We start from the raw sequence: 57,190 nt of genomic DNA, 5'->3' as shown, positions 1-57,190 counted from the left end.
AGCAGGGACCCATAACCACCGGCGCCGCTTGTGAGCGAAGAAAGATGATCCAAAGTCTTTCAAATAAAGACGGCCGCGACGTATGGGTCCCCGCTTTCGCGGGGACGACGGCTTTTGCTGCAGCACCCAGCTTGCTCTCAACAAGCAGCCCCCAATGACCGCCCCCCTCCGCTCCGGCCTGATCGCCGCCGTCGTCACGCTGATCCTCGACCAGGCATCCAAGCTCTGGCTGCTCAACATCTTCGACATCGCCCATCGCGCGCCGGTGCACGTGACGCCGTTCTTCGATCTCGTGCTGGCCTGGAACATCGGCATCAGCTTCGGCTGGCTGCAGAACGACAGCCAGATGGCCCAGCTCAGCCTGATGGCGATCAAGGCCATCGCCGTGGTGCTGCTCGCGATCTGGATGGCCCGCTCACAGACCGTACTGGCGACGGTCGCGCTCGGCATGATCATCGGCGGCGCGATCGGCAACGCCATCGACCGCCTCGCCTATGGCGCGGTGGTCGATTTCGCGCTGTTCCACATCGAGATCGGTGGGCAGAGCTACAATTGGTATGTGTTCAACATCGCGGACGTAGCCATCGTTGCCGGCGTGGCAGCCCTGCTGTATGATTCCTTCATTGGGGTACCCGCCGCAAAAGCGCCCTGATCCCGGTCGATACGACCTCGGTGATGCTAGGTCCAAAGCTTGCGAAGGGCCGACAAAGGGCTGAAAGCCCTCATGATTTTGATTTTTTCCATCAGCGGGCTATCTTTTCGGAAGTCCGGGACTGGACCGGTGAGGACAGGACAATCATGCGCAAAATCGACGTCGGCGGCTGGATGATGACGGGTTCTTCGAGGGCGATCGCGCGCACGGCGCGGCTCTCCGCCATTGCCCTTGGGATCGGCCTCTTGCTGGCATCCGGCGTTGCACGGGCCCAGGAGGATGATCAGGAGGACGACAAGACCTTCGAAGAGAAGATCATCGATAACATCATGCGCGGCATGGGGGCGACCAACATGGAAACCCCGAGCATCGAGTATCGCGAGCGTTCGCCCCTGGTCGTGCCGCCGAAGCTGGACCTGCCGCCCCCGTCGTCCGCGGCGCAGGCCGCCGCACCGAACTGGCCGAAGGACCCCGACGTGCAGCGCCGTGAGGCCGCGGCCGCGGCCCGGAAAAAAGAGAACAAGGACCCCGTCGAGGCGGCACGGCCGCTGACGCCCGCGGAGATGAAGGTCGGCAAGACCGCCAAGGCCAAGGCAACGGAACCGGTGCAGCCGGGCGTCACCAACAGCCCGATGCTGAGCCCCTCGCAACTCGGCTTCAAGGGCGGGCTGTTCGGCATGTTCAAGGGCAATGACAGCGAGAGCAAGCAGTTCACCTCCGAACCCGACCGGGAAACGCTGACCCAGCCGCCGGCCGGCTACCAGACGCCATCGCCGAACTACGCCTATGGCACCGGTCCGAAGGAGTCGCTGACCGCGAAGCAGTTCGACATCATGTCGGGCAAGGAAAAGTAACGCCGATTAAATATCGGCAACGATCCGCAACTGCCCGAATTGTGTGTTAACGATTTTGTCCGTCGTCTCGCGTCAGGAGTCTGTCTCCGCTTTGTGACGTAAGGACCCGTTGCGCGCGGTATAGGATGCCGGCGCTGTTCCCCGCTCGTTTGCCGGGACCTTTTACAAGGATCATGATGTCCTCTTTTCGGTTCGTCTCAGTCCTCGCCACCCTTCTATTCCTCGTCGCCCCTGTCGGCACGCCCGCGCAGACGACGTTCGCCTCCGAGCCCCCGGCCAGCTTCACGCTGCCGAACGGCATGCAGGTCGTGGTGATCCAGGATCACCGCACGCCGGTCGTCACCCAGATGATCTGGTACAAGGTCGGCTCTGCCGACGAGACGCCCGGCAGGTCCGGGCTCGCGCATTTCCTCGAGCACCTGATGTTCAAGGGCACGAACAAGCATCCGGCGGGCGAATTCTCGCAGACCGTGCTGAAGATCGGCGGCAACGAGAACGCCTTCACCTCGGTCGACTACACCGGCTACTTCCAGCGCGTGCCGCGCGACCAGCTCGGTAGAATGATGGAGTTCGAGGCCGACCGCATGACCGGCCTGGTGCTGAAGGACGAGAATGTGCTGCCGGAGCGGGATGTCGTGCTCGAAGAGTACAACATGCGCATCGCCAACAATCCGGAGGCGCGGCTCAGCGAGCAGATCATGGCCGCGCTCTACCTCAACCATCCCTACGGCCGCCCGATCATCGGCTGGCATCACGAGATCGAGAAGCTCACGCGCGAGGATGCGCTGGCCTTCTACAAGCGCTTCTACGCGCCGAACAACGCGATCCTGGTGATCGCGGGCGACACCGACGTGAACGAGATCCGCCCGATGGTCGAGCAGACCTATGGCAAGGTTCCCGCGCAGCCCGAGATCCCGGTCCGCCGCATCCGTCCGCAGGAGCCCGAGCCGGTCTCGCCGCGCACCGTGACGCTGGCCGATCCGCATGTCGAGCAGCCCTCGATGCGGCGCACCTATCTGGTGCCGTCCGCCACCACGGCGGCGCCGGGTGAATCCGCCGCGCTCGATGTGCTGGCGCAGCTGATGGGCGCCGGGAGCAACTCCTATCTGTATCGTGCGCTGGTGGTCGACAAGTCGCTCGCGGTCAGCGCCAACGCCTCCTATCAGGGCACCTCGCTCGATCCGACCCAGTTCTCGATCGGAGTTTCGCCGAAGCCGGGCGTCGAGTTCGCGCAGGTCGAAGCAGTCGTGGACAGCGTGATCGCCGAGATCGCGCAGAACCCGGTACCGGCCTCCGATCTCGAACGCGTCAAGACCCAGCTCGTCGCCGAGGCGATCTACGCCCAGGACAACCAGGCCACCATGGCGCGGTGGTATGGCGGGGGCCTCACGACTGGTCTCAGCATCGAGGACATCAGGAGCTGGCCCGACCGCATCCGTGCCGTTACCGCCGACCAGGTGCGCGCAGCCGCGCAGAAGTGGCTGGACAAGAAGCGCTCGGTCACCGGCTATCTCATCAAGGACAATTCCGCCAAGCGCGAGGAGAAGCGGTCGTGAATCATATCAGCATTGTCGCGCGCCGCATCGCCTGCGTCGCCGCCGTCAGCCTCGCCGCGCTTGCGGCTTCGCCGGCCGCCCATGCCGCGGCCAAGATCCAGCATCTGACCTCGCCCGGCGGCATCGAGGCGTGGTTCGTGCAGGATTCGACCGTGCCGCTGATCGCGATGGAATATGCCTTCGGCGGCGGCGCCACGCAGGATCCACCGGGCAAGCCGGGTGTCGGCAATCTCGTTGCCGATCTGCTCGACGAGGGCTCCGGCGACCTCGACTCCAAGACCTTCCATGAGCGGCTCGACCGCCGCGCCATCGAGCTCAGCTTCCAGGTTGCGCGCGACCAGTTCCGCGGCTCGCTGCGGATGCTGCGCGACAACAAGGACGAAGCCTTCGACCTGTTGCACATGGCGCTGACCTCGCCGCATTTCGACAGTGTCGATGTCGAGCGCATCCGCTCGCAGGTGATGTCGGGGCTGCGGCGCGACACCACCAATCCGGGCGCGCTGGCGGGGCGCAAATTTCTCGAGCTCGCCTATGGCGACCATCCCTACGGCCGGCCGTCCAACGGCACGCTGGAGAGTGTCCCGACCATCACGGTCGACGACCTCAAGGACTACGTACGCCACGTGCTGGCCAAGGATACGCTGAAGGTTGCCGTAGTCGGCGATGTCGATCCTGCCACGCTCGGCAAGCTGCTCGACAAGACCTTTGGCGACCTGCCCGCGAAGGCAAGTCTGACCCCGGTGCCGGACGTGGTGGCGGCCAAGCCGCCGCAGCAGGTTCTGGTCAATCTGGACGTGCCGCAGACCGTCATCACCTTCGGCGGCCCCGGCATCAGGCGCCACGATCCGAACTTCATGGCCGCCTATGTCGTGAACCACATCATCGGTGGCGGCGGCTTGTCGTCCCGGCTCTACAAGGAAGTTCGCGAGAAGCGCGGGCTCGCCTATTCGGTCTATGACGCGCTGTTGTGGATGGATCATTCGGCGCTGTTCATCGGCAACACCGGCACCCGAGCCGACCGGGCCGGCGAGACCATCGCGGCCGTCGAGAAAGAGATCAAGCGCATGGCCGAGCAAGGCCCGACCCAGCAGGAGCTGGACGAGGCCAAGTCTTACATCAACGGCTCGCAGATGCTGGCGCTCGACACCTCCTCGAAGCTCGCACAGGCCTTGCTGCAATATCAGCTCGACAAGATGCCGATCGACTACATCGAAAAGCGCGCCGAGATCGTCAATGCCGTGACGCTCGACCAGGCCAAGCAGGCGGCCAGGCAACTCTGGAGCCAGGGCCTCCTGACTGTCGTCGTCGGCCGCACGCCGACCACCGTCGCCCAGCCGGCCACCGCCACGGCGCCGGCCGTGAAGGCGGATTGATCCAGAGCCACCCGCCTGCGGGCGACACTTTGAAAGCTCATAAGAAGGCGCGGCAAAGCCGCGCCTTTTGCGAACCATAAGATTCCATCAAGTCTAGCTGATCTGTCCCGCCAGCACCTTCGAGACGAAGCGTGCGGTTGCTTCCCCGAGCTCCTGCGGCGCCTCCTCCTGCAGGAAATGCGATCCGTTGACCAAGACGGTCTGTTGATTGGGCCAGGCGCGGCAGAACTCGCGCTGTGCGCCGATCAGGAAGCCTGCGGGCTCGGCATCGATGAAGAGCTTTGGGATCTTACTCGACGACAGCCATTTGGCATAGGCGTCGACAATGGCGACCACGTCGGCAGGTTCGCCCGCAATCGGAAGATCCCTTGTCCAGCTCAACATCGGCTGCCGACTCGGTCCGGGAGTGCGGAAGTAACGGCGGTAGACCTCGATTGCCTCCGGCGCGATGTGGCGCAGCGGCAATAGATATTCGATGAACAGGTTCTTCTGCAGGATCAGGTCTTCGCCTTTGTCGCTGCGTTGCGCCTGGAAGAACGCCCGCGTCGCATCGGGCCATTCGTCCCAGGAGTGGAATGGACGAACGATACCTTCCATGTAGGCGATCGCCTTGACGCGCTCGGGGTGACGGCGCGCCCAATCGAAACCGAGCGCCGATCCCCAATCATGCACCACCAGGATGACGTTCCTGTCGAGTCCGAGCGCCTCGAACCAGGCGTCGAGATAGCGCCGATGATCGACGAAACGATAGGCGCCGTTGGGCGCCGCCCCTGAATTGCCCATCCCGACATAATCGGGGGCGAGGCAGCGGCCGTAGGGCAGGAGATGGGGAATGATGTTGCGCCACAGATAGGACGGCGTCGGGTTGCCGTGCAGGAACACAATCCGGTCGCCGGTGCCGACGTCGACATAGGCCATCGTGGTGTCGAGCACCGGAAGATATTTCCGATAGGAGATTTCTTCGGTCGAGATCGGGGGATGGTTGACGTGCAGCATGGAAAACTCCGTTGGCTGTCGCTGATGGCGGCGTGCTGGAGAGACCCCCGCATGCAGGACCCGGTCGGCGAGAGACATTGCGTTGCGCCTCGAGTGACTGCATCCTTTCAACACGTGTAAAAGGTTAATACTGGTGTTCTTGCTGTCAACCAGCAAAACGGATTAAATGGTGTGTCACAGGAGCTGACCCATTTCGAAAGACTCGCGCAAGTTCCAGGTGCCGGACGCGTTGGCCAATCTCTACGATTTCGCCAACACGTTAGACCTGCGTCACTTCGTGCATCATGGCGTCCAACACCAGCAGGCGGACGCCCTCGGCGATCCCTCGGCGCTCGGCGATTGGCTAAGCGCGCGTCGCCTGAGTGAGCGCGGCGCAATTCCCTCCCAAAAGGCATTCGAAGCTGCGCTTCGGCTCCGCAGCGCGATCCGTGATTATCTCAAATGCGATCCCGCGGAGCGCCGAAGCAAGCCGGCAATCCTCGATCCGCTCGACAAGGCGCTTCGATCCTTCCCGCTTCGGGTGAGCGCATCTGGCAAGGACGGGCTGAGACTTCAGCGCGCGGATACCGAGACCGAGGCACAGCCCGGCCTTTCGGCGATTGTCGCAGAGCTCTACGATAGTGCCTCGAACGGCACGCTCGACCGGCTGAAAATGTGCGCGGCGGAAGAATGTCAGCGGGTGTTTTATGATCGCTCCAAGCCGGGCACCCGGCGTTGGTGCCAGTCGACGCTTTGTGGCAACCGGATGAAGACACGCACCTACCGCGAGCGGCAGAAGCACGGTGGCCGGTGACGCCCGGAGAACTGTCGGACTGGTCCGGATGGGAGAAGAGGAGTCCAACACGGGTCGTGATCGCCCCCGCTCCCTAAATCAGACGCAAAAACTCAGCGCGGAAAGACCGATTTCGCAAGCGCCTTCAAGCTGATTTGCCCTGTCCAGCCCTCGCGCAAAAAATAAATCTCTTTCTTTTTTTCAGAAATAATGATTGTCTGTCGCCATCCCGCCTCGTTTAGAGGGGCGTTGCGCGCGATCGTCACGACACGTGAGGCGGGGATGCGGTGGACGTAAGGTGTCGCAGCATGCTTCTTTCTTGCGTGCGGACGAACGGCGCATCACGGACGTGAAATCGTGTGGTCCTGGCATCCCGGTGCTGATGCCCAGCGCAATGCGCCTCGCGCGTTGACGCGATACGGGGACAAACAAGCCGGTCCCCGGGGAGAGCGCGTATAAGCGTTAAAACCATCGCGCAGGGAATGCCGGATGTTCGGCTGACCTGTGGTGACTGCCGCCTGCTTTCTTGTTGCAGGCGGGCCATGGGTGCGGCCAGCGCCCGGCATTCCCTGCGCCCTCTCGCTCTTCGAGGGCCATGTCGATCGCAAGACTCGGGCGTGATCCGCCGCGGGAATGCGAGATCATGTCGAATGCTGTTTGAGATGTAAATCTGGATGCGACCCGCAAGGGCCGCCCTGCGAACTTCGTCATTGCGAGGAGCCGAAGGCGACGAAGCAATCCAGACTTGCTTTTTGATTCTGGATTGCTTCGCTTCGCTCGCAATGACGGAGGGAGCGAGGAACATTGTCGGGCGATCTTGGCAAAGCAGACCATGCATAAACCCGCTATGGTGCGCTCAGAATCCCTTCTGTTTGTGGTGCTCCCATGCTGCGGATCTCCCGCGACCTTACGATCGACGAGAACGATGTCGAGATCTCCTTTGTCCGCGCCTCCGGCCCTGGTGGGCAGAACGTCAACAAGCTCTCCACCTCGGCGCAGCTCCGCTTCGACGCCAGCCGGCTGGCCTTGCCCGAGGACGCCGCAGAGCGGTTGGCGCGGCTCGCCGGCCAGCGCATGACCAAGAACGGCGTGATCGTGATCCAGGCTGAGCGCTTCCGCACCCAGGAGCGCAACCGCGCTGACGCGATCGAGCGCCTGGTCACCTTGCTGCGCGAGGCCATGGTGCGGCCGAAACCGCGTCGCCCGACGCGGCCGACGCTCGGTTCCAAGCAGCGCCGGCTCGAAGGCAAGAAGCGCCGCGGCGACATCAAGGCCGGACGTGGGGCGCGGCGGTTTGATGATTAGGAAGGTAAGATCGATCCATTGACTAGATCGAGCTAGCGCGGCAGTGAAAATCCACCTCTCCCGCTTGCGGGTGGGGGAAGTCTATCAACACGGGCAGTATGCGTCGTCGCGCCCCCACCCCAACCCTCCCCCGCAAGCGGGAGAGGGAGCCCACCGCCTGCTGCGCAATAGCTCGCGATCAACAACCTCTCCTCGCAACGCCTTTTGTTCCTCCCTGAAACAGCCCGCTACTACCACCGCGGATTTGCTGCGACCTAGTCTCATGCGAAACGACGGGAGGGACGATGTCGGGGAGACCTGCAGCGGGACGACGCGGATTTGCGCTCGCGCTTGGGTGTTGCGGCGCGATGCTGCTCGCACACAGCGCTTTGGCGCAGATGCCCCTGCCCTCGCCCAAACCTGTCGATGGCGCGACGCTGTTCAAGCAGCAGTGCGGCACCTGCCACACCACGACGCTGTCCGAGCCGATACGGCAGGGCCCGCCGCTCAATGGCATCGTCGGCCGGCGCGCCGGCGGGTTCGAAAAATTCCACTACTCGCCCGGCTTCGCCAAGGCGGATTTCAGCTGGGACGACGCCAGGCTCGATGCCTGGCTGACCAATCCGCAAGAGGTGATCCCCGGCGCCGTGATGGCCTACCGGCAGGCCAAGCCGGAAGTTCGCACGGCGATCATCACGTATTTGAAGGAGTTACATTGAATGGCAAAACCCGTTCACTCCATGATCCGCGTGCGCGACGAAGCCAAGGCGCTCGACTTCTACAAGCGCGCCTTCGGCCTTGAAATCACCGATCACCTCAAGTTCGATGATTTCGCGCTGATCTATCTGCGCCACCCGTCCTCTCCGTTCGAGGTCGAGCTGACCGTCAATTACGATCGCAAGGAGCCCTACACGCTGGGCGACGGCTACGGCCATCTCGCCGTCGTCGTGGACGATCTCGATGCTGAGCATGCGCGCTTTACGCGCGAGCAGCTCTCGCCCGGACCCTTGCGCGATTTCAAGCATAACGGCGCGACGCTGGCGCGCTTCTTCTTCGTCTCCGATCCCGACGGCTACAAGATTGAGGTGATCCAACGCGGCGGCCGCTTCGGGTGAGGCTTTCAAAACAAATACGAACAACACATCAAATGGAGGAATGCCATGAGAGAAGTCGATCCACGCAACAAATATGACCGCCGCGTTTTCCTGAAGGGCGCGGCAGCCACGGTGCCGGCCGTCGCAGTCGCCAGCTCGACCGGGCTTGGCATCGGCGACGCCTGGGCCGAGGATGCGAAGGCCCTGTCGCCGGCGACGTTGAAGACGCTGGTCAAGGTCGCGCGCGACATCTACCCGCACGATATGCTTGTCGACCGCTACTACATCGCCGCGGTCAAGCCATGGGACGGCAAGGCCGCGGAAGACCCAGCGGTCAAGGCCATGATCAATGACGGCATTGCCCGGCTCGATTCTGATGCGCGCGACCGCCACCAGGTGCCCTATATCGAGGTGCCCTGGGAGACCGATCGCGTCGCGCTGCTGCACGGCATCGAGGAGACCAAATTCTTCAAGACCATCCGCGGCGACCTCGTGGTGTCGCTCTATAACCAGAAAGAGGTGTGGCCGAAATTCGGCTATGAGGGCTCCTCCGCGGAGCATGGCGGCTACATCAACCGCGGCTTTTCCGACATCGACTGGCTGCCGAAAGCCTGACGCACAACAACGAACAAGGATGCGGAGGAGACAATGGCAAAATTCGATCTGAACGATTCGGGCGTGGTCGTGATCATCGGCTCCGGTGCCGGCGGTGGCACGCTCGGCAACGAGCTCGCACAGAAGGGCATCAAGGTCGTGATCCTCGAGGCCGGCGACCGCTACGAGATTCCCGACTTCATCAACGACGAATGGGACAGTTTTACCCAGCTCGCCTGGAAGGACATGCGCACGACGTCAGGCACCTGGCGCGTCCACCACGATTTCCCCAATCTGCCGGCCTGGATCGTCAAGGCCGTCGGCGGCTCGACCGTACACTGGGCCGGCGCCTCGCTGCGCTTCGACGAGCACGAATTCAAGGCACGCACCACTTATGGCGCGGTGCCGGGCACGAGCCTGATGGACTGGCCGATCACGCTCGCCGAGATGGAGCCCTGGTACGCCAAGGCCGAGAACAAGATGGGTGTGACGCGCACCAACGGCATCCCCGGGCTGCCCGGCAACAATAATTTCAAAGTGATGGAAGCCGGCGCCAAACGGCTCGGCTACAAGACCGTGCACACCGGCAACATGGCGATCAACTCCGAGCCGCGCGATGGCCGCGGCGCGTGCCAGCAGATCGGCTTCTGTTTCCAGGGCTGCAAGTCCGGCGCCAAATGGTCGACGCTCTACACCGAGATCCCGAAGGGCGAGGCCACCGGCAATCTGGAAGTGCGGCCGAACAGCATGGCGATCAAGATCGAGCACGACGCTTCGGGCAAGGTCACCGGCGTGGTCTATGCCGACGGCAATGGCGCGATGCAATTGCAGAAGGCGCGCGTGGTCGCGGTCGCCGGCAACTCGATCGAGAGCCCGCGGCTGTTGCTCAACAGCGCCTCGAACATGTTCCCGGACGGGCTCGCCAACTCGTCCGGCCAGGTCGGCCGCAACTACATGCGGCACATGACGGGCAGCGTCTATGCGAGTTTCGAGCAGCCGGTGCACATGTATCGCGGCACCACGATGGCCGGCATCATCCGCGACGAAGCGGCACACAACCCGAAGCGCGGCTTCGTCGGCGGCTACGAGATGGAGACGCTGTCGCTCGGCCTGCCTTTCATGGCCGCGTTCCTCAATCCCGGCGCGTGGGGGCGCAACTTCACCGCCGCGATGGAAACCTATCCGCGCATGGCCGGCATGTGGCTGGTCGGCGAGGACATGCCGCAGGAGACCAACCACATCACGCTCGACCCGGCCGCCAAGGACAAGTTCGGCATGCCGGTGGCCTCAGTGCATTTCGACGACCACCCGAACGACGTCGCGATGCGCGCGCATGCCTACAAGCAGGGCGCGGCGGTCTATGAGGCGGTCGGCGCCACCGTGACCTATCCGACCACGCCCTATCCCTCGACGCACAATCTCGGCACCAACCGCATGAGCGAGAAGCCGAAGGACGGGGTCGTCAACAAATACGGCCAGACCCATGACATCAAGAACCTGTTCATCTCCGATGGCAGCCAATTCACCACCGGAGCCGCCTGCAATCCGACGCTGACCATCGTCTCGCTCGCAATTCGCCAAGCCGACACCATCGCCGGCATGATGCAGAAGAAGGAGATTTGATTGACGAAGCTGCGGCTGGCTCGCACCTCCCCCGCTTGCGGGGGAGGGACGCACTGCCGCAGGAATGGTCTGCTCGCCGCTACTCCGCCGCGTCCAGGATCGCAGCCGGGCCGTCGCTGAACGTCGGCACAGCCGCGCTCTTGGCGCGATAGATCAAACAGGAGCAGCGCAACAGTGAGGCGAAGTTCTTCACCTCGCCATGATGGTCGAGCACCTCATGATAGAGCGTGGTGAGGAACTTTGGCAGGCTCATGCCCTGCTTGGCCGCGATCTCCTCGAGCGTGTCCCAGAACGACAGCTCCAGCCGGATCGAGGTGCAGTGACCACCGATCCGCAAAGAGCGGGTCTGCGATTCATAATCGCGCTGAGGCTGGTGTGCGAACAGCTGGCACATGGGTTCCCTCCCGGCAGGGTCACGTTTTTAGAAAGGTTATACCCGGCGGCAGACCCTCACAATGGCGTTGGACAACCCGCCGATTCGCAGCTGCGGGCCGTGAAAACCGGTGCTCGCGACGCCATAATCGGAGTGAGCAGCGAGGCAGAATTCGCTGCATCCATTTACCGCCGCAGCGTCTACACTGGATGCTGTTTCCGAATCGTGCGCCCCGAGCCGCCATGCCCGTCCGCCAGCTTCCCGAACAGGTCGTCAACCGCATCGCCGCCGGCGAGGTGGTCGAACGTCCCGCCAGCGTGGTCAAGGAGCTGGTGGAGAACGCGATCGATGCCGGCGCCAGCCGGGTCAACATTTTCACCGACGGCGGCGGCCGGCGGAAGATCGCCATATCAGACGATGGCGCTGGCATGACGGCCGCCGATCTTGCGCTCGCGGTGGAGCGCCACGCCACCTCGAAGCTCGACGACGAGGACCTGCTGGAGATCAGAACGCTCGGCTTCCGCGGCGAGGCGCTGCCCTCGATCGGCTCGGTGGCGCGGTTGTCCATCACCACGCGCCACAAGAGCGAGCCGCATGCCTGGACGCTGTCGGTCGACGGCGGCGTCAAATCATCCGTCGTGCCGGCGGCGCTGAACCACGGCACCCGCGTCGAGGTCGCCGACCTCTTCCACGCGACGCCGGCGCGGCTGAAATTCCTCAAGACCGACCGCACCGAGGCCGAAGCGATCCGCGAGGTGGTGCGGCGGCTGGCGATGGCGCGGCCGGATATCGCCTTCACGCTCGCCGGCGAGGAGCGCGCGCCGGTGACCTGGGCCGCGGCGCTGCCGGGCGCGCCCGGCCAGCTGACCCGGCTCGGCGACATCTTGGGTGCGGACTTCCGCGCACACGCCATCGATGTCCGTAGCGAGCGCGATGGTGTGATCATCGAGGGCTTTGCCGCCGCGCCGGCGCTGACCCGCGCCAACGCGCTCGGGCAATATCTGTTCGTCAACGGCCGCCCGGTGCGCGACAAGCTGATCCTGGGCGCGGTGCGCGCCGCCTATGCCGACTACCTGCCGCGCGACCGTCACCCGGTGGTGGCGCTGTTCGTGACGCTCGATCCGCGCGAGGTCGACGCCAATGTGCACCCCGCAAAGACCGAGGTGCGCTTCCGCAATGCCGGGCTGGTCCGTGCGCTGGTCGTGCATGCGCTGAAAGAGGGATTGGCGCGCGAGGGCCGGCGCACCGTGGCCAATGATGGCGGCGCCACCATCGCCGCGTTCCGCCCGGCCATGACCCCGCCGCGGCCACATCTTGGTGCTGCGAACTGGGACTGGCGGCGCTCGCCGTCATTCCCGGTCAGCCCGATGCCGATATTCGAAGGCACTGCGGCGCCCGCGTTTGCCGAACAGACGCAGGCCGCGTTCGATGTCGGCACGCCGACTGCGGATGTGCGGCTGCACGAGCAGCCGGCGCCGTCAGACCTGCTCGATCGTCCGCTGGGCGCGGCGCGCACGCAGATCCACGACACCTACATCGTGTCGCAGACCCGCGACGGCCTCGTCATCGTCGACCAGCATGCCGCGCATGAGCGCATCGTCTATGAGCGGCTGAAGGCTTCGCTCGCCGCGCATGGCGTGCAGCGGCAGATCCTCTTGATCCCCGAGATCGTCGAGCTTGATGACGCGACCGTCGAGGCGCTGCTGGCGCGCGCCGAGGAGCTGGCGACGTTCGGCCTCGCGATCGAATCCTTCGGTCCCGGGGCCGTCGCGGTGCGCGAGACCCCGTCGCTGCTCGGCAAGATCAATGCGGCGGCGCTCTTACGCGATCTCGCCGAGCACATGGAGGAATGGGGCGAGGCGCTACCGCTGGAGCGCAAGCTGATGCATGTCGCCGCCACCATGGCCTGCCACGGCTCGGTGCGCGCCGGCCGCCGCCTCAAGCCGGAGGAGATGAACGCGCTCCTGCGCGAAATGGAGGACACGCCCAATTCCGGCCAGTGCAATCATGGCCGGCCGACCTATGTCGAGCTGAAGCTCGCGGATGTAGAGAAGCTGTTCGGCCGGAGGTGAGACGGCGAGAGCGGAGCTCGCGCCACAACAAAGGTGTCGTCCCGGCGAACGCCGGGACCCATACGCCGCGGCAGTCATGAGTCCGCAGGCGAAATAACAAGCAGATCGCGTACCAACGTGATCCTGTGGTTATGGGTCCCGGCTCAAAGGCCGGGACGACGGCGTGCTTGTGGTTCAAGCTCGCAAGAACACAAATTCCGTGTCGTCATAGGCACGGCGTTCCAGCTCCGTGAAACCCTCGGGCGCCTTGAACGCGGCGGCGGTCGCCTCCTCGACGACGAGCAGCGCCGATGGGACGAGCCAGCTGCCGTCACGCAGCGAGACGAGCGCCTTCTCGGCGAAGCCCCGCCCATAAGGCGGATCGGCAAACACCAGCGAGAACGGCTCGACCGGATGCGCCGGGCCTAAGTTGGTAGCATCGCGGCGATAGACCTTGGTGACGCCGCCCAGGCCGAGCGCCTCGACATTGTTGCGCAGCAGCGCCCGCGCCTCGGCGCCATTGTCGACGAACAGCGTGAACGCCGCGCCGCGCGACACGGCTTCGATGCCGAGCGCGCCGGTGCCGGCAAAGAGGTCCAGCACCCGCGCACCCTCGATCGGATTGTCGTAAGCGTGGAGGAGGATGTTGAACAACGACTCGCGCAGCCGATCCTGTGTCGGCCGGATCTCGCGCGAGCTAGGCGATGCGATGTTGCGCCCCCTCAGCCGCCCGCCGACGACGCGCATTACGCAACTCTCGCCACACGATCGGTGAGCCCTCCTCCCCCTTGCGGGGAGGGGTCGGGGGTGGGGGTGCCACAAAGAATAACCTCTCGTGCGGTACCCCCCTCCCCGACCCTCCCCCGCAAGGGGGGAGGGAGCGCAGGGAGCCTTTGCTGAGCTGGGATGACGAGGTGACGCACGACGTCGAACCTAACTACTTACTCATCGCGCGGCGCGAGGTCGCGCTTGCCGTGATAGCCGCGCTTGGGCCGCCGCGGCGGGCCGGGAAAGCGTGCTTCCGCCTCGTGACGGGCGCGAGCCTCCTCGCTGCCGGTCCGCTGCACCAGCACGCGGCGTCCCTTGCGGTCGGCCACGACCTCGCGCTTCGGCTTGGGCTTGGGAGCCGGCAATTGCTCACGCCCCGATTTGCTGTCCGGTGCGGGGCCGAAATCGGCACCGGCCTGTGCGATCACCTTCTCGCCGAGCTGCTCGCGCAGCACCCGCGTCTTGATCTCCTGCACCTCGCCCTCAGCAAGCTCGCCGAGTTGGAACGGCCCATAGGAGACGCGGATCAGCCGATTCACCTCAAGGCCGAGATGGCCCAACACATTGCGCACCTCGCGGTTCTTGCCCTCGCGGATCGCAACCACCAGCCAGACATTGGCGCCCTGGTCGCGCTCGAGCGTCGCCTCGATCGGCCCGTATTTGACGCCGTCGACCTCGACGCCCGCGGCGAGTTGGTCGAGCTGCGCCTGCGTCACCTCGCCATGGGCGCGAACGCGATAGCGCCGCAGCCAGCCGGTGTCGGGCAGCTCCAGCACGCGTGCCAGGCCGCCATCATTGGTCAGCAGGAGCAGGCCCTCGGTATTGAAATCGAGCCGGCCGATCGAGATCAGCCGCGGCAGGCCTTCGGGCAGATGATCGAACACCGTCGGCCGCCCCTCGGGATCGGCATGCGTCGTCATCAGCCCGCGGGGCTTGTGATAGAGGAACAGCCGCGTGCGCTCGCGCTCCGGCAAGGGCGCGCCGTCGACCGTGATGACGTCGTTCTCGGTGACATCCAGCGCCGGCGAGTTGATGACGCGGCCATTCACGCTGACGCGACCCTGCGTGATCATTTCCTCGGCATCGCGGCGCGAGGCGAGGCCCGCCCGCGCGACGACCTTGGCGATGCGCTCGCCGATCTTGCCCGGCTTCGGCGCCTCGTCCGCTATCGTCCGCTTGCCGCGCTTGTCGGCATCTGGCTTGCGCTCGCGATAGAGGCCGCGGCCGCCAAACGCCGGACGCTTGGCGAAGATCCCGCTGTCGTCCTCATTCTCGCGGCGCGGCCGATCGGAGAAACGGCCTTCGCTGCGCGGATGCTCGTGCCAATCACCGCCGCCACGTTCGCGCCGGTTCTCGCCGGAGCGCTCGAAGCGCGGCCGGCCGAATTTGGGACGATCCTCCTGACCGCGATCCTCACGAGGCTTGCGGAAACGCGGCCGTTCGCCGCGCTCATCATCACGCTGGAAGCGGGACGCCTTGTCGCGGCCCTGCCATGGCTTCCCGTCGCTGCGATCGCGCGGCTCGAACTCCTTGCGCGGACCCTTGCCGAATGCCTTGCGCGGTCCGCGATCGTCCTTGCGGAATCCCTCGCCACGGCTCCGCGCGGGACGATCCTCGTCGAACCGCTTGCGGGGGAAGCGATCGCTGCCGCGATCCTCGCGCGGGCCGCGCTTGAAGCCGCCACGCTCCTCGCGATCCTCTCGCTTGCGGAAGCTGCGCTCTCCGCCCTCCTCGCGACGAGACTTCGCGCGAAAGCCCTCGTCGCGGCCACGATCGGAACGGAGACCGCGTTCCTCGTGGCGGCGCGCTGGGCGCGCGCCCTCTGCGTCGCGCCGGCGAAAGCCCGGCTCCTCGCGGTCGTCGCGCTTGCGGAAGCTGCGCTCGCCGCCCTCCTCGCGGCGCGGCGGCCGCCGCTCGCCATCGCGCTTGCCGCCAAACTCCTTCTTCGGCCCGAAGTCCTTCTTGGGACCGTAGCTGCGCTTGGCGGCCCCTGCCCCACGCGCTGGCGCGGAACGGCCCTTGCCGCTGGACGGCCGGCCGCGCCGATCGCGCGACGAGGCGTTGTCTTTGTCGGAGTGCCGGGGCATGAAGGGCTCGCTTAGGTCGGGAGGTCACAAAGGCATGTGCGCCTGTCCAGGCGCGCCAAACCGGGGTTCACTTTTGCTGAAGGCCGATCCAGTAGCAGAGTTGTCGGGGCAATACGAGCCATGAACGCACCGTCTTTCATGCATTTGGCGTTAAAAGCGGCCGAATCGGCCGGAACTTCCGGCGAGGTCCCGATCGGCTGCGTCGTGGTCCGGGACAATGAGGTGATCGCCACCGCGGCCAACCGAACCCTGACCGATCGCGACCCCACCGCCCATGCCGAGTTGCTGGCACTGCGACAGGCCGCTCAGGTGATCGGCAGCGAGCGGCTGGTCGATTGCGACCTCTACGTCACCCTGGAGCCCTGCACCATGTGTGCTGGCGGCATCTCGTTCGCGCGCATCCGAAGGCTCTATTACGGCGCGGCCGATCCCAAGGGCGGCGCGGTGGACTCCGGCGTGCGCTTCTTCGCGCAGCCGACCTGCCATCACGCGCCCGAGGTTTATTCCGCGGTGGGTGAGCAGGAGGCGGCGACGCTGTTGAGGCAATTTTTCAAGGCGAGGCGGTGACCAAGTGCACCGCCGTCATTGCCAGGAGCGACAGCGACGAAGCAATCCAGAATCCTGCTGTAGCTCCTGGATTGCTTCGCGTCGCTCGCAATGACGGAGTGCTCATCCCTCCACAAAAAACTCGCGCAGCAGCTTCGCCGTTTCCGCCGGATTCTCCTCGGTGAGGAAATGTCCGGAATCGACCGGCGCGCCGCGCACGTTGGTCGCCCATTTCTTCCATGTGTCGAGCGGCGTCGCGGCGGCACTGGCGATGCCGGCACTGCCCCAGAGCGCCAGCATCGGGATCGTGATCTTCTTGCCGGCTTCGAAGTCCGCCTTGTCGATCTCGTAGTCGGCATAGGCGCCGGCGCGATAATCTTCGCACATCGCATGGATGCGGGCGGGATCGCGGAACGGCGCCAGGTAATGCTCCAGCGCACGCGGGTCCATCGCCGCGAGCGTCTTCGCCTTGGTCTGGCTCGCCATCTTGTGCTTCAGGAAGAATTCGCCGGCGCCGGCAATCAAGGTTTCCGGCAACGGCGCCGGCTGCGCCAGGAAGGTCCAATGATAGATCTTCAGCGCATAAGCGCGGTTCATGCGCTCCCAATAATCATAGGTCGGCAGGATATCGAGCACCGCGAGCTTCGACAGCCGGCCAGGATGATCGAGCGCCAACCGATATGAGACGCGGCCTCCGCGATCGTGCCCGGCCAGCGCAAAATGCACATGGCCGAGCTGCTCCATCGCCTCGACCATGGTCTTGACCATCGCGCGCTTGGTGTAGGGCGTGTGCTCCTTATCGCTCTCCGGCATGTCGGACCAGCCATAGCCCGGCAGGTCGGCAATAATCAGCGTGAACTTGTCGGCCAGCGCCGGCGCCACCGGATGCCACATCACATGGGTCGAGGAGAAGCCGTGCAACAAGAGCAGCGGCGGGCCGTTGCCGCCAACGCGGGCGAAGATACGGCCAGACGAGGTATTGATCCATTTGGAGTCGTAGCCGGGAAACAAGTCGGCCAGATCAGGCATGGTGTTGTTCCTCTGATCGCCCAGCCATTGAATGTCCCAGCATATACCAAGGTGAAGCTGCGAACGAAACCTCGCGAACGCGCCGTTCAGCCGCGCGCGGCGCGAAACATGAGGCGAACCGGCAGCACACTGACGCCGCTGATGAAAGCCGATTGGACGCGGCGCGCCCGGCCTGCCGCCACGATCCGTTCGGTCCGGCGCAACAACTCGGAGAGCAGCGCGCGCATCTCCATCCGCGCCAGATGAAGCCCCATGCAGATGTGCGCACCGCGGCCGAATGCGATATGCGGGTTCGGCTTGCGATCGATCATGAATGCCTTGGCGTTGTCGAACACCGTCTCATCCCGATTGCCGGAATGGAAAAACAGCGCCAGAGCCTCGCCGGAGCGGATCGGCTGGCCGTTGAGCTCCGTATCGCACGTGGCGGTGCGCATGAAGTGACGCACCGGCGAGGTCCAGCGCAGCATCTCTTCGATCGCAGAATCGAGCAGTTCCGGCTGCTCGCGCAGACGCGCGAGCTGATCAGGATGCGCGAGCAGCGCCTCGAGCCCGCCCGACAACGCCAGCGCCGTGGTGTCGTGGCCGGCCGTCACCATGAGAATGAAGAAGGAGATAAGCTCATAATGCGGCATTGGTGCGCCATGCGGCGTCGCATTGGCGATCAGGCTGGCGAGGTCGTCGCTTGGCTGCGCGCGCCGGTCGGCTGCGACCGCCTCGAAATAGTCGCGTAAGTGGAGCATGGCCATGCGGATGGCATCGCCCGGCACCTGCGCCATCCGGCGCAGCGGATCCTCCGCGCCGACAAAGCCCTGGGCGAGGCGCGCAAGCCGGGCGTCGTCCGAGCGAGGCGTTCCCAGCATGCGACCGATGACGCGAAACGTGAAAGGCACCGCGACATCGCGCGCGAAGTCGCATAGGTCGTTGCGCGCCGCGATCTCATCGATGATCTCACTGGCCCACTCCGCGAGCCAAGCCTCCAGCGCGCGCAAGGCCGGAGGCGAGAACGCCGCCTGAATGACAGCACGATAGGCCGCGTGATCCGGCGGATCCATCTCGGTCAGGCTGCGCACGACCTGCGGCTTGCCGGTGACCCGTTGCAGCACCGCTTCGGACACCTCGCTCGCAAGATAGGTCCGCGATCCCGCAGCGAAGTCCCGGCTGCGCATTTCCACGGCAATGATGTCCGCGTGCCGCACCACCGCGCGGAAAGGACGCAGGCCCGGTCGCTCCACCCAATGCAGCGGGGAATGCCGGCGCAGCAGTGCGGAGGCGCGGTGCAACCGGTCAGGACGAGCGTAGCTCTGGGGCGTGATCAGGGTGGTGACGGCCCGCTCGATCGCGGCACTTTGCCGGTCGGTCCGTTGCTGTCGCGACGCCTTGTCCACCGACACCGACCTATTGTTGCAACGTATTCGGTGCGGCAGCGGCATCGCAACGGACCAGCAGAGTAAATTCCTTCATACCGTAGTTGCTGATCAGCTCGACCCTGCATTGCAGCTCGATCTCGCAAAATCGCATCCAAGGCTCCGGCGTGGTTCGATACAGCCGGGTCACGCCGCTCTCGTCATCCGCCTCCTCCGGTCCTGCCATCATGAAATTGACTGCAAAGCCCCGTCGGCTGCTTTCGCGCATCTGCCGCAGCATGGATCTAACGAACGTCTCCCAATCCTGCCGCGAATAGCCGACATTGACGTTCATGATGCCGCTGGCGACCGAGTAATCGGCAATGCGGGGGCTCTTCGCGCCCACGATGAAGCGGCGCTGCGGCCCGGCAAAGCGGCGCCGCGCCCGACCGATCATGGCACGGGACAAGTCAATACCGAGATAGTCGACCTCGCAGCCGGAATGACGTGCGCTCAGGAAAGGCACCAGCGCGCCGTAGCCGCAGCCGAGATCATTCAGGCTGAACGGCTTAGTGAAATCGCACAGCTTGAGCAGCTGTACAAAGCGGAGCGCCTGCGTCGCCTGACAGGACCAATCGACGCCGAGCGGCGTCGCACCATGACGTGCGACCCGCGCGGTGTAGTAGGCATCGACGTCTGAGCCGATCGCGCCGAGCAGCGCGTCGCGTTTGGCGCCGCTGCCCGCGGGCGCGCTCATTTCTTGCTGCGCTTTTCCACCCGCCTGACCCGCGCGGTCTCGGCGGCCTGCTTGCGCGCCTCGCGGCCCGGCGTCGTCGGAATGGAAACCATCACGTGGGTGTCCAGCGAAAACACCACCGGCCGGCCTTCCGACACGGTCACCCGCGGGTCGTCGGCGGCCGCATGACAGACGATCGAAATCGGGAGCGGCTTCTCGGATTCCAGATTGTCCTGGAAGGCCTTGATGACGCGATCATGACCATTCACGTTGGAGAGGTCGGATGAGTAGGTCTTGAGAAATTCGAGGAATTTGTACCAGCGCCGCCGCTCCGACCAGTCGGCTGGGACGATTCCCAGCAATGCGAAGGATTGCTGCAGACTGTGCCGGAGGGAAAACACTCCAAATTCACGTTGCAGCTCAACCATTTCGGCCAAAGCATCAGAGTCGAAACGCTTGTTGAGCTGCACGACAATATCAAGTGTCGTGCTGTCCTTGATCATTGCTCCCATCGATTATCTCCCAATCAATTGGTCATCATAAACAACGGTATTCTGCTCGACTCATCTCGCGTGTTCAAGTGAGGACCGCAGCTCCATCAACAGGGGCTGATAGAGTCCGGCCCCCGAAACATCTAACAGCTGCTCCGAGTGCGCGAGCATTGCGCGCGCCTCGTGGTCATCGGCAAGCGTCGATCTCGATGCACGGACAAGACCGAGCAGCAGCGATCCCAACAGCTCGGCGATTCGATCCGTGCGACGCCGGCCCACATCGACGGCCTGGCGGGAGGCGTCGAGCGCTTCATCGAGGCGTGCGGCACGATAGAGAAGATCGGCACAAGCCGCGAGCATGCGCGCCTCAAATTCAAGCCCGGCTCGGGCGCGACGTGCGTAGTCGATGGTTTCGCGCAGCTTATCGATCGCGGTCGCCAGATCGCCGCGGGTCGCATCCGCCAAGCTGCCGCACCAGAGGGCGACGATCCGGATGTAGGGCATGTCCGACTGGTCCGCGATCTTGGTCACTTCGGAAGTGTGTCGGCGGAGAAGGTCATCATTGCCGAGCGCCCAGGCCAGCTCGACCGAGGCGAAATGAGGAATGAACCGGACGACCGGCGCCAGCTGCTCAGGGGCTCTGTCGAACAATTCAAAGAGCTGAATCTCCAGCTCCGCGAAGCGGCCGAGTTGCAGCAGGATTCGTGCCCTCAGGCATTTGATCCAATATTCGACGTCGAACCCGAGAATCTGGTTGGGGTTCAGGCCGAGGGTCACGTCGCTGTCGAAGCCGCTCTGCCGGGCGATTGCGGCCTGCGCAGTTTCGGCTGCATTCAATGCCTCATTGAGGCGCCCCGACATGAAGAACGCCTGCGCCAGCATCGCATTGACGGTAGCATAGCGACCGACATCTCCCTCTTCGGAGGTCAGTTTGACCGCATCCTGCACCAGGTTGACGTAGTCGTCGGCGGCACCGGTCGAAGCCAGAACCCGTCCATAGGCGCCGATCAGGATCGGCTCGTGCATCTTGTCGGAGGAGCGGGCATAGCGGAGCGCTTCTTCGGCGTAAGGCTTGACCTCATCGGCCGACATGCCCTCGCGCCAGCCGCAGTTCAAAATCTGCCCGCTCGCAAGCGCGCGCAAGCGGTCGACATGCCCGGATTGCGGCTGATCCTGCAGCATCGTCCGGATCTTCTTCCACAGCCGCAGCGCCTCGGCCGTATTGGTGCGGCCGATCCATCGCGCTGCGCGCTGCAGATGCTCGATGGCAGGCATCGTCTGTCCGGCCGCCTCATAGTGCGACGCGATCAGGCCGGCGAATTCATCCTGATTGCCCCAGCCGAGGTTTTCGATCGTCCTTGCCGTGGCCGCATGCAGCGTTGCAAGGCGCGAGCGCAGCTGCATGGCATAGGCGACCTCCTGGATCAGCGGATGGCGGAAGGCGAGCACGCCCATGTCGAAGGGCGGCAGATCATAAAGCAGCTCGGCCTGCTGGAGCTGTGCGATCGCATCGAACAGGTCTGCATCCGCAAGCCCGGCGACCGGTTTGAGCACCGCCAGGGCGATCGAGCGCCCGATCACCGCGGCCGCTTCCAGTACGCTCTTGGCCGTATCGCCGAGACGATCGATGCGGGCTGCGATCACCGCCTGCACCGTTGCAGGCAGCGGGATCGCAGCGGGATCACCCTTCAGCCGATAGGCCCCACGCTCGCCCTCGAAATCGCCGCTTTCCGAAACGGCGCTCGCCAGCTCCTCGAGGAAGAACGGATTGCCCTGCGCGCGCTCCACGATGTTGCGGCTGAGTCCCGTCAGCGACGGGTCTTCTCCGAACATGCCACGCAACAGCTCCTGCGCCTCCTCGGAGCCGAGCGGAACGATATGCACCTCGTGGAATGCGGTCTGTTGCATGAAGGATGCGGCAAAGCCCGGCCGGTAGTTGACGAGCAGCAACCGCCTCGTGCCGATCGTCGCCTCGGCAAGCGCCTTGACGAATTCCTCGCTGGCCTCGTCGATCCAATGCAGGTCTTCGATCAGGATCACTGCGGCGCCGTCCGCGGGCGCGGTCCGAAACAAGCTCTGGACCAGATTCAGCAGCCGCGTCTTCAGCACGCCTGGATCGAGCTTGGGCGCTGGACGGGCAGGATCGGCAAGCCCCATGAACTCGAGCAGCAGCAGCGCCGAGGGCTCGCCCACCGACATCTCGGCGAGCTTTTCGCAGACACGCTGGCGCGATGCTTCGGCCGAATCCTTCGGACGGATGCCGAAGAAATCACGCAACAGCTCCAGAATGGGCTGGAATGGCGTGGCGCGGCCATGTGCGAGCACGCGCGCTTCGTAGACGCGGATACCCTGCCGCCGGCAACCTTCCGCAAATTCGAAGCACAGCCGGCTCTTGCCGATACCGGCCTCGCCGACGACGCCGACCACGCTTCCTCGCCCTTCCAGGACGTTCGCTAATTCGCGTTCAAGCACCTTGAGCTGAGCATCGCGCCCGATCAGCGGAAGCAGGCGCTGGCCGCTGCGGAAGACGTCGCTAGCCGCAGCATTGAGGCGGCCGGTCAGCTTGAAGATGGCGACCGGCGATGCGATGCCCCGAACGGTGTGGACGCCGAGCGGCTCCACCTCGACGAATTGCTTGGCACCGGCATAAGTATCCCTACTGATCAGGATCGTCCCGGGCTCCGCCATGTGCTCCAGCCGATTGGCGAGGTGCACATTCGCGCCCGCCGCATCGTAGGTCTGGTACATGCTGTTTTCGACGACCTGGACGATCACCTCGCCCGTGTGAAGCCCGACGCGAATCTGCAGGTGCGGATCGGAAAGGCGGGCAATCGAGTCCTGCATCGCCAATGCGCCCAGGCAGCCGCGAACGGCATGATCCTCGTGCGGCACGGGAGCCCCGAACAGCGCCATGACGCCATCGCCCTGTACCTTGTTGACGATGCCTTCATAGCGATGAACGGCATCCTTCATGAGGCTGAGCACCGGATCGAGGCGCTGCATCGCGAGCTCGGGATCGCCGAGACTGTCGATCAGTTGCGTCGAATCCCGGATGTCGGCAAACAGCACCGTCAAGCGCTTGCGCTCGCCGCCCTTGCTGCTCAGGCTCCGCAGCACGCGTTGGGCGGATTGATCCGGAAGCACTGAGCGACCCGGCAGAGCAGAGCCGCATTGCCCGCAGAAGCGATTGCTCTCGGCGTTGACGTGATCGCACGCCTCGCATTTCAGCCCGAGCGGGGCGCCGCAGAGATCGCAGGATGTACTCCCCGCTTGGTTCTGCCTCCCGCACCGCGCGCATTCCATGGCCCCTCCTTCCATGGCGGAATTGCTCCCCCCGGATCGAGCGGTGAGGACCATCCATCACTTGGCATAATTCTCGGACCGGACAAAGTACCCAATCGGTCCGGTCAACAAGCGCTGTCGATCACGCCTCCATTGGATCGAAAGCGCTCCGACATCATATCATCACTCAAAAAACCTGCTGAAAGCATCGCAGCGGCGACTTGCCCCCGAATCTCAGCCTCTTTCAGCTTCCACCGCCTGCCAGGCGATGTCCCGGCGGCAGAAGCCGTCGACCCATCGGATGCGATCCACGGCCTGATAGGCACGGGCCTGCGCCTCTGTCACGGTCGCGGCCGAGGCACAGACGTTCAGCACGCGACCGCCATTGGCGATGATGGCACCGTCCTTCGCCACCGTGCCGGCGTGGAATATCTCGACACCCTGGATACTAGCAGCCTCATCGAGCCCGTCGATGACCCCGCCTTTTTTGTAGTCGCCAGGATAGCCCTTCGCGGCCATGACCACCGTAACGGCGGCCTCCGGAAACCAGCGCAAGTCGAAATTCCTGAGCTGCCCGTCGCACGCCGCCAGCATGGCCGGCACCAGATCCGACATCATCCTGAGCATCAGGACCTGGCATTCGGGATCGCCGAAACGGACATTGTATTCGAACAGTTTTGGGCCCTGCGCGGTCAGCATCAGCCCGGCATAAAGGATGCCCTTGAACGGCATGCCACGCGCCTTCATGCCGGCGATGGTCGGCAGGATGATCCGCTGCATGATCTGGTCGTGGACCTCTGCGGTCACGAACGGCGCCGGCGAGTAGGCGCCCATCCCGCCGGTATTCGGCCCCTCGTCATGATCGAACACACGCTTATGGTCCTGCGCCGAGGCGAGCGGGATCGCGGTATCGCCGTCGCACAGCGCAAAGAACGAGACCTCGCGGCCCTCCAAAAACTCCTCGATCACGACCTCGGCGCCCGCGGCGCCGAAGCCGCCGCCGAACATCATCTCGATGGCGGCTTCCGCTTCTGCCAGCGTTTTCGCCACCACGACGCCCTTGCCGGCCGCGAGCCCATCCGCCTTGACCACGATCGGTGCGCCCTGCGCCCGCACATAGGCCAGCGCATCGGCAGCGTTGGTGAAGCGGCGATAGGCGCCGGTCGGGATGTTGAACTCGCTGCAGAGATCCTTGGTGAAGCCCTTGGAGCCTTCGAGCTGCGCCGCCGATCTGCTCGGCCCGAACGCCTTGATGCCGGCGGCACCGAGATCATCGACGATGCCGGCGGCCAGCGGCGTCTCCGGCCCGACCACGACGAGGTCGACCTTGTTCGCCCGGCAGAAGTCGATCACGGCGGCGTGGTTGGCGACGTCGAGCGCCACGCATTCGGCCTCCTTGGCGATGCCCGCATTGCCGGGGGCGCACCAGAGCTTGCTCAGCAGCGGGGAGGCGGCGATCTTCCAGGCGAGAGCATGTTCACGGCCACCGGAACCGATCAGGAGAATGTGCATGTGTGACGCCGTCGCTTAAAGAGGGATACCGGCGTCCGAAGCACGAAACCCGGCCGGCCCGCAAGGGGGACGCACATCGCCGCCAACTTGTCCCCGCCAGCCGGCCAAAGCCCTGTGGCCTTGGGGAGAATATGATTGGCGGGGGGCGCCCAAACTTCTTAACTATGGGGCTGTCGACACAGACCGAATCACCCGAATGGCCCCTGCGGAAGCCCTGCTCAACGCGCCCGAATTTACCGTCTCCGAGCTCTCCGGCGCGCTGAAGCGCACCGTGGAGGACCGGTTCGGCCATGTCCGGGTGCGCGGCGAGATCACCGGTTTTCGCGGCGCCCACTCCTCCGGCCATTGCTATTTCGCGCTGAAGGACGAGGGCGCCAAGATCGAGGCCGTGATCTGGAAGGGCGTGCATGTCCGGATGCGCTGCAAGCCCCAGGAAGGGCTCGAGGTGATCGCGACCGGCAAGCTCACCACCTATCCGAATTCCTCGAAATACCAGATCGTGATCGAGGCGCTGGAGCCGGCCGGCATCGGCGCGCTGATGGCGCTGATGGAGGAGCGCAAGAGGAAGCTCGGCGCCGAAGGCCTGTTCGATCCGGCGCGCAAGCAGGAACTGCCCTGGCTGCCGGAGGTGATCGGCGTGGTCACCTCGCCGACCGGCGCCGTGATCCGCGACATCCTGCATCGGCTGGAGGATCGTTTCCCGAGGCGCGTCCTGGTGTGGCCGGTGAAGGTGCAGGGCGACGACTCGGCCGAGCAGGTTGCGGCCGCGATCCGCGGCTTCAACGCGCTGCCTGAGCACGGGCGGATTCCGCGGCCCGACGTGCTGATCGTCGCGCGCGGCGGCGGTTCGCTGGAGGACCTGTGGTCGTTCAACGAGGAGATCGTGGTCCGCGCCGCCGCGGAGAGCATGATCCCGCTAATCTCGGCGGTCGGCCACGAGACCGACGTCACCCTGATCGACTTCGCCTCCGACAGGCGCGCGCCGACGCCGACCGCGGCGGCCGAGATGGCCGTGCCCGTGCGCAGCGATTTGATGGCTGAGGTCGAGAGCCTCGGCCGCCGCACCCGCATGTGCTGGCAGCGTTGCCAGGAAAGCCGCCGCAACGAGCTACGCGCCGCTGCACGCGCTTTGCCTGCCGCCAGCGACCTGCTCGCAATTCCGCGCCAGCGGCTCGATGCAGCGACAGGCGCCCTGCCCCGCGCGCTCAAGACCAACACGCATGTGCACTTCCGTCAGTTCGCCGCCGCCAGCGCCCGGCTCACACTGCGGGTGCTGCATGCGCAAATCGCGCAGGCCGATCACCGCCTGGTGGCCTCGGCCGAGCGGCTGTCCTTGTCGGCGCGCGCGCTGCTGCGGCGTCGGCGTGACCGTCATGAGGGTCTATGCGCACGGCTGAAGGCGTCCAAGCTCGCCAACGCGCAGGCCCAGCGCCAGGCGATCGCCCGCGACCGCGAGCGGACGCTGCGGCTCACTGAGCGCGCGCGCCGCGCCCTGCTCACCTCGCTGCAACGACTGTCGGCGCGGGTCGACAACGACGCCAAGCTGCTGACGGCGCTATCCTACCGCAGCGTGCTGGCGCGCGGCTTTGCGCTGGTGCGCGACGAGGCCGGCCACCCGCTGCACAATGCCGCGAGCATCGGCCCAGGCGCAGCGCTGTCGATCGAGTTCGCCGATGGCCGCGTGGCTGCAACCGCAGGCGCCGACCGGCCTGCGCCGACTGCCGTACCTCCGAGCCAGCCGAGGCCGGCGCGGGAGGCCAAGCCGGCTGCGCCAAAGCGCACGCGCGACCCTGCCGATCAGGGCAGCCTGTTTTAGATCAAAAGCAATTGAATCAAAGTGCCAGCCGCAGCTGCGGTTCACCTCTCCCCAGCGGGGAAAGGTCGATCGCGAATGCAATGAGCGATCGGGTGAGGGGGCGCTGGGCTCAAGAGGAGACTGTGACCCCTCACCCGGATTGCATCTGACGATGCAATCCGACCTCTCCCAACGGGAGAGGTGAACCTTCGCTGCCGCGCTAGTCTAGATTACCCCCTAAGCGCAAGCATCGCGATCAGCGCGCCAGCCAATCCGCGACCAGCTTCTGCGCATCGGCGCGCGCCTCGGGGTCGGAGCCGACATGGCCGCGCTCGGGCACAGCCGCGTCAGTGCTTGCGATCGCATGCACCGGTAAATTGATCCGGTCGAAATCGTGATAGGCGCCGGGATAGACCACGATCCGCGTCAGCGCGCTGCGGCCGCGGGCGCCGTCGATCATCTGCCGACAGGCCGGCGGCGAGGAGACATCGTCCTTGCCGCCAATCAGCACCAGGGTCGGCACCCGCGCGCTCCATCCAAGCCCGGAGGATGCGCGGCAATCCGGATAGAAGGCGATCGCCGCGCGGAAATCCGGCTCGACATGATCGGGCAACTGCGGACGCACCGCCCAGAGCAGCGCGCTGGCACCGCTGGCCCAGCCGATCAGGCTGATGCGGTCCGGCATCGCCCAGGACTGCTGCGCCAGCCACTTCCGTGCCGCCACGATATCGGCGACGCGGTCGCGGCGGCCGCTGATGTGCCGCTCCTTGACCCGGCATTGCGGGCCGAGCCCGCGCGAGCCATAGCTATCCGGCAGCAACACGGCCTTGCCGTCCTTCACCAATTCCTCGGCCCAATCGCGATAGCGCGGCAGCACGGGTTCGGAATGGCCGGAGAGCCCCCCGCAGCCATGCAACGCGATCACGGTCGGAAACGGGCCGTCCCCGGCGGGTTTGTAGAGCTGCGCATGCAGAATGCTGTTGCCGCTGGGAATGTCGATCGCGCTCGCAGGCGGCAACGGCTGCGCATCCGCGAGCGGAAGCACGGCATAGAGCAGCAGAGCGGCGATGGTGGCAAGCAATCGCATCAAGCGTTAGACGCGGAGAAAACGGCAGACGATCCGCACCTTAGCTACCATGCGGCATGAGGTGCGAACATCACAAATCAGTGGGTTTGCGGAAGCGACATGGGGGCCTATCTATGTTACGGATCCTCAACAATTCCTGTCGATGCCGGAAACGGCGCGCACTCAATCGGAGACAGCGGTCGTGCTGAACAAGTTTAGTCCCTCGGGCCATGGCGAAGCGCAGGTGCAGTATCTGGACGGCGATTTCCGGGTGATCTCGCCCGGCACCTATGTGCGCTGCGCGGTGACGGATGTGCGGATCCCGCTCGATGAGTTGAAATACTGGAGCGTGGACCTGCAGGAGGCCTATGCGATACCGAATGCGGTGCTACAGCGGCATTTTCCCGGCGCTCTGAAGGCACAGGAGCAACAGGGCTGAACGGCTCGCCAGCACGTCCGGCCTCGACCAACCTGGCTCAGCCGGCGTTTCGAAATACCTTCTGACGCGCCTCGAACAGGCTATCGGCCAGCAAGCGCCGCACCCCTGCTTCATCGTTAAACGCGAGCGTTACCGGGAAGGACACGATCTGCGTCGCCAATGACGCCAGCACGGTCTGGGTGCGAAGTCGCACCAAATCCTTCTCCGTCGTCACCGGCGTCAAGCCTAGCCGATCCGCCTCGGCCACGAGTTGCTCGACCTCGGCGCGCTCGAACGGATGATGATCAGCGAAGGCCTGCTCCCGCTTCACCTCGATGCCGCTAGCCCGCAGCGTCCGGAAGAAGCGGTCGGGATCGCCGATCCCGGCAAAGGCCAGCACAGGCTTCCCTTTGAGCGCTGCCACCGTGTCCGCCGCAGGCTGCAGCCGCGCCGCCAGCACCGGCTTGCCGCGCGCGGCAACCGCTGAGGCGACCGCATCGCTCGCATGTCCCGCGCCGATCACGACCAGCGCATCGGTGCGCGCAAACTGTGGCGACAGCGGTGCGCGCAGGGGACCTGCGGGAAACACGCGTCCATTGCCGAGGCCGCGCTCGCTGTCGATCACGATCAGGCTGGCGTCCTTGGCGATCGCCGGGTTCTGGAAGCCATCGTCCATCAGGATCACGCTGGCGCCTTGCGATTTCGCCAGCGCGACGCCGTCGGCACGGTCGCGCGCGACCGTCACCGCGACATGATCCGCCATCATCAGCGGCTCGTCACCGACATCGGCCGCGCCGTGCCTTGCGGGATCGACGATGATAGGCCCGCGCAGCCGTCCGCCGTAGCCACGGCTCAGCACCACCGGCCGCTCGCCGAGCTCGCGCAGCATCGCGACGAGCGCCAGCACGGTCGGCGTCTTGCCGGCGCCCCCGACATGATAGTTGCCGACGCAGATCACGGGAATGCCGGCATCAAGGCCGGTGCGCTGCAGGCGATGCGCGGCGACGGCGCCATAGAGCGCGGAGAGCGGGCGGAGCAGATGTGACGTGAGCGAGGACGGCCGATGCCAGAAGGCCGGCTCACGCATCGGCCGCTCCCATCTCGAGCCGGACCTGCAGCAGATACGGCTCGAGCGCGGACAGCGTGCGATCGAGCGCGCCGCCGAGCTGGGCGACGATGCGCTCGCCTGCGCCCACCAGCGTGCTCCGCGCATCGGCGTCGTCGAGCAACTGGCCAAGATGCCTCACCAGAGCCTCGCGGCCGTCGGCCACCCGGGCGCCGCCGGCACGATCCAGCGCTTCATAGACGTCGCTGAAGTTGAAGACGTGCGGACCATGCACGATCGCGGCGCCAAGCTTGATGGCCTCGATCGGATTCTGCCCGCCATGCTCGACCAGCGAGCCGCCCATGAACACGATCGGGGCGAGCCGATAGAACAGACCGAGCTCGCCCATCGTATCGGCGACATAGATGTCGGTCTCGGCCAAAGGCTGCTGCTCGCGCGAGCGCAAGGCAGGCTGCAGGCCCGAGCTCGCCACGAGCTGCGCCACCGCCGGACCGCGATTGGGATGGCGTGGAACGATCACGGTGAGCAGCGCCGGAAAGAAGCCTGATAGCGACTTGTGGGCGGCAATGATGACCTCCTCCTCGCCGGGATGGGTCGAGGCCGCCACGATCACCGGCCGGCCGCGCGTCATCGCCGCGAGCCGTTCGAGCCGGGCTGGATCGGCCGGCGGTGCCGGCACGTCGAGCTTGAGGTTGCCGGTGGTCAGCACGTTGCGTCCGCCCAGCGCGGCAAAGCGCTCGGCGTCGGTGCGCGACTGGGTGAGACAGAGTTCGAAGCTGCCGAGCAGCGCCGAGATGCTGCGCGACATCCGCTGCCAGCGCGGGAACGAGCGCTGCGACATGCGCCCGTTGATCAGCACCATCGGCAGCCGCCGCGCAGCGCCAGCCAGGATCAGGTTCGGCCACAGGTCGGATTCGATGAACAGCGCCAGCGAGGGCCGCCAATGATCGAGGAAGCGCTGCACGAAGCGCGGCGCGTCGTAAGGCACGTATTGGTGGATGACGTCGGAGGGAAAGCGTCGGGCCACGATGGCGGCCGACGTCACCGTGCCGGAGGTGACGAGAATGCGCAGGTTCGACGCGCGCAGCCGCTCGATCAGCGCCGCCGCGGCGAGTACCTCGCCTACGCTCGCGCCGTGGATCCAGATCAACGGCCCTTTCGGGCGCGCATCGTGGCTGAGCCCGCGACGCTCGTCGGTGCGCGCCGGGTCCTCCTTGCCGCGCTTCAGGCGCTGCCTGATCAGCGCCGGAGCAAGCGGTGCCGCAGCCGACGACAATCCGCGGTAGACGCGCAATGCCATCGGCAGCGTATCAGCCATGAGGGTACTCGTCGGGGCGACCGATGATCTCATAAGCACGACGCGTTGCCTCGTTCAACGTCGCTTCGAGCTCGACGCGAAGCTGCTCCATGGTCGCAGCGTCCGCGTCGTGCGGCACATTGATTTCCTTGATTCCCACCAGCGCGCCGCGACCGAACGGCAGATTAACGGTGGTGCTGTCCCAATTCTTCAACCGAATGAACCGGCTGGTGACCATCGCAAAAGGCATGATCGGCCGTCCGGACTCTCGCGCCAGCATGATGATGCCCAAACCCGCAACCCGCGCGCGTTTCGGCACATCTGCCGTCAGCGCAACATTATATTTCTCCTCGAGCGCGCGCACCATCTCCTTGAAAGCGCCCACGCCACCTTTGCGGTGGAACGCCGAGCCGTGATCGCCGGAGCCCCTGATGGTGCCGATGCCGAGCCGCTCGGCCGCGACCGCGTTGAACTCGCCGTCGCGGTGCCGCGAGATCAGGACCTTGGCGTGATAGCTCGCCTTGGTCTTGATGAACGGCGTCATGAAATGCTGGCCATGCCAGAACGCAAAGATCGCCGGCATCTGCGGCTCGACGATCGCATAGACGTCCGCCGGCTCGTAGGTGAACCGGTTGGTCCGCCACACCAGACGCAGATACTCGGCTGCGAGAAACCCGACGGCGCGCTGGAACCAGTTGCTGCGCAGCGTATTACGAAGCAGTTTTTTCAATGCGCGGGCTTCGTGTCTTACTTGGTGGCTTGCTTGGTATCTTGGGCCGGGTCGAGCAGCCGGTGCAGATGCACGATGAAGTAGCGCATGTGCGCGTTGTCGACGGTCTGCTGCGCCTTGGCTTTCCAGGCCACATAGGCAGTCGCGTAGTTCGGGAAGACACCCACGATCTCAACCTTGTCGAGGTCCTTGAACTCGTTCTTGTCGAGGCTGACGAGCTCGCCGCCGATGACGAGATGAAGCAACTGCTGCGGGGCGCTATCTGGCATGAATGTCGTTCCTAAATCGACGCAAATGTCCCGCGCTCCGAAGCTCGTCCCCGCAATAATCCGGAGATGAGGTTCGGCTGCAAAGGACCGTAGAAATCCTGGACTTCCGTGTGGCGCGACGGAGACCGTCAGGGCTGCGAACCGGCTCGGAAATGCGTGACGATATCGGCATGTCGATCGCGCCCCGCTGCCACTAGAATTCCGTGCACCACGTCCGGACGATTATAGCGGATCGTGTCGCCCGACAATGCCGTCATACTACCATCCGCTTCCTGCACGATCAAATGAGCCGCCGCAAGGTCCCAATCGCGGCTTTGTCCGCCTGCGAAAGCGGCGTCGAGCGCTCCATGCGCGACCCGGCACAGACGCAGCGCGAGCGAGCCGATTCGCGGATGAAGCGTGATCTCTTTCGACGAGGCGAGGCGCTCAACCAGCGGTTTCGGCCCGGCCACACGCAAGAAGTCGAGCGCGGTGCCGGAGGCGGCGCGAACCTTCACGCCGTTGAGCGTCGTGCCCTGCCCGCGCGCGGCGAAGAAGAACTCGTCGCTGACCGGAACAAAGACCGCGGCGAGAATCGGCGCGGCGTCCTCGACCAGCGCGACACTGACGCACCAGTCGCTGCGACCGGCCAGATAGGAGCGCGTGCCGTCGATCGGATCGACGATCCAGACCCGCCGCTTGCTCAAGCGCGCCTGATCGTCGGCGCTCTCCTCGGAGAGCCAGCCATAGTCCGGCCTTGCCGGGCGCAGCCGGCGTTCCAACAACTCATTGGTCGCCATGTCCGCTTCCGAGACCGGCGACGAGGCGCCCTTGATCCAGTTGCGCACATCGGTGCCGAACATCGACAGCGCGAGTTGGCCTGCCTCGCGCACCGTATCTCTCAGGAGAAGCGCATCGCGCGCCAGGCTCGTATCGGCCAGGCTCGCATCGGCAATGGCTGCAGGATCAGCGTCCGCCAAGCGTCAGTCCTTCGATACGCACGGTCGGCGCATTGACGCCATAGCGGAACTCCAGATCGTTGGCCGGAACCATCGATTTGAAGATCTCGAACAGATGGCCGGCGATCGTCACCTCGCTGACGGCATAGGTGGTCTTGCCATTCTCGATCCAGAAGCCCGACGCGCCGCGGCTGTAATCGCCGGTGACCCCGTTGACGCCCGACCCTATCAGGTCGGTGACGTAGAAGCCCTGCTTGATGTCGGAGATCAGGTCGGCCGGCGTGACGCTACCGGCCTCAAGATGCAGATTATACGGGCCCGGTGAGGGTGACGAGGACACACCGCGATGGGCATGGCCGGTCGTGGCCATTCCGAGTTCGCGCCCCGTCGCCGAATCCAAGAGCCATGTCGTCAGCACGCCGTCGTCGACCAGGGCCAGCCGCTTGACCGCGACGCCCTCGGCGTCGAATGGCTGCGACCGCAGACCGCGCTTGCGCAAGGGATCATCGATGATGCGGATGCCCTTGGCAAACAATTGCGCGCCGAGCTTGTCCTTCAAGAAGCTGGTCTTGCGCGCGATCGATGCGCCATTGATGGCACCGACGAGATGGCCGACCAGCGAGCCGGAGACGCGGGGATCGAACACGACCGGCACCTGGCAGGTCTCGACCTTGCGAGGATTGGCGCGCGCCACCGCGCGCTCACCGGCGCTGCGGCCGACACTGGCAGGCGGCAAAAGGTCGTCGGCATGAGGCGCCGACGTGTAATCATAGTCGCGCTCCATCCCGGTGCCTTCGCCCGAGATTGCGGTCGTCGAGATTCCCTGACTGGAGCGCAGGTAGCTGCCGTGGAAGCCGGCGCTCGTCACCAGCACCATGCCGCCGATGCCTGCGGACGCCGAAGCGCCGCCCGACTTCGTGACGCCTGCAACAGCCAGTGCGGCCGCTTCGGCCTCCTGCGCGCGCCGCTCCAGTTCCGCGGTCGACGGGATGTCCGGATCGAGCAGGTCGAGTTCGGGAATGTCGCGCGCCAGCAGCGCGGAATCGGCAAGGCCGACATATTTGTCGTCAGGCGCGACGCGCGCCATAGCGACCGCGCGCTCCGCCAGCCGCGCGACTCCGTCGCCGCTGACGTCGTTGGTGGAGACCACCGCCTGGCGCCGCCCGACCAGCACCCGCAGGCCGACATCATCGCCTTCGGAGCGCTCCGATTCCTCGACACGTCCGTCCCGCACCTCCACACCTTGCGAGACGCCGCGCACGGCGATCGCGTCCGCAGCATCGGCGCCCGCTTTGCGCGCAGCTTCGACCAGGCGTTCGGCCAACGCGCTGAGCGCCGATTGATCGAACAGATCGGAATGAACGGCTTTCGGCGAGCGCGACGAGGTAGCTGAAGGTGATGAGGTCACAAACGGAATCCCGAGCGATTGCAAGTGGCTTTTGAAGGCGGCTCAACCAACACCAGATGTGCCTGTTTGGCGTGGGATTCAAGCCGTTTTCAGCGCGGGGACGCTTCAGATTGTCGGCAAATCCGCAAGGACTCGTCAATCATGCGTGCCAAGGTCTTGTCAATCATGCCGGCAAGAGCCTGTGCGGTGACACCCGGTTAACCAGGGTTCTTAAGCGAAAACGGAGGCCGCCCATGGCAAGGTCGCGCGTATCGACCGGAAACATAATTCCGGCGGGGAGACCAGGCCGTGAGGCGTCAAACAGCAACAAGCGGAAGCAATTCCGCCGGGTCGGGCCGCATGCCGCGGCTCGACCCTCTTTCTCTGCCGCTCTCGTTCAGCGCGCACGACACCCGTGCCGATGGCGGCGTCAGGCAGGTCGAGCTTCATCGCGAGCGCGTGGTGCTGCGCCGTGCCATCAGCGGCATGCGCATGGCCGTCAATGTTCGGGTCAGCGACTTCCTCGGCATTGCACTGCGCGAGGTCGACGACGCGCAGATGCTGGTGCTCGTGCATCGCGATCCCTCGCTCACCATTCCGCTCTGCATCAGCGACGATCGCGACGAGATCACTGACGCCTGGGAGATGTGGAGCGAGACTTTCGCGCTGCCGCAGCTGCGAGACGCCGGGTACGAGCCGGCGCCGCGTCGCCGCCGGCACAATGTCATTCGCACGCGCCGTCCGCGCTTCCTGGTGCGCCGGAAGAGCGGCGAATTGCTGGCTTGCGCGCCGGTCTATCGCGGCGAGCGTGAGATCATCGCACGCGACTAATCTATCCGATCGACCGCAGCACCGCGTCGGCCACCAGGCCCACGAACAGCAGCAGCCCGGCATCGCGGTTCGACTTGAACACGCGCAGGCACAGCGCCGTGTCCGAAATCTCGAGCCTGCGGATCTGCCAGCCGAGATGCACCGCGAACGCGGCGAGCCCGATCCAGGCGGCAATGTGAGATCCGGCCGACAGCAGCGCGGTGCCGATCAGCACCACGGCAAGCCCATAAAGGATCACCAGGGCGCGGTGCGTGCGCGCGCCGAACAGCCGCGCCGTCGACTTGATGCCGATCAGCGCATCGTCCTCGGCATCCTGATGCGCGTAGATCGTATCATAGCCGATCACCCATGAGATCGAGCCGGCGTAGAGCAGGATCGCCGTCGCATCGAGCCGCGCGAACGCCACCGCAAAGCCCATCAAGGCACCCCAGGAGAAGGCGAGCCCGAGCACGGTCTGCGGCCACCAGGTGATGCGCTTCATGAACGGATAGATCGCGACGATCGCAAGCGACGCGACGCCGGTCGCAACCGCAAACCAGTTGAACTGCAGCAGCACGATCAGCCCGATCAAGGCTTGCGCCACGAGAAACAATAGCGCCCGCTTGACGCTGATCTGGCCGGCCGGAATCGGCCGCGACCGCGTGCGCTCCACCTTTGCGTCGAGATCTCGATCGGTGATGTCGTTCCAGGTGCAGCCGGCCCCGCGCATCACGAAGGCGCCGATGAAGAACAGCGCGATCCAGAGCGGCAGACGGGACAGGTCGTGCGCGATGCCGGACGCAAGCGCGGCCGACCACCAGCACGGCATCAACAGCAGCCACGAACCGATCGGCCGGTCGTAGCGCGCGACCCTGAGATAAGGCCGCGCCCATTGCGGCGCTGTCGTATCGACCCAGTTGCCGGGCGCGTCAGTAACGCGTGCGGCAGCACTGCTCATCGGGTGAGAACGTTGCCGGTCAGCGTGTCAAACGCCGAGCCACCCTTCTTGCCCGTATTGGCCTCAGGCAAGGCGGCAGACGAGCCCAGTACATCGCTCAGCTGCGGGGTGGCCTGCTGCTGACGCTGCTTCATCTGCTCCGCCACCTTGCAGACCTTGGCCTGCACACCTTCGGTGCCCTTGTGGTTGGTCTTCAGCTGCTCGGCGATCTGGGCAGGAATGCCGCAGCTCGCCGCATGAGTTTCGACATACTTGATCATCTTGACTTCGGCCGCGCTGTAGGCGGCAAACAGCTTGCAAGCCTCATCTGGTGTGGCCTTGCGATCGCTGGCGGCCTTGATCAGCTTGCCGCGCCGCTCCGCCTCCTCGCGCAGCGGGACGAACTCCTTCATGCAGCTATCGGGCGGGCCGCCCTGCGGCGCTGCGGACATCGGGCGCTGAAAACCTCCGCCGCCCCCGAAAGCTGGCGCGCCGGCGCTGGGAAACGGGCTCATCGCAGGCGGCGCGCCGACCGAGGCTCTCGGCGCTCCGTTCACCGGCGGAAATGCCGGATCATTGGCCGGCGCCTGCTGCCCGGGCAGCGGCGCCGGAAAGGCTCCCTGCGCGCCAGCCTGCCCGACGGAGAGCGTCAGGAGCGTCGCGGCGAGCGGCACGATGAGATGGCGGATAAGCAAGGCTGGTTCTCCGGTAAGACCAGGATTTCCTTAACACTTCCGGATGAAAGCGAGATCCGAGTAGCGGCTTTTACGATTCCCGCCAACTCAAGACAACCGCGCATTTTGTCATCAGCGCGGCGCAGAGCTGCAGGGACCTCACCCAAAGGATGAAATCGGGGCTGAAAGACGGGATTTGAGAGGAATTTTAGCTCACAAGAGCCTGATTCGGTATGCTGGATGCCGACGGCTCCGGGATCAAGCGGAGCCAATTCTGCTCAAGAAGGGCCCTTTGACGGGCCCCTCAAGTCATCCTTGCCATCGAAATCGCCCGTGGGCCCAGCCGGCGATCAAGGCAACCTCCCCGTCAGAAAACCTTTCTCGGCAGAACCGAGATTTCCGCCACGCTTCGCGGTAGAAGCATCTTCAGTTCCCAGTCTCACCGCCGCCAGCCCCTCTCGCCAATCCATGCCCGACTACGACTTTTCTGCTCCGCGCCTATTCGTCGATGTTCCCTTGGGCGAGGGGCTCACCGTCGCGCTGGAGCGGGACCAAAGCAATTATCTCGGCAACGTGCTGCGGCTGGCGGCCGGCGACACCGTGCTGGTGTTCAACGGCCGCGACGGCGAATGGCAGGCGGAGATCGTGGTGCGCAAGCGGCCGGATGGCCTGATCATCCGCATGCAGACCCGGCAGCAAGACACCCTGCCCGACCTCACTTATGTCTTCGCGCCGTTGAAGCACGCCAGGCTCGATTACATGGTGCAGAAGGCGGTGGAGATGGGCGCAGCCTGCCTGCAGCCAGTCATGACCCGTTACACCCAGGTGTCGCGGGTCAATGGCGAGCGGATGCGCGCCAATGTGATCGAGGCCGCCGAGCAATGCGGCATCCTGAGCCTCGCCGATGTTAGCGATCCCCTGCCATTGGAACGCTATCTCGCCCAACGCGCGCCCGAGCGGCTGCTGGTGTTCTGTGACGAGGCGGCCGAAGTGGCCGATCCCTTGGCGGCGCTGAAGGCCGTGGCACGGCCGGTCGCCGGCATCGACCTCTTGATCGGGCCTGAAGGCGGCTTTGCGGAGGAGGAACGCGCGCTGCTGCTGCGCCAGCCCCGATTGGTCCGGTTGGCGCTCGGGCCGCGGATCCTGCGGGCCGACACCGCCGCGGTCGCCGGCCTTGCCGTCATCCAGAGCACGCTCGGCGACTGGGCGGATAGGCTGGAACTGCGATCTCGTTAAGTCACTTGCCCATTGCCTGTCGAAACCCATTCCCGGCCGTGCTAAGGCGCTGCCATCTCGAAGCTCTGGAACCCGATTTTACGATGACCGGACCCGCAGCCCCGACCGTACCAGCCGCATGGGCCGGCACCCTGCTGCAATCCTTCGCCGAGGCGGGCTATGAGCGGGCCGAGCCGGCCATTCTGCAGCCCGCCGAGCCGTTCCTGGATCTCTCGGGCGAGGACATCCGCAAGAGCCTGTATTTGACCTCCGACCCCAGCGGCGAGGAGCTCTGCCTGCGTCCCGACCTGACCATTCCGGTCGCACGCGACTATCTCGCCTCCCCGCGCGCCGGCCAGCCGGCCGGGTTCAGCTATCTCGGACCGGTGTTCCGCTATCGTGGCGGCCGCCCGAGCGAGTTCCTGCAGGCCGGCATCGAATCCTTCGGCCGCCAGGATCGCCCCGCGGCGGATGCCGAGATGCTGGCGCTGGCGCTCAAGGCGACCAGCGCAGCCGGTGCCGATGTGGAGATCCGCACCGGCGACGTGGCGCTGTTCATCGCGTTGATCGACGCGCTCGACCTCTATCCGGTCTGGCGGCGGCGCCTGATCAAGGACTTCAACCGCAAGATCACGCTGGAGCAGGATCTGGAGCAACTCACAATCGCCTCCGCCGCCAGCCGCGAATATGAGGGCGTGCTCGCCGCGCTGGCCGGCAGCGACCGCAAGGCCGCCCTGGCCCTGGTCACCGACCTGATGTCGATCGCCGGCGCGACCGCGCTCGGCGGGCGCACGGTGGCCGAAATCGCCGACCGCTTCCTCGAGCAATCGACCCTGAAGGGCGGCGCCCTGCCCCGCAACGCGCTCGATCTGCTCAAGCGCTTTCTCGGCATCAGCGGCACGCCGGCGGAGGCGATCGCCGCACTCCGCAGCCTCGCCGCTGACGCCAGCCTCGACATCGCTGCTGCGATCGATCAGCTCGAGGCGCGGATCGGCTTCATGGCGCAGCATGGCATCGACACCAACACGGTCCGCTTCGCCACCGCCTTCGGTCGCGGGCTCGACTACTATACCGGGTTCGAATTCGAGCTGCATCGCAAGGGCAACGGCGTCGAGCCGCTGGTCGCCGGCGGCCGCTATGATGGCCTGCTCAGCCAGCTTGGCGCGGCTGAGCCGATCCCCGCCGTCGGCTTCTCGATCTGGGTGGAGGCGCTGACGCAGACCGATCATGCGCGCGCGGGCGCGCGCGGGAGACTGTGATGAGCACCCCTCTCGTCGTTGCCGTGCCCTCCAAGGGGCGGCTGCAGGAACAGGCCGAGGCCTTTTTCGCCCGCGCCGGGCTCGCGCTGTCGAAGCCGGGCGGCGCCCGCGACTATCGCGGCACCATCTTGGGCCTCGACAATGTCGAGATCGCTTATCTCTCGGCGAGCGAGATCGCGGCCCAGCTCGCGCGCGGCGCGGTCCATCTCGGCGTTACCGGCGAGGATCTGGTGCGGGAGAGCATCGTCGATGCCGACAAGCGGGTGCTGCTGATCGATACGCTCGGCTTCGGCAGCGCCAATGTCGTCGTCGCAGTGCCGCAGGCCTGGATCGACGTCCGCACCATGGCCGATCTCGACGACGTCACCACGGGCTTCCGTGCCCAGCATAACCGCCGCATGCGCGTGGCGACCAAGTACATCAACCTGACCCGCAGCTTCTTCGCCCAGCACGGCGTCGTCGATTATCGCATCGTCGAGAGTGCGGGTGCGACCGAAGGCGCGCCTGCGGTCGGCACCGCCGAGCTGATCGTCGACATCACCACGACAGGCGCGACGCTCGCTGCCAACGGGCTGAAGGTGCTCGACGACGGCGTGATCCTGCGCAGCCAAGCCAATCTCGTGGCCGCGCGCGAGGCCGACTGGTCGACGAACGCGCGCGAAAGCGCGCGCGTCATTCTCGACCACATTCATGCGCGTGCCCGCGCGAGCAAGTACCGGGAGGTCCGCACGCGTTTCAAGGGCTGCAACGACGCGCTGCTGACGGAGGCGCATAACCGTTTCGGCGTCGTGGCCCCGTTCGGCGGCCCGACCTCGTCGGGCATGCTGACCTTGCACTGCCCGCCAGCGCACATCTATGCGGTCGGCAGCTTCCTGCGCGAGCACGGCGCGGAGACGGTATCAGTTGCCTCGCTCGACTACGTGCTCGACCGCGACAATCCGCTCTTCGCCAGGCTTGATGCATTCCTGGTGAAGTAGCTCGCCGTTCATCGTAGCGACAGGAAGCCTCAACTACCATATGTAGGGGGCAGGCGATGTGGGAACCTGACCGATGATGCTGGGCACTGACGTTTCCGACCTGACCACGACTGCGGCTGATGCCGCCGCGCAAGGTCTGTCGATCGTGATCCCCGTCTACAACGAAGCGGCCGGACTGAGCCTGCTGCACGAGCGCTTGAGCGCGCTGGCGCGCACTCTGCGCCAGCGCTTCGGGCTTGCTTGCGAGGTCGTCTATGTCGATGACGGCAGCAGCGACAATACACTCGCCGTGGCCCGGACGCTGGGCGCTGACGCGCTCGACGTCCAGGTGGTGTCGCTGTCGCGCAATTTCGGCAAAGAGGCCGCGCTGATGGCGGGCCTCGACCATGCAAGGCGTGGCGCTGTCATGTTCATGGACGGCGACGGGCAACATCCGCCGGCCCTGGTCGAGCAGCTCGTCACCCACTGGATCAAGGACGGCTACGACGTCGTCTACACCGCCAAGGCGCACCGCGACAACGAGTCCTTCCTGCGTCGGATCGCCGTGCACGGCTTTTATGCGCTGATCAATTGGGGCGCGCGGCAGAAGATCCCGGAGGATGCCGGCGACTTCCGCCTGCTGTCGCCGCGCGCGGTGGCCGCCTTGCGGCAGCTTCCCGAGCGCAACCGCTTTTTCAAGGGGCTGGCGAGCTGGATCGGCTTCCGCCAGATCCGCGTCGACTACGAGCCCGCGCCGCGCGCTCATGGCGCCACCACCTTCAACTTGATGCGGCTGGTCGGCCTCTCGATCGAAGGCCTGACGTCGTTCTCGGTGGCGCCCCTGCGCTTTGCCAGCCTCCTCGGCCTGCTGCTGGCCTCTGCCGCATTCCTGTTCGGCCTGTCGATCCTGTGGGAGACCTTCACGACAGGCAAATCGGTCCCCGGCTATCCATCGCTGGTGGTCGGCCTGATGACGATCGGCGGCGTGCAGCTCATCATGATCGGCGTGCTGGGTGAGTATATCGGCAAGATCCTCTCCGAGCTGAAAGCGCGGCCGATCTACTTCGTTGCCGAGCACAGCGAAAAGCGCGCGCCCGAGACGGCTGCAAACCACGGCGAAAGGTCCGCCGCCGAATGAGCGAGGCGCCGCATCGGCGCATCTGGTTGTGCGCGGACGATTACGGCATCAGTCCCGGCGTCAATCGTGCGATCCGCGATTTGATCGCGCGCGGCCGGTTGAATGCGACCTCGGTGATGACAGTGGGTCCGGCGATCGGGCGCGACGAGGCCGACGCGCTCAACAAGATCGCGGCCGAAAGCGCGCGTTGCGCGATCGGGCTGCACGTGACGCTGACCGCGCCATTCCGTCCCCTGACCATGTATTTCCGCCCGCTCGACGGCGGCCTGTTTCTGCCATTCCCTAAGCTGTTGCGGGCGGGACTGATGCGCCGGCTCGATTCCGAGATGATCCGTGCCGAGGTGATGGCGCAGCTTGCGTCCTTCCGTGACCTGTTCGGCCGGGCGCCCGATTTCGTCGACGGTCATCAGCACGCGCAGCTCTATCCACAGGTGCGCGACGGCTTTCTCGCTGCCGTGAAGGAAGCCGCACCCGATGCCTGGGTCCGCCAGGGCGGCCGCAACATCGCGCTGATGCAGCGGCTGGCAGCACCCAAGGCATTGCTGCTCGATGTCCTCAGCATGCAATTTCGTCGCCGCGCGGCCCGCAAGAGCATCGCCTTCAATCCTGCATTTGCCGGCGCCTATGATTTCACCAAGGTGTCCGATTTCGGATCGCTGATGGGCGGTTTTCTCGACGGACTGCCCGAGAATGGCCTCATCATGTGCCATCCCGGCTTCGTCGATGATGTGCTGGCGGAGCTCGACCCGCTCACGACGCAGCGCGAGCATGAACATGCCTATCTCGCCGGCGAAGCATTTCCGCAGCTCCTTGCCGCGAACAAAGTGACACTAGCCTAAACGTTCTCCATGCAAGTGCATGGTCGTTTTGACGCATACCGAAATTTAATCGGGCACCCACTACCCGCGACACAAAGCGCTCTTAGATTCGCTCCGACGCGTGGCCGAAGTTGTGAAGGCCGGCGGCAGGAGGAGCACATGACACCGCAAGAACGCCAACTGATCGACGACCTGTTCGGCCGTCTCGCCAAGCTGGAGACTGCGCCGCGTGATCCGGAGGCCGTCGCCGCAATTGCCCGCGGGCTGCAGCAGGCGCCCAACGCCGTTTATGCGCTGGTGCAGACCGTGCTGGTCCAGGACGAAGCCCTGAAGCAGGCCCATAACCACATCCAGGACTTGGAGCAGCAGCTTCAGGCGCCGCAGCAGAGCCAGTCATCGGGAGGTTTCCTCGATTCGATGCGTGACAGCATCTTCGGCTCCAGCAAGAGCCAGGGCTCGGTTCCGAACGTGCCCCCTCCGGATGCGGGCCGGCCGGTCTGGAACAGTGGGCAGGTGATGCCGCAAGGCCAGGGCGGCTATCAAGGCGGCGGCTATCAAGGCGGCGGGTATCAACAGGGCGGCTATTACGACCAAGGTGCCCAGCCGCGCGGCGGCATTTTCGGTGGCGGCGGAGGATCGTTCCTCGGCACGGCGGCGGCAACCGCCGCCGGCATGGTCGGCGGCTCGCTGCTCCTGAACAGCTTCCGCGGCATGATGGGCGGCGGCTCGCATCAGGCGTTCGGCGACACCACCATCATCGAAGAACGTCCGTCGCAGAGCCCGTGGGGCGGCGATCAGTCCGGCAGCTCGCTGGCGCGCGATGCCGGCATCGACGATATCGGCCGCTCCGATCATGGCAACCGCTCCGGCCTTTTCGATCAGGCCTCGAATAACGACTACGACGATCGCGGCGACTCCGACATGGACGACGGCGATTACGGCGATGATGACGGCGGCAGCGATTACGCCTGACGCGTCGTGCCCTCCTCGAACAACAAAAGGCCGCCCCTCCGGGCGGCCTTTTCATGACGCCGATCTCGTTTCGAGGGAGGCCTCAGAGCACGACGACGCGGGCGCCGACGCTGACGCGACCATAGAGGTCGATCACGTCCTGATTGCGCATCCGGATGCAGCCGGACGAGACATTGGTGCCGATGGTCCAGGGCTCGTTGGAGCCGTGGATGCGGTAGAGCGAGGAGCCGAGGTACATCGCGCGCGCGCCAAGCGGATTATCAGGTCCGCCGGCCATGTGCCGCGGCAGGTCCGGCCGCCGCGCCAGCATCTCGGCCGGGGGCGTCCAATCCGGCCATTCGCGTTTGGCGGTGATGGACTTCACACCCGACCAGGTGAAGCCGGGCCGCCCCACCCCGATGCCATAGCGCAGCGCTTTGCCCTCGCCCTGCACCAGATAGAGAAACTTGTTCGGCGTATCGATCACGATCGTGCCGGGCTTCTCCCTGCCATCATAATCGACCAGCTGCTTTTCGAATTTCGGATCGAACGGCCGCTGCGCCGCCTCGTAGGCTTCCTCGTCCTCAGGCGTCGCGGCCGGTGGCAGAACGCGCTGCGGCTCACCATAGGACGGCTGCTGCTGATAGGCCGGCGGCCGGTAGCCTCTTCCTTCGCCCTCGCCGAACAGAAACTCGATGAAGCCGCCGCCCATGCGTGTGTGGTCGACATAGGCCGCGCGAGTCGGCGCCGGCTGCGGAGGTGGTCCGGCATAGACAACGGTCGGCTGCTGAAATCCGGCGGCATCGATCGCCGCCGCCTGATCCATCGTTGCAAAACAGGAAGCGCCGGCAAGCAGCGCAATAGTCATGGGCTTGAACATCGACGTACTCTGTACTGTTTCGTCTCGAGACTGTTCATCGTGCGAGGAGGAGTTTGCTCCCGCTTAAGCCTAACTAAGTCCAAAAGCCGATCAGTTTGGTAAACGGATGCCGTGTTTGGATTCACCGTCTCGCGGGTGACAGTGGATTTGCTTGCCAGCGTTTATTTTCGGTGAAGGCAAAGCAGAGGATATTAACCAGCTTCATAGCGCGTATAGACGCGGAAATTGCGCGGTTCCTGCCGTGAACGTGATGTTAAATAGGCTCCGCGTAGAACTGCATGCAGTGAAGGACAGGGATTACCTCTCATGCCGGTTCGCAAACGTTTTCGTATCGAAGAAGCCATTGGCGGCCATCTGCCGGAGCCCGAGATCATCGGCGGCGAAATCGGCCCTCAGCACAGGGAAATCATGGACGAGCTCCGCGCGATCCGCGCTCAAATGGCTAACTTTCGAAGCGGCGGCAATACCTCCGGCAGCTCGGCCAACGTCGCGATCGAAGAGTCCGCGGCCCGCGAGGTCGCCGAGGCGCGCGCGCTGCTCGAGACCTATCGCGCCCAGATCGAACAGTGCGAGAAGCTCAAGATCGAGCTGGACCTGATCCACGACGCGATCAACCGCACCAAGGGCGAGATCGCCACGCTGCACGCCAAGAGCTTCAACGGCGAGGAGATGGCCAAGGTCAATGGCGAACTCGGCGCCGTCGTCGGCGGAACCGAGCAGGCGACCCAGCAGATCCTGGAAGCCGCCGAGGCGATCGACAATGCCGCCAGTGCGCTCGGCAAGGTGACCTCGCCGGACCAGCAGAAGATCCTTAGCGAGGACATCCAGGAGCGCGTGGTCTCGATCTTCGAGGCCTGCAATTTCCAGGACCTGACCGGCCAGCGCATCAACAAGGTCATGACCACGATGAAGTTCATCGAGCACCACATCGTGGTGATGATGGACATCTGGGGCGGCGTCGATGCCATCAAGGCTCACGTGCCGCCGATCGTCGACACCCGCGAAGGCGATGCCAAGCTGTTGAACGGCCCCAAGATGGAGGGCGATGCCGGCCACGCCTCGCAGGACGACATCGACGCGATGTTCAACTGAGCTCGCACAGGCCGGGACGATTGCCCGCCCAGCCCCCTCACTACAAATGCAAACGCCGGCGAATCGCCGGCGTTCTTTGTTTCTGAAGATGAACAGCCCTCCCGCTCAGGCGCGCGGCCCGCAACGGACATAGACCATGGTCTGGTAACGGGTCGCCGCATCCTTGTCGATGAAGCGGGTGATCAGCACGCGTCCGTCGAACGAGACGATCTCGCGATCCTGCTCGCCGCCCGGAGGGCCGGGCGGGCCGATATAGTTCTTGCCGCTGGACGAGCCCTTCACGCGCAGTTCCTGCGGGGTGGCCTGATCGGCCAGATGCATGATCACGCCACCGGATGAACCCGCGCCGATCGTGTAGGGCTGCTTGCACTGCGCGAGCGCCATCTTCTCGGTGCGCGCGCGATCGTTCGGATTGTTGTAGGCCGCAAGCCCCCATTTGCCGACAAGTTCATCCGCGCGAACCGTCGCCGGAACCTCCGGCTCGACGCCCGGCTCCGGCGGGGGCGCGCTCGACTGCGTCAGGCTGAAACTGCTGCAGGCGCCCAAGAACAACGTGAGCACCGAGGCAATCCCCAGCCTGGCAGCCGTCCGCAGGCTACGTGAACTCGTCATGGCATCCCCTTAGAAAACAAGATCGTGGCCACCCCATGCCGCACCCAAGCGCAAAATGGCCGTCGCGGCAACAATGTCGCAACACGACTCCGATGCACGGATTGGTTTACCAAACGCGGCGTCCAATAACAGCCTCAAGAACCGCTTGACCGCTTTGCTTGACAGGATCGGCGCCAAGCCATATTTCCGAGCGGCTATTAGCACTCTGAGGGCACGATTGCTAACGGCGCGAGCCAGTTGCCGCCACCTGAGCGTCAATTGTGGCCGCATTCAGATTCTCTTCCGACAACCCCGGTTCAAGCGCCCCCATAGGGAAACGTCATGGCTAAATCGAAATTCCGTCCGCTGCACGACCGCGTCGTGGTCAAGCGTATCGACGCCGAGGAAAAGACCAAGGGCGGCATCATCATTCCGGACACCGCCAAGGAAAAGCCCTCGCAGGGCGAGGTGGTCGCCGTCGGTCCAGGCGGCCGCGACGAGGCCGGCAAGCTGATCCCGATCGATCTCAAGGTCGGCGACCGCGTGCTGTTCGGCAAGTGGTCCGGCACCGAAGTCAAGCTGGACGGGGAGGAACTCCTGATCATGAAGGAGTCCGACATCATGGGCGTGCTGGCCTGATCCATCCACAGCCTCCGGCACGGATAAACCGTGACCGGAGGCGATCCACATTCTTGCAAGCCTCATCCGGCCGCTCAAGGGCGACGACAGCCCGTGCCGATGGGGTTCCACTGAGGAGCATTTTGAGATGGCAGCCAAGGACGTCAAATTCGCAGGAGACGCGCGCGATCGCATGTTGCGCGGCGTCGACATTCTCGCCAACGCAGTCAAGGTGACGCTCGGGCCGAAGGGCCGCAACGTCGTCATCGAGAAGAGCTTCGGCGCCCCTCGCATCACCAAGGACGGCGTCACCGTCGCCAAGGAGATCGAGCTCGACGACAAGTTCGAGAACATGGGCGCGCAGATGCTGCGCGAGGTCGCCTCCAAGACCAACGACACCGCAGGTGACGGCACGACCACGGCGACCGTGCTGGCTCAGGCGATCGTGCGTGAAGGCGGCAAGGCGGTTGCCGCCGGCATGAACCCGATGGACCTCAAGCGCGGCATCGACATCGCGGTCGCGGCCGTGGTCAAGGACATCGAGAAGCGCGCCAAGCCGGTCGCCTCGTCGTCGGAAGTCGCCCAGGTCGGCACCATCTCCGCGAACGGTGATGCCGCCATCGGCAAGATGATCGCCCAGGCGATGCAGAAGGTCGGCAATGAGGGCGTGATCACGGTCGAGGAGAACAAGTCGCTCGAGACTGAGGTCGACATCGTCGAAGGCATGAAGTTCGACCGCGGCTATCTCTCGCCGTACTTCGTGACGAATGCGGAGAAGATGACCGCCGAGCTCGACGACGTCTACGTGCTGCTGCACGAGAAGAAGCTCTCCGGCCTGCAGGCGATGCTGCCGGTGCTCGAAGCGGTGGTGCAGTCGGGCCGTCCGCTGCTGATCATCGCGGAAGACGTCGAGGGCGAGGCGCTGGCGACGCTGGTCGTGAACCGCCTGCGTGGCGGCCTGAAGGTTGCCGCCGTCAAGGCGCCGGGCTTCGGCGATCGCCGCAAGGCCATGCTGGAGGACATCGCGATCCTGACCGGCGGCCAGCTCATCTCCGAAGAGCTCGGCATGAAGCTCGAGAACGTCAACGTGAAGATGCTCGGCCGCGCCAAGAAGGTCGTGATCGACAAGGAGAACACCACGATCGTCAACGGCGCCGGCAAGAAGCCCGACATCGAGGCGCGCGTGGGCCAGATCAAGGCGCAGATCGAGGAGACCACCTCGGACTACGATCGTGAGAAGCTGCAGGAGCGTCTCGCCAAGCTTGCCGGCGGCGTCGCGGTGATCCGCGTCGGCGGCGCGACCGAGGTCGAGGTCAAGGAGAAGAAGGACCGCGTCGAGGATGCGCTCAATGCCACCCGCGCCGCGGTGCAGGAAGGCATCGTTCCCGGCGGCGGCGTTGCGCTGCTGCGCGCCAAGAAGGCGGTCGGCCGCATCAACAACGACAATCCGGACGTTCAGGCCGGCATCAACATCGTGTTGAAGGCACTGGAAGCGCCGGTGCGCCAGATCTCCGAGAATGCCGGCGTCGAAGGCTCGCTGGTGGTCGGCAAGATCCTGGAGGAGAAGTCCGAGACTTTCGGCTTCGACGCCCAGACCGAGGCCTATGTCGACATGGTTGCGAAGGGCATCATCGATCCGGCCAAGGTGGTGCGCACCGCGCTGCAGGACGCCTCTTCGGTGGCCGGCCTGCTGGTCACCACCGAGGCCATGGTCGCCGAACTGCCGAAGGAAGCCGCGCCCGCGATGCCGGCCGGCAGCGGCATGGGTGGCATGGGCGGTATGGGCTTCTAAGCCCGGTTTCACGCCTCATCGAACATGCGAAGGCCGCCTCCGGGCGGCCTTCTTTTTGACCGATGATTCCAGCGGTTTCACTCGGTCGTCGTTCGTTCCGAGGGCTGTTCATGGCCGATCGGAACGGGCCTTCCGAGCAGGACAGGCTTTCGCTCGAAAATGCGGGAGAACCGCACTAGGGTGCCGTCCAAAATCCGACTCTGGCCTTTATGAGGATTTCCATATGCGCGCGCCTTTGCTCATTGCAGCCGCCGTCCTGGCGGGCTTGCCCGCGTCCGGTTGGGCCCAGCTCAAGAACCAGGCGAGAGCCACTCCGAACGCGACTGAGATCCGGTACTTCACCTCGATCGATGGTCTCATGGATGGCAATGCCGACGTCGTGCTCAAGGAAGTCCGTCAGGGCAAGACCGTGACGGCGGCGACGCTCGACCTCTGCTATCCCATTGCGAAGAACAGCGATCGCAAGGACCGTTTCGTGGTCAACCTCGCGGTCAACGGACAGACGATGACCGGCGCCACGCAGAGCATTGGCGAGAAGGCGCCCGTCAACGTCAAGCTGATGCAGAAAAGCAATGGCGACAGCGTCGAATTCCGTGGCCAGATCAGCATCGGCCAAGAGGTGACGGAGGTCGCTTCCACCGACAATTCCGATATCAGCGAGAAGGAATATCTGGAGAGCCAGAGCACCGATGACGGCATCGTCGCGCAGCCAAAGGATTTCACCGAGGTCTCGCCCGAGGCGATCGCCGTTCGCCTCAAGCTCGATGCCGCAGTCGACTTCCTGAAGAGCCTGAAGGGACAGGACGTCGAGGTTGCGCTCTCCAGCCTGACCGTCGGCTGTGATGCGCTGCGCGCCGGCGAGCAGACCATCAGCATGACAGTCGATCCCGATCGTGCGGCCACGCAGATCGCAAAGGCGAAGGCCATGCCTGGGGTCGTTGCTGCGGGATGGACCACCGGCATTGTCGAGATGGATCGCGCGCTGCGCTTCCCGGCGGCCGACTGGCGTGACGGCGAGAAGATCAACAAGGACAAGCTGGCCGCCGTGGTGTCCGATGTGCTCGCCAAGACCTATGGGGCGAAAGCCACGGGCACGAGCTGGAACGCCACCAACGGCAAGTTGAAGCTCAGCTTCAAGCGGCCGAGCCAGCTGATGCCAGGCCTCGACCTCACCGAGGCGATCGAGGTCACCGGGCTGGTCGCGCCCGACAAACCAGGCGGGACCGACGCGCTGATGCTGTGGATCGGCAATCCGGTGACGACCACGGTCGACGATGCGGCCGGTCCGAAACTGATCGTGGCTGACGAGTCCTCCGGCGAGGAGGACGGCGACCAGCGCGACGATGGCGGCGCAATCAACGCCCTCGCCGCGGCCCTGAAAGCCAAGCGCTGGGACGCCGACAACTCGGTGTGGAAGTGACACCCGTCTGCTCGCGCGATCCGGCAAGCGGAAGTTAGATCCTCATTTCCGAGTCTCGGTTCTATTGATACTGCCCCCGCCGTCATCGTCCGCGAAGGCGGACGATCCAGTACGCCGTGACGTCTGTGTTCGATCTCTTCTGCCGCGGAGTACTGGATGCTCCGCCTGCGCGGAGCATGACAGCGTTGGAGATGGCGAGAGTTCAATCGTCCTGCGACGGCCGATTTCACGGAAACGGTGTTCTAGCGGTCCCTCGCGACAACGCGAAACGCGTTTCGCGGAGATAGGGCTCAGGCAGGAGATCAGATCACAATCCGATTCCGCTGGGCGGGTCACAGGCTCGGGCAATCGCCATGCGCCTCGCCTTTGACGCATCGGCCTTGTTTGTGTTAGACAGCCCGTGCCGAAAATAGGCATGGCCGGATTGGTAAGCCCGGCCTGTTCCCGTCAGAAGCGGGAATGCTATCCCGCCGCTTAGCGGCTTGGACCCACGGCCGGACGGAGTGACGACATCGTCACGCTGCCGGTGGGTCGCGCAAAATCAGCTTTCGGCTCCCGACATCGACGATGCTGCCGCCGTCCGTTTCAACAACCAGAACGGACGGAAGTCATGCATCTCAAACACCTCAATCTCGCAACGTCGGATGTGACGGGTCTCGCCATCTTCTTCGAACGGTTCTTCGCCTTCCGTCGCCTCCTGGAACGCGGCTCCGGAGCTCTCGTGATCCTGCGCAATGACGAGGAGTTCGTGCTCACCCTGATGAAACTGAAGAGGTATGATCCCGCCGGCTATCCCGAGACGTTCCATATTGGCTTTTACGTCGACGGGTTCGCCGCTGTCGAGGCGAAGAGGAACGAGCTCGTGACAGCCGGCCTTGCGCCAGGAGAGATTGAGGATGCTGGTCGCAGCGGCCGCGGCGCGCATTTCTACTGCACCGCGCCCGGCGGAATCGTGATCGAGGTCGCCACGCGACCGCAACTGCAGGGGGCCGCCTAATTAGAGCGTTTTCAAGCGAAGTGGACACCGGTTCGCGTCAAGAAAACGCGTCAAAACAAAAAGCTAGAGCCCCGTTCCGATTCAATCGGAACGGAAAAGGCTCTAGCGTCCCTCGCCTCAGTTGGTGTTGAGGCGGAAGTGCAGCGTCTTGGGGCCGATGAAATAGATCGAATCGCCCTGCCGTTTCCAGCTCGTCGACGCGGTCAGCGTTGCGAGCAGATCGTCATCGGCCTGCGCGCGTCCCGGCGCGCAGTTGCGGTCCTCGATCTGGCTGGCAATGAAGATGATCGTGTTGCCGGCCACCGAGAACTGGCCCTTCCCGCCCTTGCACCACAGCTCGAGCACCACCTCGCCATGGTCGCCGATGTCGAGGTCCGGAACCCGCTTCGATCCCGGCTGCGGCAGCGCGTCGAGGGTCATCTCCATGCCGAACGGAAAGCCCTCATCGGCAAGCGCCGGCACGGTCGCAACCGTCGAGACGAACAAGGCCGCCGCACATCCGGCAACAAAACGCTTCGCAACCACCATGGCCCTCTTCACCTCTCGCGACGCACCGCACGTCCTGCGCGGTCGAAAATAAGGCTGCCACGGCTCCCGCATAATTGTGACCCAAAAATAGCAATCCCCGCGCGGGCCTGACCTGCGCGGGGATTTTGTGAAGCCGTGTCGCAAGCGCTATTTCAGCACCATCTCCGTGAACGGATAGACATAGGCCTGCAGGGTGACAAGGAGACCGACCAAGCAGGCCAGCACGATCGAATGCAGGAAGACGTAGCGCAGGATGGAGCTTTCATGCCCGACCCACTGGGTCGCGGTGGAGGCGACCACGATCGATTGTGCGTCGATCATCTTGCCCATGACGCCGCCCGAGGAGTTGGCGGCTGCCATCAGGATCGGAGACAGTCCGATCTGCTGGGACGTGATCTTCTGCAGATTGCCGAACAGGATGTTGGATGAGGTATCGGATCCGGTCAGCGCCACGCCGAGCCAGCCGAGCAGCGTGCCGAAGAAGGGATAGAGCACGCCGGTTGCGGCGAAGGCGAGGCCCAACGTCGCGTCGACGCCGGCAAGCCGAGTCAGCGTGCCGATTGCCAGCATCGCCGAGATCGTGATCAGCGAGACCGCGCAGAGCTTGATGGTGCGGCCATATTCGGCCAAGAGCCGGCCGGGTCCCATCCCCATCAGAAAGCCGGAGATGATCGCCGCAATGAGCATGCCGGTGCCGGTGAAGGTGACATAGGTGAACGAGAACACTGCGCCTTCCGGCGTCGGTTTCGGCGCCACCGGCGGCACCTTGTTGATCATGTTGTGCAGATCCGGCACCGGATAGTTCCAGGTGAAGATCGAGTTCGCCCAGGCCTTGAAGGCGCCGTTGCCCCAGATCAGCATCACGATGCAGACGATGATCCATGGCAGCAACGCGCTCCACAACTCGCCTTCCGTCAGCGGCGTCCGATCCAGCGGCCTCTGCGCCGTCATCGCCGAGGTCGAATCGTCACGGCTCCGCAGAGCCGGCGAAAGCCAGAGCTGCTTCGGCTGCCACACCCGCAGGAACAGGATCAGGGCGCCCATCGAGATCAGCGAGGCGCCGATGTCGACGATCCAGGGATTGACGTAGTTCGAGATGACGAACTGGGGAATCGCGAACGACAGGCCGGTCACCAGGATTGCCGGCCAGACGTCCTTCATACCTTTCCAGCCGGCAAAGGCCCACACCACCCAGAATGGCACAATCAGCGAGAAGACCGGCAGCTGCCGGCCGACCATGGCGCCCAGGATGTAGGGATCAAGACCAGTGACCGAAGCCAAGCCCTGGATCGGCGTGCCGAGCGCGCCATAGGCCACCGGCGCGGTGTTGGCGATCAGCGACAGGCCGGAGGCCGCGAGCGGTGAGAAGCCCAGCCCGATCAGGATCGAGCCCGTGATCGCCACCGGCGTGCCGAAGCCGGATGCGCCCTCGAAAAAGGCGCCGAAGGAGAACGCCACCAGCAGCAGCTGCAGGCGACGATCCTCAGTGACGCCGCCGACCGCGCGCTTGAGCAGTTCGAACCGGCCACATGAGACAGTGACCTGGTAGAGGAAGATGACGTTCAGCACGATCCAGCCGATCGGGAAGAAGCCCGAGACCACGCCGAGCACCGAGGCGCGGATCGACATGCCGGCCGGCATCGTAAAGACGAAGATCGTGATCAGGTTGGTCACGATCACGGCGATGATGGCGGCGATGTGCGCCTTCACCTTGCCGCTCGCGATCAGGACCAGCAGCGTGACTACCGGCACGGCGGCCGCCACCGTCGACAGGACCTGATTCCCTAACGGGTTATAGATTTGATTCCACATGGCATTCCTCCCCCAACGCAGTTTCTTGGGCCGCGAACGAGCGTCCGGGCCGGGCCGCAAGAACGGAGGGTTTTCGCAAGGTAGGCCAAAAGCTTGCTGGTCGCCCGGACCGCCAAGATCTGCTCAAAATCTCGCGAAATATGACTGTCGCCCGCCTCTCGCTGGCACACGCATGCTAGGGTCTTGGGCAAGGGAACCACAAGCGAGCCCGGATCGTGCCACTTGCGACTTTAGTCTAGTGCTTCGTGTCCGACGCTCGCATGACGCTCGCAGCGCTCACCTCTGCGAATTTCGAAACGAGCACCCGCAACCCCTCCAGCGGGCCGCTGCGGCAGAAAGCTAGAGGACCTTCAATCCACCAGACCGGGACGGCATGAATCCAGTTGAATTGCGTCGTCCGGTTTCACTTGCTTCCGATCCCCAGAGGTCATCGTCCCAGGAGACGGTATTCCGTGAAAAATCTACGCTCGACCCTCGCCATCGTATGGCGGATCGCATCGCCCTATTTCTATTCCGAGGACAAGCTGGCCGGCCGCGGTCTGCTGGCCGCCGTCATCGCGCTGCAGCTCGCCTCGGTCGGAGGCGACGTCCTGATCAACCAGTGGCGTAACCGGTTCTACAATGCGCTGCAGGAGAAGGACTGGAACGGTTTCGTCCGCGAGATGATCGTCTTTTGCGTGCTTGCCGGCATCTTGGTCCTGCTTGCCGTCTACCAGACCTATCTCACCCAGTGGCTTCAGATCCGCTGGCGGAAATGGATGACGACGCGATTCCTCGGCGAGTGGCTGCACAACGCGAACTATTATCGCATGGAGCTGCAGGGCGAAGCCGCCGACAACCCGGACCAGCGCCTCAGCGACGACGTCAAGCAGTTCGTCATTCAGACACTGAGCATCTCGATAGGTCTCTTGGGCTCGATCGTCAGCCTGGCCTCCTTCGTGATCATCCTGTGGGGCCTGTCGGAAGCCGCACCGCTGAGCCTGTTCGGCCATGATATTCCGATCCCCGGCTATCTGGTCTGGGCCGCATTGATCTACGCCATCTTCGGAACGGCGCTGACCCAGTGGATCGGTCGACCGCTGGTGAACCTCAATTTCGAGCAGCAGCGCTATGAGGCCGATTTCCGCTTCAATCTGGTGCGTGTGCGTGAGAACACCGAGCAGATCGCCTTGCTCAAGGGCGAAAGCGCCGAGCGCACGCAACTGTTGCAGCGCTTCGGATCTGTCATCAGCAACTGGTACGGCATCATGAGTCGGACCAAGCGCTTGAACGCGTTCACGAGCAGCTACGCTCAGGCTGCTGTCGTGTTTCCATTCATCCTGATGTCGCCAGCCTTTTTCGCCAACAAGATTCTGCTTGGGGCATTGATCCAAACTGGGGAGGCGTTCGGAAAAGTGCAGGACGCGTTGTCCTTCTTCGTCTCGGCCTATACGACGTTGGCGGACTGGCGTTCGACCGTCGCCCGTCTCGATGGGTTCGAGATGTCGGTCAACAGCGCCGCAAGGCTGCCAAGCAGGAAGCCTACCATCGAGGTGATACCGTCTGGCAATGATGGCATCGGGATCGAGCAGTTGCTGATCCAATTGCCGAACGGAAAAGCTCAGCTTTCCGCCAACGCATTCAGCGTGCGCCCGAACCAGGGCACGCTGGTGATGGGTCCCTCGGGAGCGGGCAAATCGACGCTGTTCCGCGCCATTGCCGGTGTCTGGCCGTTCGGCAGCGGCTCGATCCGCGTCCCGGCGGATGCCAGCCTGATGATGCTGCCGCAGCGGCCGTATTTCCCGATCGGCACGCTGAAGGCTGCCATCACCTATCCGGCTGCCCCGGATTCTTTCACCGCCGCAGAGATCTCGGATGTGCTGACGGCAGTCGGCCTGCCGCAGCTCACGGGGCGGCTCGACGAGAATGCTCACTGGAATCGGATGTTGTCGCTCGGCGAGCAGCAGCGCCTTGGCCTCACCCGCGCCCTCTTGCACCGGCCGCAATATCTGTTCCTGGACGAAGCCACGGCGTCGCTGGACGAACCGTCGGAGGCGCGGCTCTACCACCTGCTGCAGGAGCGGCTGCCCACGACCACCATCGTCTCGATCGGCCATCGCTCGACCTTACGCGATTTCCATGAGCGCACGGTCGAGCTCGTGCACGAGGGCGACGGCTTCACGCTGCAGCCGAAGGAAGTTGCGGCAGTCTCGGAATAGAGCGTTTTCAAGCGAAGTGGAAACCGGTTCGCATCAAGAAAACGCGTCAAAACAAAAGCTAGAGCCCCGTTCCGATTCAATCGGAACGGAAAAGGCTCTAGCGCGCAAACGCAAGAAGGGCGGCAGATGGCTCTGCCGCCCTTCGCTTTGGAGATCCCTGAGACGAAGCTTACTTCAGGTTGGTCATCGCGGTCAGGTCGGCCGAGAGCTTGGCGACGCCGGCGGCGCCGCACCAGTTGGAGCCGAAGCCACCCGGGTTGATCGCGGTGATGTTGGAGGTGCTGAAGCTGGTGGTCGAGAAGTCGCTGGTGAAGGCGTTGCACGAGGCCTTCGACAGGTCGGTGTCGTAGTAGCGCAGATCCAGCGTGAACACCTTGTAGGTGAAGCCGACGCCGATATTCCAGGTGTTGTAGCTCGGCTCGGGAATGCCGGCCGAGTAGTTGGCCAGCGCGCTGGTCACGCCATAGAACGAGTCGGAGGTGCCGAGCCACTGACGGCCGAACTCACCCGAGACGTACATGCCGACGCCGCTCGAGCCGAAGATGGTCGACGGCGCGGTCCACTTGGCGGTGATCGAGGAGTAGTTGCCCCAGGCGCCAAGGTTCAGGAAGTTCGGCGAGTAATATTCGTTGAAGCCCACCGCCCACTGGTCGTTGAGGGTGATGTTGAGCTTGGCATAGCCTTCGAAGAAGCTCGCGTCCTTCTTGGCAACGTTGCCGTTGACCGGCAGGTTGCCGTTCAGCACGCATTGCGCGTCGGAGCCGGGAATGCCGGAGCCGGGCGCCGCCGCGGCGTTGAAGCACGACCCGCCCGGATACAGGTAGCCCCAGACGCCGAAGTCGAAGGCGAACATGCCGAAGGTCGGACGGATACCGCCGTAGATGTCGATCTCGGCGGCGGCGCGGTTCGGGAACGAGATGCTCTCACCGGACACGCCGACATAGAGCTGCAGGTCCTTGTTGACGTTGTAGCGCGGCTCGAAATAGGCGGCGACCGAGGCATTGTGGTTGGACTGGGTCACGCCGCGGAAGATGTAGTCGTTCATGACGGCGCTGCCGAACGCGACGTCCCAGGGCTCGAACGGGGGTGGCGGGGGCGCCTTCAGGGCCTTGACCGGCAAATCCGCCGCAAGAGCCGAACCCGTTACCATTGCCAGCGCCGTTGCCAACAAAGTCAATTTCCTCATGAGGATCCCCATCACCCTTACGTTCATGCATCGGCCCGATTTCGGTGCCCCCCAGGACACATGCGAGCGCCGACTGCGTCATAGCTGCGGCAGGATGTGACGGAACCGTCTCCGGCGTGAAGCAAAAAAGCGCGGCATCTGCCGACTTTTTGGGCGTTTGGGCGGCTCTACGGTAGGTTGTCCGCCGTTGTTGCATTTCGACAACAAGTTTGGGGCTGATCTTCTCCGGCCATCTACGGGCCGGCGGCAGCCGCCGCGCCGGCCGGATGCCTAACACGTCATCGGCACGAATCAGTTCGCGGGCGCCGGCGGGAGGCTTCCTGGAAGCTCGGCGGCGGGCACCACGTTGAAATGGGCATCGTCAGCGGCCGACGAACGCGGCACATGAAAAAGGGCCGCAGCGCTGCCGCCGCGGCCCCGTCCGGATCAATCTGGCGACAACGTTTCAGCTCTCGTGATCGCCCGCAGCAGCAGCGGCCTCGTCCTCGTCGCCGCCCTGATGGCTTGGCGTGGATACAGCCTCCGAGCTCGGTGTCGCCCAGCTCGTCTCCGCCTCGGTCGTCTCGGGCGTGTGCTCAACCAGCGGGGCCTGCTTGGCGGCGCGTTTCTTCGCGGTCTTTTTCGGGGCGGGCGGCGCGCTGGCGGCGGTGGGGCTCGCGGCTGCCTTGGCGGCTTTCTTAGCTGCTTTCGGTGCCTTCTTGGCTGGCGCCTTTGCAGCTTTCGCGGCGGCTTTCTTGGCTTTCTTTGCGGGGGCCTTGGCCGCCTTCGCAGCCTTCTTTGCTGCTTTCTTGGCCGATGTCTTCGGGGCCTTCTTGGCTGATTTCTTTGCGGCCTTCTTCGAGGCTTTCTTGGCCGCCTTCTTCGCCTGCGCCATCAGCTTCTTTTTCTTCTTGTCCTTTTCGTCTTTCTTTTTCTTGTCCTTCGCCATCATGATCCTCCTGTTGCCGACGCAACGATTGACACTGCGCCGGTTAAGGACAGGCCCGCCGCGCGGGGCCGATCCATCAATTCAGTTCTGGCCGAGGACCGCCCGTCGCCCAGTCGAGAAGCTCAATCGTGTGGACCACGGGGACGGATGTGCCGCTGGCAATCTGCATCATGCATCCGATATTGCCCGCCGCAATCACATCCGGCCCGACGCTCGCGATGTTGGCGACCTTGCGATCGCGCAGTCTCGTCGCAATGTCAGGCTGGAGAATGTTGTAGGTCCCCGCCGAACCGCAACACAAATGGCTCTCCGGTATATCTTTCACTACGAATCCGTTCTTGGAAAGCAATTCTTTCGGAAGGCCTGTGATTTTCTGCCCGTGCTGCAGCGAACATGCGGAGTGATAGG

Annotated in this window: 53 protein-coding genes (1 of these 53 cut by a window edge); 27 read left to right on the top strand and 26 right to left on the bottom strand. The window is 64.6% G+C overall.

What is annotated here, in order from left to right; genetic code table 11:
• Nucleotides 1-154 precede the first annotated feature (154 nt).
• The 4 genes from lspA to P6U24_RS09675 all read left to right on the top strand — a co-directional run bounded on the left by lspA (nt 155) and on the right by P6U24_RS09675 (nt 4,435).
• Nucleotides 155-652, top strand: a complete 498-nt coding sequence (lspA, locus tag P6U24_RS09690) for a signal peptidase II (RefSeq protein ID WP_407158902.1) — start codon at nt 155-157, stop codon at nt 650-652.
• 146 nt (nt 653-798) lie between these two features.
• A complete protein-coding gene (locus P6U24_RS09685; protein WP_407158901.1) occupies nt 799-1,506 on the top strand; it encodes a hypothetical protein in 708 nt (235 codons plus the stop codon).
• Between the two features lie 176 nt (nt 1,507-1,682).
• Nucleotides 1,683-3,062: a M16 family metallopeptidase gene (locus P6U24_RS09680; RefSeq protein ID WP_407158900.1), complete on the top strand. Its 1,380-nt coding sequence runs from the start codon at nt 1,683-1,685 to the stop codon at nt 3,060-3,062.
• A gap of 5 nt (nt 3,063-3,067) precedes the next feature.
• Complete coding sequence (locus P6U24_RS09675) at nt 3,068-4,435, top strand: M16 family metallopeptidase (RefSeq protein WP_407160409.1); 1,368 nt, start codon at nt 3,068-3,070, stop codon at nt 4,433-4,435.
• A gap of 93 nt (nt 4,436-4,528) precedes the next feature.
• On the opposite strand, the gene P6U24_RS09670 is transcribed toward P6U24_RS09675, so the two are convergent.
• A complete protein-coding gene (locus P6U24_RS09670) occupies nt 4,529-5,431 on the bottom strand; it encodes a haloalkane dehalogenase (protein WP_407158899.1) in 903 nt (300 codons plus the stop codon).
• 217 nt (nt 5,432-5,648) lie between these two features.
• Here P6U24_RS09670 and P6U24_RS09665 point away from each other — a divergent pair, with 217 nt between their 5' ends.
• From P6U24_RS09665 to P6U24_RS09640, 6 genes are all read left to right on the top strand, one after another.
• Entirely contained in the window at nt 5,649-6,224 is a 576-nt protein-coding gene (locus P6U24_RS09665) for a CGNR zinc finger domain-containing protein (protein WP_407158898.1), read from the top strand.
• 864 nt (nt 6,225-7,088) lie between these two features.
• Complete coding sequence (arfB, locus tag P6U24_RS09660) at nt 7,089-7,508, top strand: alternative ribosome rescue aminoacyl-tRNA hydrolase ArfB (RefSeq protein WP_407158897.1); 420 nt, start codon at nt 7,089-7,091, stop codon at nt 7,506-7,508.
• Between the two features lie 377 nt (nt 7,509-7,885).
• Nucleotides 7,886-8,206 carry a c-type cytochrome gene (locus P6U24_RS09655; protein ID WP_407160408.1) on the top strand — a complete coding sequence of 107 codons (321 nt, stop codon included), beginning with the start codon at nt 7,886-7,888 and terminating at the stop codon, nt 8,204-8,206.
• On the top strand, nt 8,207-8,602 hold the full coding sequence (locus P6U24_RS09650) for a VOC family protein (RefSeq protein WP_407158896.1): 396 nt from the start codon (nt 8,207-8,209) through the stop codon (nt 8,600-8,602).
• 45 nt (nt 8,603-8,647) lie between these two features.
• Entirely contained in the window at nt 8,648-9,196 is a 549-nt protein-coding gene (locus tag P6U24_RS09645; protein ID WP_407158895.1) for a gluconate 2-dehydrogenase subunit 3 family protein, read from the top strand.
• A 33-nt stretch (nt 9,197-9,229) separates the two neighbouring features.
• Nucleotides 9,230-10,798: a GMC family oxidoreductase gene (locus P6U24_RS09640; RefSeq protein ID WP_407158894.1), complete on the top strand. Its 1,569-nt coding sequence runs from the start codon at nt 9,230-9,232 to the stop codon at nt 10,796-10,798.
• 79 nt (nt 10,799-10,877) lie between these two features.
• Here the strand turns inward: P6U24_RS09640 and P6U24_RS09635 are convergent, their stop codons facing one another.
• Nucleotides 10,878-11,192 carry a ribbon-helix-helix domain-containing protein gene (locus P6U24_RS09635; protein ID WP_407158893.1) on the bottom strand — a complete coding sequence of 105 codons (315 nt, stop codon included), beginning with the start codon at nt 11,190-11,192 and terminating at the stop codon, nt 10,878-10,880.
• A 221-nt stretch (nt 11,193-11,413) separates the two neighbouring features.
• Here P6U24_RS09635 and mutL point away from each other — a divergent pair, with 221 nt between their 5' ends.
• Nucleotides 11,414-13,243, top strand: coding sequence for a DNA mismatch repair endonuclease MutL (gene mutL, locus P6U24_RS09630; RefSeq protein WP_407158892.1), 1,830 nt, complete (start codon nt 11,414-11,416; stop codon nt 13,241-13,243).
• Between the two features lie 174 nt (nt 13,244-13,417).
• On the opposite strand, the gene rsmD is transcribed toward mutL, so the two are convergent.
• Complete coding sequence (rsmD, locus tag P6U24_RS09625; RefSeq protein ID WP_407158891.1) at nt 13,418-13,969, bottom strand: 16S rRNA (guanine(966)-N(2))-methyltransferase RsmD; 552 nt, start codon at nt 13,967-13,969, stop codon at nt 13,418-13,420.
• 194 nt (nt 13,970-14,163) lie between these two features.
• On the bottom strand, nt 14,164-16,077 hold the full coding sequence (locus P6U24_RS09620; protein ID WP_407158890.1) for a pseudouridine synthase: 1,914 nt from the start codon (nt 16,075-16,077) through the stop codon (nt 14,164-14,166).
• A 120-nt stretch (nt 16,078-16,197) separates the two neighbouring features.
• Here P6U24_RS09620 and P6U24_RS09615 point away from each other — a divergent pair, with 120 nt between their 5' ends.
• Nucleotides 16,198-16,644, top strand: a complete 447-nt coding sequence (locus P6U24_RS09615) for a nucleoside deaminase (protein ID WP_407158889.1) — start codon at nt 16,198-16,200, stop codon at nt 16,642-16,644.
• 102 nt (nt 16,645-16,746) lie between these two features.
• Here the strand turns inward: P6U24_RS09615 and P6U24_RS09610 are convergent, their stop codons facing one another.
• The 6 genes from P6U24_RS09610 to purD form a co-directional block, all read right to left on the bottom strand.
• A complete protein-coding gene (locus tag P6U24_RS09610) occupies nt 16,747-17,652 on the bottom strand; it encodes an alpha/beta fold hydrolase (protein ID WP_407158888.1) in 906 nt (301 codons plus the stop codon).
• 86 nt (nt 17,653-17,738) lie between these two features.
• Nucleotides 17,739-19,043: a cytochrome P450 gene (locus P6U24_RS09605; protein WP_407158887.1), complete on the bottom strand. Its 1,305-nt coding sequence runs from the start codon at nt 19,041-19,043 to the stop codon at nt 17,739-17,741.
• Between the two features lie 4 nt (nt 19,044-19,047).
• Nucleotides 19,048-19,752, bottom strand: a complete 705-nt coding sequence (locus tag P6U24_RS09600) for a class I SAM-dependent methyltransferase (RefSeq protein WP_407158886.1) — start codon at nt 19,750-19,752, stop codon at nt 19,048-19,050.
• Nucleotides 19,749-20,243 carry a hypothetical protein gene (locus P6U24_RS09595; protein WP_407158885.1) on the bottom strand — a complete coding sequence of 165 codons (495 nt, stop codon included), beginning with the start codon at nt 20,241-20,243 and terminating at the stop codon, nt 19,749-19,751. Before P6U24_RS09595 ends, P6U24_RS09600 begins: the two co-directional genes overlap by 4 nt.
• 51 nt (nt 20,244-20,294) lie before the next feature.
• Nucleotides 20,295-23,525 carry an AAA family ATPase gene (locus P6U24_RS09590; RefSeq protein WP_407158884.1) on the bottom strand — a complete coding sequence of 1,077 codons (3,231 nt, stop codon included), beginning with the start codon at nt 23,523-23,525 and terminating at the stop codon, nt 20,295-20,297.
• Nucleotides 23,526-23,738: 213 nt separating this feature from the next.
• Nucleotides 23,739-25,016: a phosphoribosylamine--glycine ligase gene (gene purD, locus P6U24_RS09585; RefSeq protein ID WP_407158883.1), complete on the bottom strand. Its 1,278-nt coding sequence runs from the start codon at nt 25,014-25,016 to the stop codon at nt 23,739-23,741.
• Between the two features lie 196 nt (nt 25,017-25,212).
• Between purD and xseA the strand changes: the two genes are divergently transcribed.
• Nucleotides 25,213-26,832, top strand: coding sequence for an exodeoxyribonuclease VII large subunit (gene xseA / locus P6U24_RS09580; RefSeq protein WP_407158882.1), 1,620 nt, complete (start codon nt 25,213-25,215; stop codon nt 26,830-26,832).
• 235 nt (nt 26,833-27,067) lie between these two features.
• On the opposite strand, the gene P6U24_RS09575 is transcribed toward xseA, so the two are convergent.
• Nucleotides 27,068-27,898: a dienelactone hydrolase family protein gene (locus P6U24_RS09575; protein WP_407160407.1), complete on the bottom strand. Its 831-nt coding sequence runs from the start codon at nt 27,896-27,898 to the stop codon at nt 27,068-27,070.
• 181 nt (nt 27,899-28,079) lie between these two features.
• Between P6U24_RS09575 and P6U24_RS09570 the strand changes: the two genes are divergently transcribed.
• The gene (locus P6U24_RS09570) at nt 28,080-28,316 is read left to right on the top strand and encodes a DUF2093 domain-containing protein (protein ID WP_407158881.1); all 237 of its coding nucleotides are present in this window, start codon (nt 28,080-28,082) and stop codon (nt 28,314-28,316) included.
• A gap of 37 nt (nt 28,317-28,353) precedes the next feature.
• Here P6U24_RS09570 and lpxK read toward each other — a convergent pair whose 3' ends face one another.
• The 6 genes from lpxK to P6U24_RS09540 form a co-directional block, all read right to left on the bottom strand.
• Nucleotides 28,354-29,382, bottom strand: a complete 1,029-nt coding sequence (gene lpxK / locus P6U24_RS09565) for a tetraacyldisaccharide 4'-kinase (protein WP_407158880.1) — start codon at nt 29,380-29,382, stop codon at nt 28,354-28,356.
• The gene (locus P6U24_RS09560; protein WP_407158879.1) at nt 29,375-30,679 is read right to left on the bottom strand and encodes a 3-deoxy-D-manno-octulosonic acid transferase; all 1,305 of its coding nucleotides are present in this window, start codon (nt 30,677-30,679) and stop codon (nt 29,375-29,377) included. Before P6U24_RS09560 ends, lpxK begins: the two co-directional genes overlap by 8 nt.
• On the bottom strand, nt 30,672-31,388 hold the full coding sequence (locus tag P6U24_RS09555; RefSeq protein ID WP_407158878.1) for a lysophospholipid acyltransferase family protein: 717 nt from the start codon (nt 31,386-31,388) through the stop codon (nt 30,672-30,674). The genes P6U24_RS09560 and P6U24_RS09555 overlap by 8 nt, the downstream gene beginning before the upstream one ends.
• A gap of 17 nt (nt 31,389-31,405) precedes the next feature.
• Nucleotides 31,406-31,657 carry a DUF4170 domain-containing protein gene (locus tag P6U24_RS09550; protein WP_407158877.1) on the bottom strand — a complete coding sequence of 84 codons (252 nt, stop codon included), beginning with the start codon at nt 31,655-31,657 and terminating at the stop codon, nt 31,406-31,408.
• A gap of 128 nt (nt 31,658-31,785) precedes the next feature.
• Nucleotides 31,786-32,529, bottom strand: coding sequence for a 3'(2'),5'-bisphosphate nucleotidase CysQ (locus tag P6U24_RS09545; RefSeq protein WP_407160406.1), 744 nt, complete (start codon nt 32,527-32,529; stop codon nt 31,786-31,788).
• A 73-nt stretch (nt 32,530-32,602) separates the two neighbouring features.
• A complete protein-coding gene (locus tag P6U24_RS09540) occupies nt 32,603-34,003 on the bottom strand; it encodes a TldD/PmbA family protein (RefSeq protein ID WP_407158876.1) in 1,401 nt (466 codons plus the stop codon).
• A 288-nt stretch (nt 34,004-34,291) separates the two neighbouring features.
• Between P6U24_RS09540 and P6U24_RS09535 the strand changes: the two genes are divergently transcribed.
• Entirely contained in the window at nt 34,292-34,813 is a 522-nt protein-coding gene (locus P6U24_RS09535) for a DUF6101 family protein (RefSeq protein ID WP_407158875.1), read from the top strand.
• Nucleotide 34,814: 1 nt separating this feature from the next.
• Here the strand turns inward: P6U24_RS09535 and ubiA are convergent, their stop codons facing one another.
• Entirely contained in the window at nt 34,815-35,750 is a 936-nt protein-coding gene (gene ubiA, locus P6U24_RS09530; RefSeq protein WP_407158874.1) for a 4-hydroxybenzoate octaprenyltransferase, read from the bottom strand.
• The gene (locus tag P6U24_RS09525; RefSeq protein WP_407158873.1) at nt 35,747-36,424 is read right to left on the bottom strand and encodes a hypothetical protein; all 678 of its coding nucleotides are present in this window, start codon (nt 36,422-36,424) and stop codon (nt 35,747-35,749) included. The genes ubiA and P6U24_RS09525 overlap by 4 nt, the downstream gene beginning before the upstream one ends.
• A gap of 447 nt (nt 36,425-36,871) precedes the next feature.
• Between P6U24_RS09525 and P6U24_RS09520 the strand changes: the two genes are divergently transcribed.
• From P6U24_RS09520 to P6U24_RS09495, 6 genes are all read left to right on the top strand, one after another.
• Nucleotides 36,872-37,639, top strand: coding sequence for a 16S rRNA (uracil(1498)-N(3))-methyltransferase (locus tag P6U24_RS09520; RefSeq protein WP_407158872.1), 768 nt, complete (start codon nt 36,872-36,874; stop codon nt 37,637-37,639).
• A gap of 83 nt (nt 37,640-37,722) precedes the next feature.
• Nucleotides 37,723-38,877 carry an ATP phosphoribosyltransferase regulatory subunit gene (locus tag P6U24_RS09515; protein WP_407158871.1) on the top strand — a complete coding sequence of 385 codons (1,155 nt, stop codon included), beginning with the start codon at nt 37,723-37,725 and terminating at the stop codon, nt 38,875-38,877.
• A complete protein-coding gene (gene hisG, locus P6U24_RS09510; protein ID WP_407158870.1) occupies nt 38,877-39,854 on the top strand; it encodes an ATP phosphoribosyltransferase in 978 nt (325 codons plus the stop codon). The genes P6U24_RS09515 and hisG overlap by 1 nt, the downstream gene beginning before the upstream one ends.
• A gap of 73 nt (nt 39,855-39,927) precedes the next feature.
• Nucleotides 39,928-40,971, top strand: coding sequence for a glycosyltransferase family 2 protein (locus P6U24_RS09505; RefSeq protein ID WP_407158869.1), 1,044 nt, complete (start codon nt 39,928-39,930; stop codon nt 40,969-40,971).
• The gene (locus P6U24_RS09500) at nt 40,968-41,810 is read left to right on the top strand and encodes a ChbG/HpnK family deacetylase (RefSeq protein WP_407158868.1); all 843 of its coding nucleotides are present in this window, start codon (nt 40,968-40,970) and stop codon (nt 41,808-41,810) included. The genes P6U24_RS09505 and P6U24_RS09500 overlap by 4 nt, the downstream gene beginning before the upstream one ends.
• A gap of 138 nt (nt 41,811-41,948) precedes the next feature.
• Nucleotides 41,949-42,761 (top strand): DUF2076 domain-containing protein, encoded by an 813-nt coding sequence (locus P6U24_RS09495; protein WP_407158867.1) that lies wholly within the window; start codon nt 41,949-41,951, stop codon nt 42,759-42,761.
• A gap of 82 nt (nt 42,762-42,843) precedes the next feature.
• On the opposite strand, the gene P6U24_RS09490 is transcribed toward P6U24_RS09495, so the two are convergent.
• Complete coding sequence (locus P6U24_RS09490; RefSeq protein ID WP_407158866.1) at nt 42,844-43,620, bottom strand: L,D-transpeptidase; 777 nt, start codon at nt 43,618-43,620, stop codon at nt 42,844-42,846.
• 306 nt (nt 43,621-43,926) lie between these two features.
• On the opposite strand from P6U24_RS09490, the gene P6U24_RS09485 reads away from it, so the two are divergent.
• Entirely contained in the window at nt 43,927-44,712 is a 786-nt protein-coding gene (locus P6U24_RS09485) for a protein phosphatase CheZ (RefSeq protein ID WP_407158865.1), read from the top strand.
• A 105-nt stretch (nt 44,713-44,817) separates the two neighbouring features.
• On the opposite strand, the gene P6U24_RS09480 is transcribed toward P6U24_RS09485, so the two are convergent.
• Complete coding sequence (locus P6U24_RS09480; protein WP_407158864.1) at nt 44,818-45,324, bottom strand: hypothetical protein; 507 nt, start codon at nt 45,322-45,324, stop codon at nt 44,818-44,820.
• Nucleotides 45,325-45,645: 321 nt separating this feature from the next.
• Between P6U24_RS09480 and groES the strand changes: the two genes are divergently transcribed.
• The 4 genes from groES (at nt 45,646) to P6U24_RS09460 (ending at nt 50,130) form a co-directional block, all read left to right on the top strand.
• The gene (gene groES, locus P6U24_RS09475; protein WP_291615082.1) at nt 45,646-45,942 is read left to right on the top strand and encodes a co-chaperone GroES; all 297 of its coding nucleotides are present in this window, start codon (nt 45,646-45,648) and stop codon (nt 45,940-45,942) included.
• 127 nt (nt 45,943-46,069) lie between these two features.
• Nucleotides 46,070-47,713 (top strand): chaperonin GroEL, encoded by a 1,644-nt coding sequence (gene groL, locus P6U24_RS09470; RefSeq protein ID WP_407158863.1) that lies wholly within the window; start codon nt 46,070-46,072, stop codon nt 47,711-47,713.
• 223 nt (nt 47,714-47,936) lie between these two features.
• Complete coding sequence (locus P6U24_RS09465) at nt 47,937-49,133, top strand: hypothetical protein (protein WP_407158862.1); 1,197 nt, start codon at nt 47,937-47,939, stop codon at nt 49,131-49,133.
• Between the two features lie 610 nt (nt 49,134-49,743).
• The gene (locus P6U24_RS09460) at nt 49,744-50,130 is read left to right on the top strand and encodes a VOC family protein (RefSeq protein WP_407158861.1); all 387 of its coding nucleotides are present in this window, start codon (nt 49,744-49,746) and stop codon (nt 50,128-50,130) included.
• A 117-nt stretch (nt 50,131-50,247) separates the two neighbouring features.
• Here the strand turns inward: P6U24_RS09460 and P6U24_RS09455 are convergent, their stop codons facing one another.
• Together P6U24_RS09455 and P6U24_RS09450 are read right to left on the bottom strand one after the other, a co-directional pair.
• Nucleotides 50,248-50,658, bottom strand: coding sequence for an META domain-containing protein (locus P6U24_RS09455; RefSeq protein ID WP_407158860.1), 411 nt, complete (start codon nt 50,656-50,658; stop codon nt 50,248-50,250).
• Between the two features lie 147 nt (nt 50,659-50,805).
• Complete coding sequence (locus P6U24_RS09450) at nt 50,806-52,470, bottom strand: L-lactate permease (RefSeq protein WP_407158859.1); 1,665 nt, start codon at nt 52,468-52,470, stop codon at nt 50,806-50,808.
• Between the two features lie 452 nt (nt 52,471-52,922).
• Here P6U24_RS09450 and P6U24_RS09445 point away from each other — a divergent pair, with 452 nt between their 5' ends.
• Nucleotides 52,923-54,668: an ABC transporter ATP-binding protein/permease gene (locus P6U24_RS09445; protein ID WP_407158858.1), complete on the top strand. Its 1,746-nt coding sequence runs from the start codon at nt 52,923-52,925 to the stop codon at nt 54,666-54,668.
• Between the two features lie 169 nt (nt 54,669-54,837).
• Here the strand turns inward: P6U24_RS09445 and P6U24_RS09440 are convergent, their stop codons facing one another.
• The 3 genes from P6U24_RS09440 to glcF all read right to left on the bottom strand — a co-directional run.
• Nucleotides 54,838-55,854, bottom strand: a complete 1,017-nt coding sequence (locus tag P6U24_RS09440; RefSeq protein ID WP_407158857.1) for a TorF family putative porin — start codon at nt 55,852-55,854, stop codon at nt 54,838-54,840.
• 445 nt (nt 55,855-56,299) lie between these two features.
• Nucleotides 56,300-56,785 (bottom strand): hypothetical protein, encoded by a 486-nt coding sequence (locus P6U24_RS09435; protein WP_407158856.1) that lies wholly within the window; start codon nt 56,783-56,785, stop codon nt 56,300-56,302.
• A 73-nt stretch (nt 56,786-56,858) separates the two neighbouring features.
• Nucleotides 56,859-57,190, bottom strand: partial view of a glycolate oxidase subunit GlcF gene (gene glcF / locus P6U24_RS09430; RefSeq protein WP_407158855.1) — the end only. It continues 994 nt past the right edge of the window; 332 of the gene's 1,326 nt are visible here — the last part of the coding sequence; its start codon lies beyond the right edge, outside the window — the gene reads right to left on this strand; it ends in the stop codon at nt 56,859-56,861.

Source organism: Bradyrhizobium sp. STM 3557 (genome assembly GCF_045571465.1).
GTDB lineage: Bacteria > Pseudomonadota > Alphaproteobacteria > Rhizobiales > Xanthobacteraceae > Bradyrhizobium.
Note: the sequence above shows the minus strand (reverse complement) of the source record. Positions and strands in the feature narration are given on the sequence as shown.

Coding starts and splice junctions, on each gene's coding strand:
- P6U24_RS09495 (WP_407158867.1), top strand. CDS start 41,949: ATGACACCGCAAGAACGCCAACTGATCGACGACCTGTTCGGCCGTCTC.
- P6U24_RS09615 (WP_407158889.1), top strand. CDS start 16,198: ATGAACGCACCGTCTTTCATGCATTTGGCGTTAAAAGCGGCCGAATCG.
- groL (WP_407158863.1), top strand. CDS start 46,070: ATGGCAGCCAAGGACGTCAAATTCGCAGGAGACGCGCGCGATCGCATG.
- P6U24_RS09590 (WP_407158884.1), bottom strand. CDS start 23,525: ATGGAATGCGCGCGGTGCGGGAGGCAGAACCAAGCGGGGAGTACATCC.
- xseA (WP_407158882.1), top strand. CDS start 25,213: ATGGCCCCTGCGGAAGCCCTGCTCAACGCGCCCGAATTTACCGTCTCC.
- P6U24_RS09460 (WP_407158861.1), top strand. CDS start 49,744: ATGCATCTCAAACACCTCAATCTCGCAACGTCGGATGTGACGGGTCTC.
- P6U24_RS09610 (WP_407158888.1), bottom strand. CDS start 17,652: ATGCCTGATCTGGCCGACTTGTTTCCCGGCTACGACTCCAAATGGATC.
- P6U24_RS09515 (WP_407158871.1), top strand. CDS start 37,723: ATGACCGGACCCGCAGCCCCGACCGTACCAGCCGCATGGGCCGGCACC.
- P6U24_RS09600 (WP_407158886.1), bottom strand. CDS start 19,752: ATGAGCGCGCCCGCGGGCAGCGGCGCCAAACGCGACGCGCTGCTCGGC.
- P6U24_RS09655 (WP_407160408.1), top strand. CDS start 7,886: ATGCCCCTGCCCTCGCCCAAACCTGTCGATGGCGCGACGCTGTTCAAG.
- P6U24_RS09485 (WP_407158865.1), top strand. CDS start 43,927: ATGCCGGTTCGCAAACGTTTTCGTATCGAAGAAGCCATTGGCGGCCAT.
- P6U24_RS09465 (WP_407158862.1), top strand. CDS start 47,937: ATGCGCGCGCCTTTGCTCATTGCAGCCGCCGTCCTGGCGGGCTTGCCC.
- P6U24_RS09685 (WP_407158901.1), top strand. CDS start 799: ATGCGCAAAATCGACGTCGGCGGCTGGATGATGACGGGTTCTTCGAGG.
- P6U24_RS09550 (WP_407158877.1), bottom strand. CDS start 31,657: ATGCCAGATAGCGCCCCGCAGCAGTTGCTTCATCTCGTCATCGGCGGC.
- P6U24_RS09505 (WP_407158869.1), top strand. CDS start 39,928: ATGATGCTGGGCACTGACGTTTCCGACCTGACCACGACTGCGGCTGAT.
- hisG (WP_407158870.1), top strand. CDS start 38,877: ATGAGCACCCCTCTCGTCGTTGCCGTGCCCTCCAAGGGGCGGCTGCAG.
- P6U24_RS09670 (WP_407158899.1), bottom strand. CDS start 5,431: ATGCTGCACGTCAACCATCCCCCGATCTCGACCGAAGAAATCTCCTAT.
- P6U24_RS09560 (WP_407158879.1), bottom strand. CDS start 30,679: ATGGCTGATACGCTGCCGATGGCATTGCGCGTCTACCGCGGATTGTCG.
- lspA (WP_407158902.1), top strand. CDS start 155: ATGACCGCCCCCCTCCGCTCCGGCCTGATCGCCGCCGTCGTCACGCTG.
- P6U24_RS09635 (WP_407158893.1), bottom strand. CDS start 11,192: ATGTGCCAGCTGTTCGCACACCAGCCTCAGCGCGATTATGAATCGCAG.
- rsmD (WP_407158891.1), bottom strand. CDS start 13,969: ATGCGCGTCGTCGGCGGGCGGCTGAGGGGGCGCAACATCGCATCGCCT.
- P6U24_RS09435 (WP_407158856.1), bottom strand. CDS start 56,785: ATGATGGCGAAGGACAAGAAAAAGAAAGACGAAAAGGACAAGAAGAAA.
- P6U24_RS09680 (WP_407158900.1), top strand. CDS start 1,683: ATGTCCTCTTTTCGGTTCGTCTCAGTCCTCGCCACCCTTCTATTCCTC.
- P6U24_RS09650 (WP_407158896.1), top strand. CDS start 8,207: ATGGCAAAACCCGTTCACTCCATGATCCGCGTGCGCGACGAAGCCAAG.
- P6U24_RS09455 (WP_407158860.1), bottom strand. CDS start 50,658: ATGGTGGTTGCGAAGCGTTTTGTTGCCGGATGTGCGGCGGCCTTGTTC.
- mutL (WP_407158892.1), top strand. CDS start 11,414: ATGCCCGTCCGCCAGCTTCCCGAACAGGTCGTCAACCGCATCGCCGCC.
- ubiA (WP_407158874.1), bottom strand. CDS start 35,750: ATGAGCAGTGCTGCCGCACGCGTTACTGACGCGCCCGGCAACTGGGTC.
- P6U24_RS09450 (WP_407158859.1), bottom strand. CDS start 52,470: ATGTGGAATCAAATCTATAACCCGTTAGGGAATCAGGTCCTGTCGACG.
- P6U24_RS09595 (WP_407158885.1), bottom strand. CDS start 20,243: ATGGGAGCAATGATCAAGGACAGCACGACACTTGATATTGTCGTGCAG.
- P6U24_RS09640 (WP_407158894.1), top strand. CDS start 9,230: ATGGCAAAATTCGATCTGAACGATTCGGGCGTGGTCGTGATCATCGGC.
- P6U24_RS09645 (WP_407158895.1), top strand. CDS start 8,648: ATGAGAGAAGTCGATCCACGCAACAAATATGACCGCCGCGTTTTCCTG.
- lpxK (WP_407158880.1), bottom strand. CDS start 29,382: ATGCGTGAGCCGGCCTTCTGGCATCGGCCGTCCTCGCTCACGTCACAT.
- purD (WP_407158883.1), bottom strand. CDS start 25,016: ATGCACATTCTCCTGATCGGTTCCGGTGGCCGTGAACATGCTCTCGCC.
- P6U24_RS09520 (WP_407158872.1), top strand. CDS start 36,872: ATGCCCGACTACGACTTTTCTGCTCCGCGCCTATTCGTCGATGTTCCC.
- P6U24_RS09440 (WP_407158857.1), bottom strand. CDS start 55,854: ATGAGGAAATTGACTTTGTTGGCAACGGCGCTGGCAATGGTAACGGGT.
- arfB (WP_407158897.1), top strand. CDS start 7,089: ATGCTGCGGATCTCCCGCGACCTTACGATCGACGAGAACGATGTCGAG.
- P6U24_RS09500 (WP_407158868.1), top strand. CDS start 40,968: ATGAGCGAGGCGCCGCATCGGCGCATCTGGTTGTGCGCGGACGATTAC.
- P6U24_RS09575 (WP_407160407.1), bottom strand. CDS start 27,898: ATGCGATTGCTTGCCACCATCGCCGCTCTGCTGCTCTATGCCGTGCTT.
- P6U24_RS09480 (WP_407158864.1), bottom strand. CDS start 45,324: ATGACGAGTTCACGTAGCCTGCGGACGGCTGCCAGGCTGGGGATTGCC.
- groES (WP_291615082.1), top strand. CDS start 45,646: ATGGCTAAATCGAAATTCCGTCCGCTGCACGACCGCGTCGTGGTCAAG.
- P6U24_RS09490 (WP_407158866.1), bottom strand. CDS start 43,620: ATGTTCAAGCCCATGACTATTGCGCTGCTTGCCGGCGCTTCCTGTTTT.
- P6U24_RS09620 (WP_407158890.1), bottom strand. CDS start 16,077: ATGCCCCGGCACTCCGACAAAGACAACGCCTCGTCGCGCGATCGGCGC.